Raw genomic sequence first — 57671 nt, 5'->3', positions numbered from 1 at the left:
TCAAAAAGCTTTGCTTTAGATTTCCCGATAGAGAAGATTTGTCCTCCGGGGCCTCCTCCACCGCCCATCTTTCTGAAAAGAAGGAAGTAGAATAATCCTAAAATGGCGATCCAGATTAATGCAGACACTAAGATATCGGCAAACGGGCTTTTACCTGTTCCATAATCTTTAGAAGTCTTAATCACCGGATTTTCAGCTTTTATCTGCTCAAATTTCTGAAGGAAAAGTTGAAGGTCTCCATATTTTACAGAATAATCTGCTTTAGGAGCCATTTCGAATGCAGAAAGAGGGTTATTTTCTTTAGCGGTTTTGGCAACCGTTGCCGATTTGGCCTCTTTGGTAAGGAAAACATCAGCTTTCTCTATGTCTTTGTATATAATTATATTTTGGACTTTCCCCGCCTGCATTTCTCTAAAGAAACCATCTTCATCAATAGATTTTGCACTGTCACCTCCAAGGAAATTGGAGCCAAAGAATAGCAAAAGAGCTATGATTGCAATAGGAAAGAACCAGTTGAATCCTTTATTATTCATTTATACTTTTTAAAATTTTACAATTCATTTTCAATTTTGGTGATAACTGCGTCACCCCAAAGCTCTTCTATATCATAGTACTCACGTACATCTTTCTGAAATATATGAACTACCACGGAAACGTAATCCACAAGTACCCACATTGCATTTTCCGTTCCTTCAACGTGCCAAGGTCTGTCTTTTAAGTCGTTTCTAACTTTCTTCTCAACGCTTCCCGCTAATGCCGAAACCTGCGTATTTGAGTTACCACTACATATTACGAACGTTTCTGCCACGGAGTTTTCAATGTTGGAAAGATCAAAGATCATGATATCTTCACCTTTTACATCCTGGATAGCTTCAACGATTTTATCTATTAATGCTTGTTTTTCTGCTGTTTTATTCATTAAAAAAATACTATAATCTGCAAATTTATTGTTTTTTCTTTACTTTAACCTTACTTTTACCCCCTTAATGTCTTAAAGTTTTCTTAAATGAGCCAACTCTTCTATCTGAACGAATGTTCTTCTACTAATGACGAAATATCAAAGTTTTTACTTTATGAAAATTCAGATTTTATAGGATTGCATACTTTTAATCAAACTAAAGGCCGTGGTCAGTATGGAAATGTATGGACTCAGACTGCCGGAAAAAACCTAGCTTATACGCTGGCAGTGAATACTCAACACATTCTGTGCTCCGACTTTATATTCAATTATTATACCGCAATTATTGTCCGGGATTTCCTTGCCAAATTGGCTGATTCTGATGTAAGAATTAAATGGCCGAATGATATTATCCTTAAAGGTAAAAAAATCGTTGGAATTTTAATAGAAAAGAAAAAAATTAATCAAAATAATTACTTCATTATCGGAACCGGAATTAATATTCTACAGGATAAATTTGATGAAATATCAAATGCAGGGTCGCTTTTAACTCAAACTGGGGTACAATTTGACCTTGAGGAGGTCGCTTTCAATTTTCATACTTATCTGTCTGAAAAACTTAAAAATATACCATCTGATCAGGAAATACTGGAAGTCTTTAATAAAAGCCTCTTCCGTAAAAATGAAATCTCAGTTTTTGAAATCGGAAAACAAAGACAAAATGGCATCATCCGACATGCAGACGAAAAGGGTGAGCTCTGGATCGAACTGGAAAATGACGGATTACGCCCGTTTTATCATAAAGAAGTAAAACTCCTTTATTGATTATTGATTTGCTCTTTTGATATACAGGTATAGGGTAAGCGGAAGAAATACGAGGTTAGGCAGCCACATCGCTAATGCAGGAGGCAGACTCTTATTTTCTGATACTACTTTTAAGGCTTCAAATGAAAACACGAAAATAAAGGCCAGTGAAATCCCTATCGCCAAGTTGACCCCAAGTCCTCCTCTTTTCTTTTGAGAGGATAGTGAAAGGGCTAAAAAGGTCAGTATAATAATAGAAACAGGCATTGACGTTCTTTGATGAAGTTCATTCAGATAAGAATTCAGGTTTCCGTTTCCTCTTGCTCTTTCTCTTTCAATAAATTTTAAAAGTTCGGGAGTGGTTTTATTTTGCCCTAAAAGCTCATTTGGAAAGAGTTCTTCGGGTGAATGTCCATAGTTTTTTCTAAGCTCTATGCCGTTATTCAGCTTTTCAGTATTGTCTTTATTGATTGTTTTTTCGAAAAAGTTATTTAAGACAAACTGTTTTTTAACATTATCCCAATATACATCACCGGCTTTCAGCTCATATACCATTCTTCTGTCTTTATCAAATTTCTGATAGACGAAGCTAGAGCCTCTTTTTTCTCTTTTATTCCATGAGTCAACAAAGATATATTCTGTTCTGCTCAACTGCGAAGAGGCAGGTGCCGTTCCCAAAATCTTTTCTTTATTGGCCGCATTATAGGTATAGGCTTCGAGTTCATTTTTCTTGATATTCGCCCAAGGAAGAACCATATGGTACACCAAAAGGGACATCAATGCAATTAAAATAGAAGTATATAAATAAGGTTTTGAAAACCTGTGAAAACTTGCTCCACTACTGATAATAGCTACAATTTCGGTATTATTCGCCATTCTGGATGTAAAATAAATCACCGAAATAAAGACCAGAATGGAAAGAAATGTCACCACAAGATTCACAATCCAAAAAGGATAGAAATGGATCAGAAAATAGGTGAGGTCAAGTTTTGCATCAATGGCCTTCGCATTTTCTATCCTTGGAATCTTCTGCTGAACATCGATAACAAGTACGACTATAGACAAAAGAACCAACATGAAACTGAAAGTTCCAAGGTACTTTTTGATGATATATTTGTCTACAATTTTAAGCATAATTCTCTTAAAGTCTTTGTCTAAGAACTGGTATTACAGAATTTTTCCACTCATAGAAGTCTCCTGCAAGAATGTGTTCTCTTGCAACTTTTACCAAATCAAGATAAAATGCAAGGTTATGGATTGAAGCAATCTGCTTTGCCAGGTATTCTTTTGATACAAATAAGTGGCGAAGATATGCTTTTGAATATTCACGGTCTACGAAGCTGGTTCCAAATTCGTCCAGAGGCGAAAAGTCGCGCTTCCATTTTTCATTTTTAAGGTTCATCACCCCCTGCCATGTGAAAAGCATTGCATTTCTTGCATTTCTTGTCGGCATTACACAATCCATCATATCGATTCCTAAACCGATGGATTCTAAAATATTCCATGGAGTACCAACTCCCATCAGGTATCTTGGTTTCTCTTTTGGAAGAATATCTGTCACTTCATCAGTGATTCTGTACATTTCTTCCTCAGGCTCTCCAACGGAAAGTCCTCCGATAGCATTTCCTTCAGCACCAGCTTCAGAAATTACTTCTGCAGAAATTTTTCTTAAATCAGAATATGTTGATCCCTGAACAATTGGGAAAAGTCTTTGCTTGTAGCCGTAAAGTTCAGGATTTTCATTCGTCCAGTCGATACATCTTTTCAGCCATCGGTGGGTAAGCTCCATCGATGATTTTGCCTGATTATATTCACACGGATATGGTGTACATTCATCAAAGGCCATGAAAATATCGGCTCCGATCTGTCTTTGGATCTCCATTGATCTTTCCGGAGAAAACATATGATAACTTCCATCGATATGAGATTTGAATCTCGCACCTTCTTCGGTCATTTTTCTGTTGCTTGCCAATGAAAAAACCTGAAAACCTCCGGAATCGGTAAGAATCGGAAGATCCCAGTTCATGAATTTATGTAATCCACCTGCAGCCTCCATCGTTTCCATACCGGGACGAAGGTAAAGGTGATAGGTATTTCCCAGAATAATCTGAGCTTTAATGTCTTCTTTTAATTCTCTCTGATGAACTGTTTTCACACTGGCTACAGTTCCCACAGGCATAAAAATAGGAGTTTGAATCTTCCCGTGATCTGTGGTAATCTCCCCTGCTCTTGCTTTTCCCTCAGAGGTTTTTTCTATATTAAAAAATTTCATCTCTATACTTTTTTAACCCGCTGTTTTACCTGCGTTTTTTGTAGAATAAGAAGTATTCTGCCTGATAATTACCTTACCATAGTTGGCATACTTCCATTCTGTTTTATTTTATCCTTTACGTATTTATCAGCTTTGGGATCTTTCTTCAATAATATTTCCTGTGCATCGTTGGCGATCCCTTCCATTTTTTCTTTAATCACGTAATATTTAAAGCTTTCTATAAAGTCTTCAGATTTCACATGATGAGATGTAAGAACCGCTCTTGTCCCAGCTTCCATATTTTTGTCCTGATACATAAAGATTGCCTGATCATTGATCGCAAGATCTGCCATAATATCAGCCATGGTCCCTTCATCGATCAGATTTTTAGGCTTATCAATATAATCACTGCATGAAACCAGTCCCAGCAAAACGAAAATGAAGATCAGTTTTTTCATCAGTTTATTTTTATATTTTTCAATAGTCTGAAGAACTTCGCATATAAATATTTCCCTGTATGAGAAGCATTGACTATGCTGTGTTTCATAATCTATTGATAATGGATTTCCATTTTAAGTTTAAAACTCCAAATACTGCTTCATGAATAATCCCTCCGTTCATTTTGCTTTCTCCTAAAATTCTGTTGGTGAATATAATAGGTACTTCTACAATTCTGAAGTTCTTTTTATAAGCTCTGAATTTCATTTCTATCTGAAATCCATATCCTTTCAGCCTTACATTATCCAGGCCTATTTCTTCCAGTACTTTTCTTGAAAAGCAGACAAACCCGGCTGTGGTATCATGAATAGGTAGTCCTAAAACAAATCTTACATATTTGGATGCAAAATAAGAAAGTAAGACTCTTCCCATAGGCCAGTTGACTACATTCACTCCTTTTGAATATCTGGACCCGATGGCCATATCAGCATTCAGGCAGGCTTCAAAAAGTTTGGGAAGGTCATTAGGATTATGCGAAAAATCGGCATCCATCTCAAAGATGTAATCATAATTGTTTTCCAGCGCCCATTTAAATCCATGAATATATGCTTTCCCCAATCCATCTTTTGTATGTCTTACGGACAGGTGCAGATAGTGCGGATTTCTCTTCTGCAATTCCTTCACCATCTCTCCCGTTCCATCCGGAGAAGTATCATCTACTACTAAAATATGAAAGTCGTCCTCCAATGCAAAAACCGCGGAAATAATATTTTCAATATTTTCCTTTTCGTTATAAGTTGGGATAATGACTAGTTTTTTCATTTCAGTTTGCAAAGATAGTTTATTTAACCTTTTTATTTTATACAAAATAATCTATAATTTTGCAAAAATATTTCTCACGGATTAAGGGAATGAAACAGAAACTTTTACTGAAAGAATCTGAATAGTACACAAAATCGGCGGGAGCATATATTTAAGTTACAATTTTCACAGATCAGGCAATAAGAAAATCTATGCCAGACTATGCTTTTGAAATTAAATAAAAATTAAAAAAAAAATAAATTTTGCCGTCATCACAAAACTTCATCAACCATGTAAGAATACCTGAGAACAATGACTGGGTAATCTTTATACTCGTAGGCTGTATATTTTTATATGTTTTTATGATGAACATTATAGAAAGGGATGCCAGTCTGAAAGATTTTCTGCTTCAGAAATATTTTGATGCAAGCAACAACCTTCCCAGCTGGATCATCACCTCGTGTGTAACGACTCTTACTTTGTCTGTTTTAGTTTCACAGTACATCCCGATAGTCCCTAAATACATTGCAGACCTCCAGCTTTTTGGATATCAGCTCAATAAATTTGGCTATACCCTTATTGCGATACTGTTCTTTTATCTGACAAAATCTACATTAGGTTTTCTATTTTACCAAAGTATAGGTGACGGAAAAAAATGGTCTATTTTTTATTTTACCTCCACTAAGTTTTATTTTATACTGTCATTTTTGCTGATAATCCTTTGTGTAGCGCACTATTATTTCCCTATAGACAGAAATAGGATCTTTCTATATTATTTCTGCTTTTTTGCTTTTGTGTTCATATTTAAAGTTTTTTTCTATTTATTTCACAAGAACAAGATTCTTCCAGAGAAATGGTATTATAAATTTTTGTATATTTGCACCCTCCAAATCGCACCATTATTATTGCTTTGGAAGTTGTTATTTTTTTAATAAATGTCAATGATGAGAATAAAGTCTATATTGGTTTCTCAACCAGCGCCTAGTGAGTCTTCTCCATATTTGGATATAGCGAAGAAGGAAAAAATAAAGATTGATTTCCGTCCATTTATCCACGTCGAAGGAGTTGACAATAAAGAACTTAGAACACAGAAGATTGATCTAACGCAGTACACAGGTATTATTTTTACCAGCAAGAATGCAATAGACCATTACTTCAGACTTGCAGAGGAACTTCGTTTTGCTGTTCCTGATACGATGAGATATATCTGCCAGTCGGAAGCAATTGCCAACTATCTTCAAAAGCATATTGTCTACAGAAAAAGAAAAATCAGTTTTGGGGAGAAAAACTTCTCGGATCTGCTGCCTCTTTTCAAAAAATTCCCAAGTGAAAAATATCTGTTGCCATCTTCAGATGTTTTAAGCCCGGATATTGTAAAAACTCTGGATTCTTCGAATGTAGAATGGACAAGAGCAATCATGTACCGTACTGTATGCAGTGATCTGACAGATATCAACATTCAGGATTATGATATGCTGATTTTCTTCAGCCCGCAAGGAATCAAGTCTCTACAACAAAACTTCCCAGACTTCAAACAGGATGAAACAAAGATCGGTGTTTTCGGAAACACAACTTTGGCTGCTGCTGAGGAAGCTGGATTAAAAGTAGACTTAATGGCTCCTACGAAGGAAACACCTTCCATGACAATGGCTCTTGAAAAGTTTATTAAAGCACTTCATAAATAGTCTTTACTATAAAAATACGATCAACCGTCTTTTCAATACAGAAAAGATGGTTTTTTTTTACCTAAATTTGAACAAGAATTAACATTGAATGAACTGTCTTTGCAAATCATATTTTTCAAAAGAAATAGACAAAGCATATCCTATTCAATAAAAAATTAAAATATACGGATGAAAGCCCCACAAGCAAAAAAAATAGAAAAAATATTAGAAACCCACGGCGACAGAAGAATTGACAATTACTTTTGGCTCAATGAAAGAGAAAACCCTGAAGTCATCAAATATCTTGAAGAAGAAAATGCTTACGAAGAATTCATCATGAAAGACACAGAAACTCTTCAGGAAAATCTTTTTGAGGAGATGAAGGCCCGCTATAAAAAAGATGACGAATCACTTCCTTACATCTTTAATGAATACTGGTACATCGTAAGATATGAAGAGGGTAAAGAATATCCAATCTTCTGCAGAAAGTATAAAAGCCTGGACAATCAGGAAGAAATTGTTCTTGACGTGAATATCTTAGCCGAGGGAGAGGAGTTCTTTGAAGTAGGAAGTGTGGCTGTAAGCCCTAATAATGAGCTGACGTCCTTTTCTTCAGATAATGTAGGAAGAAGAATTTACACGTTAAACTTTAAAAACTTAAAGACCGGAGAAATTCTTCCTGACACGATTCCGAACACTACAGGAAAAGCTGTATGGGCTAACGATAACAAGCATGTTTTCTATATCAGAAAAGATAAAAACCTTCGTGCATTCCAGGTATACAGACACCTACTGGGGACGGATTCATCTGAAGATATTCTTATTTTCCATGAAGAAGACGAGACTTTTGATGTCAACGTATTCAAAACAAAATCTTTACAGTATATTTTCATCGCAAGTTCAAGTACTATTTCTGATGAGCACCGCTTCATCCCTTCAGATAATGTATTCACAGACTGGACTATTATCCAGCCAAGAATAGATGATCTTGAATATTCTGTTGAGCATTATGAGGATGAATTTTACATCATTACAAATGCCGATGATGCTACAAATTTTAAAATTGTAAAAACAAAGATCGCCAACTGCGGTATGGAAAACTGGGTAGATGTTATCCCGCACCGTGCCGAGGTTTTGCTGGAAGGTTTTGAAATTTTCAGAGATTATCTGGTTCTTGAAGAAAGAGAAAAAGGACTTCTTCAGATCAAAATCATTGATGAAAAAACACAGGACTCATATTACCTGCCATTCTCCGATCCTACCTATACCTGCTATATTGGGGTCAATCTTGAATTTGACACAGAAGTTTTACGTTATGGCTATACATCATTGACACAGCCAAGCTCAACTTACGAGTACAACATGAAGGAAAAAACGACAAAGCTCCTGAAACAGCAGGAAGTTTTGGGCGGAAACTTCTTCCCGGAAAACTATATTTCTGAAAGAATTTGGGCAGACTCCAGAGACGGAGAGACTAAAATCCCTATTTCTTTGGTGTACCACAAAGACACCAAAAAAACCGCCGATACCCCACTCCTATTATATGGATATGGAAGTTACGGCCATACCGTAGATGCCAGTTTTTCCAATGTAAGATTGTCTATTCTGGACAGAGGATTTATCTACGCTATCGCCCACATACGCGGAGGAGAGTACCTGGGTAGAGAGTGGTATGAAGATGGAAAAATGCTTTATAAGAAAAATACATTCTTTGATTTCATTGATGCAGGAAAATACCTGATAAAGGAAAATTACACTTCGTCCAGACATATATACGCCATGGGCGGAAGTGCAGGAGGACTTTTGGTAGGAGCTGTAGTGAACTATGAGCCACAATTATTCCACGGAATAGTAGCACAGGTTCCTTTTGTAGATGTAGTTACCACAATGCTGGATGATACTATTCCTTTGACTACCGGAGAATATGATGAATGGGGAAATCCAAATGATAAAGAATATTATCATTATATGAAAGAATACTCTCCTTATGACAATGTAGAAGCTAAAGAGTATCCACATATGCTGATCACTACCGGGTTCCATGATTCTCAGGTACAGTATTGGGAACCTGCAAAATGGACAGCAAAGCTAAGAGAGGTAAAGACAGACGATAATATTTTAGTATTTAAAACAGATATGAGCTCCGGGCATGGAGGCGCAAGCGGAAGATTTGAATCTTTGAAAGAAGACGCATTGGAATTCGCATTTTTATTAAAATTAGAAAATCAAAAAGAATGATCAACGAAGCTGAATATTGGAAAAAAGTAGAACAATTCTTTGAAGAAAATTTCCAGACTGAAAAAAATCCGCCCATTGAAACTATATTATTTTTAATTGGACTTCAGGAACTGGGAAGTGGTCAACAAAAATATACGAAAGACGATAAATTAAATATTCTTCATATAGCGGTTTGCAGATTATTGGAACCGTTTGGCTATTATAAATTTACGCATTACGAAGATGGATGGCCACATTTCGAAAAAATAGAGGGCTTGCCTGAATTAAGACCCAATGAGCAGTCATTGCTTATGAAAAAGGCAATCATACAATATTTTCAGGACGAAGAACTGTTATAAAAATAAAGCTTGGATATTTTTCCAAGCTTTTTATATTTAAAAACACAGTTCAATTTGAATATTAAGCTGAACGGTTTAATCAATCTTATGGGTTAGGGTTATTTACTCAGAATCTCCTCCAGCTGATTCAGCCCCATGGTAAAACCTCCTTCAAATCCCATATCAAACAATTTTTTCATGACTTCCTGAGATTGATAATGAATATTGACGGTTACTTTTGTTCCTTCTTCCACCCCAGTAAAACCGACCAGCCACTTTGATGGTGGAAAATCTTCGTTCACAGTTCCTTTTTCATCACAAAAAGCACTCATCCAGTCGATACTCCTGTGCTCCATGATTTCTCCATATCTGAATTGGGCATACCCTCTGTCACCATTTGGTCCGACCATTGAATAAAGCCAGACTCCATCTTCTTTAAAATCCTGATTTATTGTTTCGCATCTCCAGGGTTTAGGGCCCCACCATTGATCCAGCAATTCGGATTTAGTAAAATAGTCCCATACTTTTGAAACATCAGCATCATAAATTTTCATGACATAAGTGCTCTTTGCGTCAAAATCTTTGTTAAAAATGATATTAGATTCCATAAGTAATTATTTTTAATAAAGTTACCATTTTATTTATTGAAAGGACTTTTCATATGACAAGTAAAAGATAATTCATAAATAATTGTTAAAAAACACTCTTTTAAGAGAAAAAAAACATTTATTTGGCTCGTTTTTTGTTTATGTAGTCTTAAAACAATTAATTTTAACATTCATTTTTCCAAAACATATATAATTAACTAATGAATAACAAATTCATCCCAATAATTTCGGTGTTTATGACGATCTCACTGATTGTCTTTGTGACGCTCCAATTTTATTGGTTGAAAGGCTATTACGGTGTCCTCGAGCAGGATTTTTCAAACAAAGTGTATGCTGTTTTGGAAAGTACGTCAAAAAGTGTTGAAGAGATTGAGGCCGATAAATATTTGAATAAGGATATTAAAGATTTCAGAAAAAATATTATTGCCAACAGCAAGCAGCCTTCATTAACGACTATTCAACAGGTAGAAGACTCCGGAACCCAGCGACAGATTATCTATTCTAAAAATATCATATCCAATACACAGCTTCCGATCTCTAAAAAAGGAGATTCTGTGAAGCTTACCACGTTGTATACCGATGAAGCCGCCTATAAAATAAAAAGAGATACCACGAACCGCGAACTTCTCACCACCGATATCAATCAGGATATTGAAACGGGTGATTATTCTATGAAAGAGTTTGTAAAGGTCTATGGTAAAAATCTTCCTATTACGAAAAGAGTAGATTCCCAAACACTCGATTCTGTAATCACTAAGGAACTGAGAATAAGGGGAATAACTGCAAAGTTCGGATATGGAGTACTTGATAAGAACAGTAAACTTACCAGCATTGCCAATAAAGCTTACAAAGAAAAAAAAGACAGCAACACGTACAGCTACCCTCTTTTCACAGACAAAAAGAATACATTATACAGCCTAGCATTGGTTTTCCCGAAGAAAGAATATTCCCTCGCGATGAACAACTGGCCGATGCTTTTAGGGACCTTTCTTTCACTTCTGACCATTTTGGGTATTTATATCATCTCCATCAACTATATGATGAGACAGAAGAAGCTTGCTGAAGTGAAAACGGACTTCATCAACAATATGTCTCACGAATTCAAAACTCCTCTAGCCACTATTTCAGTAGCCACAGATTCTTTGGCCAATGATAAGATTGCGACCAATCCGGATAAGGTGAAATATTATTCAGAACTGATCAAACAGGAGAACCTAAGGATGAAGAAGCAGGTGGAGAATGTACTTAATATGTCTAAGCTTGAAAGAAATGAAGTTGAACTGTTCTTAAAAGAAACCAACGTAAGAGAACTGATCAAAAGAACAACAGAATCTTTCAATCTTATCGTGGAACAGAGAAAGGGATCACTTACTCAAAAATTCAACGCGACTCATTATAATTTCAAGATTGATGAATTCCATATCTCAAATATGCTGGTTAACCTGCTGGATAATGCCAATAAATATTCTCCTGATGCACCGGAAATTCATGTAGAGACAAGAAATGAGGAACAATGGTATGTTATCGAAATCTCAGACAAAGGGATGGGAATGGATACTCAGAATAAGACTAAAATTTTCGAAAAATTCTTCAGAGAAGAAACCGGAAATATTCACAATGTAAAAGGACAGGGATTAGGCCTTTCTTACGTGAAAAAAATTGTAGAACTGCACAAAGGACAGATTATCGTAGAATCCAATAAGGGAAATGGAAGTAAGTTTACGATAAAGCTTCCAATGAGCTGAGAACATCAATAAAAGTAAAACCAAATATCAAAATATAAGAAGATAGAGTGAGAATGTTCATTCTTAATTGTAATCATTAATTAGTAAAAGTTATGAGCAACAGAATATTATTAGTAGAGGACGATCAGAGTTTCGGGGCGGTGCTTAAAGATTATTTGACAATCAATAATTTTGAAGTAACTCTTGCCACTGATGGAGAGCAGGGACTTAAAGAATTCACAGAAAATGAATTTGACATCTGCATTTTTGACGTAATGATGCCTAAAAAAGATGGGTTTTCATTGGCTGAAGACGTAAAAAAGATTGACAAAAATACACCAATTATATTCCTTACCGCAAGAAATATGAGGGAGGATATTTTGAAAGGATATCAACTGGGTGCTGATGATTATATCACAAAGCCTTTTGATACTGAACTTCTTTTATACAAGATCAAAGCTATTCTTCAAAGAAGCTCGACACTGGAAAATGAAGAACAGGAACAGTTTAAGATCAGCAATATTTTCTTTGACTCTATGCTGAGACAACTGAAAGTAGGTGATAAAGAATATAAACTGTCTCCGAAGGAAAATGAGCTGCTAAAACTTCTTTGCATCCACAGAAACGACTTTATGCCAAGAGATCTTGCCTTGAGAAAGATCTGGAAAAAAGAAAATTACTTTACCGCTAGAAGTATGGACGTTTATATTGCTAAGCTTCGTAAATTATTAAAAGATGACGAAGGGTTGGAAATTATCAACGTTCACGGAGAAGGATTTAGACTTTTGGTAAAAAATTAAGCCAAAAATCAAATTATAAATATAAAATTAGCAAAACAATTGAAAATGTTTTGCTAATTTTGTTTCATACCAATGGATATGAAGAATACATTTATAGGTTTGATCACCGTATCACTATTAGCAACATCTTGTAAAAAGGATGAAAAAGCAACTTATTTAAAAGAAGAAGCAGGCGTTACACAGCCTAATATAGCTTCAAACAGCACTTCTAAAACAGCATTAATGGAACAGGCCGGAATTCAGACAAATTCCAATCCGGCTCCTATGGCTACTGCACCGGGAATGAATCCTCCACACGGGCAGCCCGGCCACCGATGCGATATTCCAGTAGGTCAGCCTCTAAACAGCCAGCCGGCTAATGCCACTCCAGCTGCTCAAAACATCAATGTAGGAGGAGGAACCAATACCATTCAGATTGATCCCAACTCAGTATCACCTGGTAAAATTGCCATTGATAACAACGGAAAACCGGTAAAAACAGCTCCGGGAATGAATCCTCCGCATGGACAGCCGGGACACCGATGTGATATTCCGGTAGGCCAGCCTTTAAACAGTAAACCCGCTCCGGCTCCACAGCCTGTCCAGAATGTGGTACAAACCACTCCAACTCCTTCCCCGGCACCCGCTGCTCAAAATCTTGCAATGGGTGAAAAACCAAAAGCTAACCCTGCACACGGAGAGCCTTGGCATAACTGCTCGGTAAAAGTTGGTGATCCTTTGCCATAAATTTCTTATTTTTGCACATATGAAGTTGTTTCACATACTTGCAATCGTGTTTTGCTTAGGGATTTTCTTGATTCCTAAGGATAGCTTCTATGCGCAAGGGATGCAGGAAACATGCTGTAAAGCAGAGTCTAAAAAGAGTGACTGCTGTAAAAATCATTCTTCCAAAAAAGACAACAGACATGATCAAAAAAAATCATGTAATGACGACTGCTGTTCATCATGTGTTGCCTGTTATACTTTTATTGAGACTCCGTTTTCAAAAAATCTACATCTGGAACTATCTTATTACAAAGCGAATAAGAATCCCCAGTTCCATTATTCAGATCCTTATCTTTCAGACCGTTTAAAGGAAATCTGGCAACCGCCTAAAATAGGTTAATTAAAACATTGTGAGTTCATTATAATGCTTAATGAACCATTTTTTAATTAATCTAAACTTTTAAACAAAATGAAATTACATATTTCCAGGTTGATACTTGGTGCATTATTCCTATTTACACAATTTATCTCTGCTCAAACACTTTCAAAAAACCAGTTCAAGGTAAAAGGGAACTGTGAAATGTGCAAAACAAGAATTGAAAGTGCCGCAAAAAATGCAGGCGCAAAAACAGCAGTTTACTCTATTGATCTTCAGACGTTAACCATAGAAACGGATAAGGTTTCTACTGATGATATTTTGAAGAAAGTAGCTGAAGCCGGGCATGATAATGAAAAATTTAAAGCCTCTGATAAAACCTATGAAGGTCTTCCGGGATGCTGCCATTACAATAGAGACCTACAAGAGTCTGCTCAGACAGAAACTCACCACCCTGAGCATCAAATGAATGCGAAAAAAGAGGATGAGTTCTATGTAAGAGGAAACTGTGCTTCATGCAAAGCCAGAATAGAAAAGGCAGCAAAAGGAGCTGGTGCAGATGCAGCAGAATGGAATGCAGAGAAACAAACTGTTGTGTTGAATTTTGACCCGTCAAAAACTTCATCAGATAAAATTTTACGAGCTATCGCTGATGCAGGACACGACAATGAAAAATACAAAGCCTCTGACGCAGTGTATAACGGACTTCCGGGATGTTGCCTGTACGACAGAGACTTTGCTTTTGGAGAAGCTAATCCAAAGATTCATTATGAGGAAGGAACGCAACATGAAGACCACAAAGAGCATCAGACACTATCAGCTGAAGAAGATCACAAAAAGAATGAAAAAAGCATTGATGGTGTAGTAGTGACAGGTTCTAAAGCGGCAACAGCTTTAAGCAAGAAAGAAGCAGGACTTGTTTTTAATATTGATAAAAAAGAACTGCTAAAAGCGGCTTGTTGTAACCTTTCTGAAAGTTTTGAAACAAATGCAACAGTAGATGTTTCTTTCAGTAACGCTGTTACAGGGACTAAGCAGTTAAAAATGCTTGGTTTAGATCAAAAATACACGAGTTTAACCAAGGAACAGCTTCCTGAAATCAGAGGACTGGCTTCTGCATATGGTTTAAACTTTATTCCTGGAAGATGGATTGAAAGTATTCAGCTGACAAAGGGAGGAAGTACGGTAACGAATGGTTATGAAAGTATTACAGGACAGATTAACACGGAGCTTTTGAAAAATGCAAAAGAACCTGAGACTTCTCTGAACCTTTTTTCTGATTTTAACGGAAGAGCAGAAATCAATATTACCAACGTTGCCCCCATCAATGATAAATGGTCTCATACTTTTCTGCTGCACGGGAACGGAACTTTCGGTAATACGGATATGAATCATGATGGTTTTCTGGACAGACCGAAAGGAACCCAGATCAATGCAGCATATTTACTTAATTATAATGATCTTGAAAAATCAGGGTTCGGATCTCACTTTGGAATAAATTTTATCAGAGATGAAAGAACTGCGGGGCAGGTTGATTTTAATAAAAAACTGCCTCAGGATGATCAGACCGCTTATGGTGTAGGGATTGATATTTCAAGATTCCAGGTTTGGAATAAAACAGGCTATGTTTTTAAAGGAAAACCTTACCAGAGTATCGGATGGATGAACCAGTATGTCTACCACCAGCAGGACAGCTTTTTCGGATGGAGAAATTATGCGGGACAACAGCATACTTATTATTCCAATTTAATATTCGAAAGCATCATCGGAAATACCAACAACAAGTATAAAGTTGGTGCAAGTTTTTTATATGATGGTTATAAGGAAACTTATTTAACGGATGATCTGAGAAGGAATGAAATTGTGCCGGGTATTTTTGCGGAATATACTTTAACAGGGTTAAAATACACCTTGGTAGCAGGTTCCAGAGTAGATTTCCATAATCTGGCAGGAACTCAGTTTACACCGAGAGTTAATTTTAAATATGACTTCACGCCTCAGACGATTTTAAGACTTTCTGCGGGAAGAGGATTCAGAACGGCGAATGTATTTGCAGAAAGCCAGCAGTATTTTGCTTCCAACAGAACGATTACTATTTTACCGAACAATGGAAACATCTATGGATTAAAGCCAGAAATCGCATGGAACTACGGTGCAAGTTTACAGCAGGAATTTAAGCTGTTTGGAAGAAAATCCAGTATTATTGCAGACTTCTTCAGAACAGATTTCCAGGATCAGGTTTTAGTGGATCTGGACAAATCTCCACAACAGTTGACTTTTTACAATCTTGAAGGAAAATCATTTGCCAATTCATTTCAGACGCAATGGGATTTTATGCCTGTGAAAAACCTTGAAGTAAGGTTAGCTTATAAATATTATGATGTACAGGCTGATTATATCGGTGGAAGGAGAGAAGTTCCTTTCATGGCCAAGCACAGAGGTTTCGTTAATCTAGCCTATTCAACCAATAAAAATGATAAAGGCGGATTCTGGAGTTTTGATACTACTTTAAACTGGGTGGGCAAGCAAAGACTTCCTGATACGTCAAGCAACCCTCAGGAGTTTCAGCTTCCGGCATATTCTGAATCTTATGCCATTCTGAATGCACAGATCTCAAGAAACTTCAACAAAAAGATCAGAGCTTATCTGGGAGGAGAAAACCTGACTTCTTACTATCAGAAGAATGCGATTGTAGATTTTAAAAGACCTTTCAGCAATTATTTTGATGGCGGAATGGTATATGCTCCGATTATGAAAGCGAATTTCTATGTGGGTCTTGATGTGACTTTTTAAAAGATAAAAAACGGAAAATTTATATTATCTTTTTCGTTTTAAAGAGTTAGGCCTTATAGGTTTGGAAATATTCTTATTTTAAGCTTGTTTCTGAATACAAAAAAAGCAGTATCAACATTGATACTGCTTTTTATTTTTATCTTCCAAAGTCATCCTGTACTCTTACGATATCATCTTCATCCGAAGGGTTAGACGCATCGGTGTGCTGCCAGATCTCTGCTACAATTCCCCACCCTGCAAGACCTATTAATCTGTGTCTTTCTCCTTGCTGAAGTTTCACCTGATCTTTCGGCTTGTATTCTCCAACTTCGCCTTCTTCATCTGTATTGCTTCTTTTGATCCCTACAGTTCCTTCCACTACCTGCCAGATTTCTGCTCTTCTGTGGTGATACTGCCAGCTTAATCTGGCTTCCGGAGCAACGATAAGAATTTTCGGACTCAACTTCCCTCCTATTCTCAGATTCTCCACATCAATCCCATCAAAATATTGGTTGGCAAAATCCTGTGCCTGGTTTTCATCGATCACAAAAAAACCACCCCACGGTCTTGTATCATCTTTAGATGCGATTGTAAAACCTTGCTCCTGCAGCCTATTTTCAATTCTGTCGAATATTTCTTTCTTTTCTGTACTCATACAGTTTTGTATTTCTAAATTAAAATTATTTACTTGTTTCTTCTTTTGACATTGAATAAGGAAAATCTTTTTCCTGTGATCCTCTTTCTTTATTGGGCTTGTTATCCATTTTAAAATCCAGAACAGCTCCCTTGATCAGTTCTTTATGGCTAACCCAATTTTTGGAATAAGGCTGTTGGTTTACATTCAATGATTTTACATACAAATTGTCAGCATTATTTTCCGCAGCTTTTATTTCAATTTTCTTACCATTTTCAAGATGAATGGTAGCTTCTTTAAATAATGGTGCTCCTAATACATACTGATCCGTTGCCGGCGTTACCGGATAAAAGCCTAGTGCAGAGAAAATATACCACGCGGAAGTCTGCCCGTTATCTTCATCTCCACAATAACCGTCCGGAGTAGCATGATACAGTTTGTTCATTACTTCTCTTACCCAGTATTGGGTTTTATAAGGAGCTCCTGCATAATTGTAAAGATAGATCATGTGTTGAATAGGCTGATTCCCGTGAGCATATTGTCCCATATTCATGATCTGCATTTCTCTGATCTCGTGGATCACTCCTCCGTAGTAACTGTCATCAAATACAGGCGGTAATGAGAATACCTCATCCAGTTTTGCTTCAAATTTCTTTTGACCTCCCATCAGTTCTGCCAAACCGTTGATATCCTGGAACACTGACCACGTATAATGCCAGCTGTTTCCTTCTGTAAAGGCATCGCCCCATTTAAAAGGATTGAAAGGTTTCTGGAAATTACCGTCTTTATTTTTACCACGCATCAATCCGGTTTCCCTATCGAACATATTTTTATAATTATACGCTCTTTTTTTGTAAATATCAATTTCTGAAGCCGGCTTCCCCAACGCTTTTCCCAATTGATAAATAGAGAAGTCATCGTAAGCATACTCTAATGTTCTGGCAGCATTTTCATTTATTTTTACATCATAAGGAACATAACCCAGAGTATTGTAATATTCTACACCCTTACGGCCCACTGCTGTTATAGGACCTTCATTATTGGCTCCATGTTTTACTGCCTGCCAAAGGGTTTCCACATCATATCCGCGAAGTCCTTTGATATAAGCGTCTGCGACTACTGATGCGGAATTGTTTCCAATCATAATATCAGAATATCCCGGGCTGCTCCATTCTGGTAAGAAACCTCCTTCTTTGTAAGCATTGGCCAGGCCTTCCTGCATTTCTACATTGATGCTTGGGTATACGAGGTTCAGGAAAGGATATAAAGCACGGAAAGTATCCCAAAAACCGGTTCCTGCAAACATTTTTCCGTCTGCAATCTTCCCGTTGTAGGGGCTCCAGTGTTTTACTCTGTTGTGAGCATCAATTTCGTATAGCTTTTGAGGGAAGAATAAAGTTCTGTACAGAGAGGAATAAAAAGTTCTCATCTGCTGATCTGTCCCTCCTTTTACTTCTATTTTCCCTAATGTTGTGTTCCAGATATTTCTGGCATCGGTTTTTACCTGTTCAAAATTTCTGTTTCCGATTTCTCTTTTAAGATTCAGCTCAGCTTGCTCAAAGCTGATAAATGAAGAGGCTACTTTTGCATAAACGGCTTCTTTATTTTTAAGCTTAAAACCTACCACAGCTCCTGTATGGTCGCTTGTAATTTCCAGCTGATCATTGATCAATTTATCATCCTTCCAGGTTTTGGTCAACTCAAAATCTTTATCAAACTGAACGATGAAGTAGTTTTTAAAGTTTTCGTATTTCCCTGTGGAATATCTTGTTGTATACCCCAGAATTTTTCTTTCTTTAGGTAAAATCTTAATGTAGGATCCTTTATTCAGGGCATCAATCACCACGTAGGCACTATCCGTTTTCGGAAAGTCGAATTTGAAAAAAGAAGCTCTTTCTGTAGGAGTGAATTCAGTGGTAACATTGATATCTGCCAGATAAACGCTATAGAAATAAGGGGTTGAAACCTCAGCTTTATGGCTGAACCAGCTCGCTCTGTCTTCTTCTTTAAATTTTAATTTCCCTACTCCCGGCATAATGGCAAATGCACCATAATCGTTCATCCAGGGGGAAGGCTGGTGGGTCTGCTTAAACCCTTTTATTTTATCTGCATCATAGGAATAAGCCCATCCGTCACCCATTTTACCGGTTTGCGGAGTCCAGATATTCATTCCCCAGGGAAGCCCAACTGCCGGATAGGTATTTCCGTTGGATAATGAGGGTTTGGACTGGGTTCCCATCAAAGGGTTCACATAATCTACGGGAGATACATTCTGACCGAAGGCCCAGGCCTGTAATAAAAGTAAGCAGGTAGAAAATATAAACTTCATTGTTTCGTTTCGTTTGTTAATTTATAAAAGCTTTTTTTAATGCATAGCTGGCCGCTCCCAGAATGGCGGCATCTTCAAATATGGCAGAAATTTTAACCTGCAAGTTAATATTATTCTTTGTTAAATTTTGAATAAATCTTGGCTCAAAATAAGGATAAGCTTTTGCAATATTACCGCCTATCACCAGAGCTTCGGGTTTATAATGATCAACATATTTTGTAATAAACTCAGAGAACGAATCTGCATATTCGTTGAATATCTGCATCTGTACTGCTTTTGGTTTATCCAGTAAATCCTTGGTTCCTGAAATTTCCTCTCCGGTCAGTTCTTTATAACGACTCACAAACCAGCGTGTTGCCAGATAGTCTTCAGCGATGGATTCTTTAAAAGGAGAATCCCATAAATCTTCGTCTGTGGCAAATTCTCCATTGAAGAAAGTGGTTCCCAATCCTGTCCCGAGCGTTACTCCGAAAACGCTTTTGAAATGCTGTGCACAACCGCCAAATACTTCTCCTTCCATAAATGCCGCCGCATCATTCACAAAATGAATCTGATCCTCAGAAACAGCAAGTCTTTTTGCCAGTTCTTCTTTAATATTTACCTGATAGATGTCGATGAATTTTCCTTGCTGCATCAGCGATATTCCGCTTTCATAATCGAAAGGTCCGGGCATTGCAATTCCTATTAAAAGATTCTTTTTTTCAAGATCATGGGCTGCTTTTTCAATGGCTGAAACCCAGGCATAGAAGATAACCTCTTTACCATCAAAGGAATTAACATGCTCCCTTACATACGTTGAAGAAATTATCTCACGTTTTTCAGGATCAACCTGAGCCAGTGTGATGTGTGATCCTCCAATATCGATTCCTACTATATTCTGCATTATTTTATATTTTAAATTCAAGCTATTTTCTGTGACTGAAAAAACAGACCAACAGGAGCTCACTGCCTGTCCGTCTGTTTTGTATATCATCAGTCTTTATTAACGGTTTCGTGATCTGAGTTTTACTTCACAATAATCTTACCCGATGACACTGCTTTTTGATTGGCAGATGTGATTCTGTAAATATAGGTACCACTGATTAAATCCTGTGTATTCATCGTGTTATTATTTTGATTAATCGTTTGTTTTTTTACCAGTTTACCTGAAATATCATACAATAATACTTCAGCTGAAGAATAGATGGTGAAATGAATATCATTTCCTCTTTTCACCGGGTTCGGATAAGCACCACTGTTCTCTTTTCCTGATTCGATGTCTTTCACAGACAGAGAAGCCGTACAAGGTACATCTGCTGCCCAGTTGGCATCTGTCATATTAACCAAAGCTGCAAAATGAGTATTTGAAGTTGCATCCAGGGCTCCGTTACCACTTCCTTCATCCATTTTCCAGTTAGCTTCAAGATTTGGTGAATCAGGAGTTATATTACATTTATTATCAAGAATTTCCTGAGCAGTCAATGCTTTTTTCCATACTCTGAATTCATCCAGAGAACCATTGATGGTGCGTGAGTTATCATAATTTCTTCCCAGATAAAGAATCCCATTTGCTGTAAAGTTACCCGTAACAGGAGTACTTGCATCAAGATTACCGTTGACATAGATTTTCATGGCAGTTCCATCATAAGTTGCAGCAATATGATACCATGTATTCGTATTAAAGGCAGTATTGGTATTAAGTTTCACCTGAGCAGATCCAAAGCTTAAAATAAACTGAAGTTTGTTATTCGCCAGGTTACCGTCTCCAAATCTAAGCATAGCCGAGTTGTTGTCTCCTACTTCAATACCCATTACCGATGAAATGTAAGGGAATCCTGATTTAAAGGCATTTACTTTTACCCAGCCTTCAAAAGTTACGGCATTTCCACTCAGGTTAAATTGTCCTGCATTAAGGTAATTGGTACTTCCGTTAAAGGAAAGAGATCTTGGGCCGGGGCTTGTAACAGGTACAAAACCACTATTGAACGCTCCTTCCCCTGAATAGGCACTTGTAGCTCCTCCGGTACAGGCAGCCTGTACTTTCCATACATAATTGGTATTCGGAGCCAGGTTTTGTAACGAGTAAGAGTTCGTGGTAATATTTGGAATTTCAGACCACGTTGTAGCGGCTGTCGTTTTGTATTGCAGAGTATAAGAAGACGCGGTTCCAGCATCCCATGACAATTGAGCGGAGTTTCCAAGATAACTTCCGGAAGTGAGCCCTGAAGGAGTGGTGCAACCATTTCCGGAGTTGAATCTTGGAGCAAAAATATAAGTGCTTGTTAATGTCGGTGAGCAGTTGGACTGTATTCTCCAGTCATAATCCGTATTCAGGGTAAGGTTATTCACAATAATATTATTTCCTGAATAATTGTTGGCTACATTGGTCCAAACCATTGAATTGGCTGGTTTATAATCAATATTATAAGATTGGGAAGCGTTGGAGATCCAATTCAGTTTAGCAGATGCTCCAGTCACATTGGAAACTTCCAACCCTAGTGGCGGATCACAAGCTTGTCCCTGAGACCATGAATAAAGCTGCCCGCTCAGGACTGTATTTTCATTGTAAAGGATATTGGAACCTGTGCTCAGGTAATTGGCAACGTTGGTTCCTCCTAAATCATACCACATAAAAACTCCGTAACCATCATTTTTTGTACTGGTAGCTAAGTTTGCCAAAGTAGTGGCTGACGTAGACCCTGAATTTGAATTTTGTATCCAGGTAGCAGCAGCTGAAATTTTGGTTTTATCTAGAGGGGGAACAACAGGTGCATTATAGGTACTATACATTGCATTCCATGTATAGTCGATATAATTTCCTGCCTGATCACCATTGTAACTTTGTCTTGTTGTTGCCGGGCCATAATAGTAGAATGTAATCAGCTTATCCGGCATTGCTGCTTTCAGTTCTTGTAAAAGCATTACAAAGGAGCTGTTATTAGCCTGGCCTGTTCCATTGTTGCCATAGCCTGCATATTCGTCATCCAGGTCTACCCCGTCCAATCCATAGGTATAGACGGTATTGGCAACCTGCAAAGCAAAATCTTTTGCTGCTTCACGGTTTGGAAAATTAGAAATTCCTGCCCCCTGGTGATTTCCCAAAAGATCTAATAATACTTTGATCCCTTTTTGCTGTAAAGGTTTCACATAGGTATTCACATCGTTCAGAACTTTAGTAACGTTGTTATTGTTTGAAATATAAGCTCTGCTTTTGGAAACATCATAATTAATATTAGCTGCAAAAATAATAGCTACATCAAAAAGCTGACGATTTGTATTCTGAAGTGTATAAGAACCTGCATTCAGCGGATTATTGTTGTTCACTTCCACATAGCATATTCCTGAAGGATTTAGCTGTTGCGCCTTAAGCAACGGAGCCGACTGGAGCATCAGGGCCATTAAAGGGATAAAAAAGGATTTTTTTCTCATAGTATATTAATTTTATAGTAGAAAAAATCATTGGGACTACGCCCAATGACTTATTTTTTTATTTTACCATTAATTTTTCTGTTTGTTTCAGGCTTCCATCCTGAGATTCAAACCGAAGAATATAGTTTCCTGATGAAAGTCTGGTCAGTTCAAATGAATTATCACCCGCATTCAGTGATCTTGTGTCTACTACTCTTCCATTAAAATCATAAACAGTCATTTTTCCTCTGCTATATTCATGTGGTACAGCAACTGTGAGGGATGAGGATTTACTTACCGGATTCGGATATAGCTTTATCTGATTCTTTACATTGATGTCTCCTGAATCGACAGTTTTCTGGCTTCCTGCATTTCTTGCCGATTTTAAAGTTCCGGTTGTACAAGGAAGATCTGTTCCCCAATTGGAAGCATCCACCCCGGTTAATGTTAAGGTTACTCCGTTTCCTGAAGTGTCCTGAACTGTAGAACCATTTCCTTCGTTAAATTTCCAGTACGCAGCAAGAGAGGAAGCCGGAACTGATACATTACAACTATTCTGGCTGATCTCCGCCTGACTTAATGCCCGTTTCCAGACTCTTACTTCATCTACTTTCCCATTGAAGTTTCTGGAAGTATTATACAGATATCCTACATTAAATGCTCCGTTGGAATTGATACTTCCTGTTTGTGCTTTGCTTGCGTCTAAAATACCATTGATATAAAGTTTCATCGCAGATCCATCGTAGGTTGCGGCAACGTGATACCATGTATTGGCATTCAAAGCTGTAGCTGAGGCCAGTTTTTGCTGTACATTGTTAATGCTTACCACAAACTGAAGTTTATTATTAGCCAGACCAGCGTCTCCCAATCTTAAAAAGGCAGAATTACTGTCGCTGACCTCCGTTCCCATGATTGACGAAATATAGGGAGATGCAGATTTAAAAGACGAAGGTTTGATCCAGCCCTCAAAAGATAATGCCGAACCGCTAAGATTAATATTTCCGGCAGTGCCAGACTCGGTGCTTCCATCAAGAGCGAGTGCGTAGGAGCCTGTAGGAGTTGTAGTCCCCGATCCGCTGTTAAATCTTGGAGCAAACATATAAGCACTTTTCACACTGCAGTTAGTTCTTATTCTCCAGTCATATTCCGTATTAGCGGTTAAACCTGAAACGGTTACTGAAGTAGAGTTTAGAGCTGATGCTGCATTTGTCCATGTTGTAGAGGAAGCCGGTTTATAATCGATATCATAAGTACTTGTTCCTACTGCCGACCAGTTTAGTTTTGTACTTGTTCCTGTAAGATTGCTTGTGTATAGTCCGATTGGAGCATCACAATTTGTGCCCTGTGTCCACGATTGTAAAGTTCCGCTTAACACCGTTGGCTGTCCATATAACGTTTGTGTTCCCGCCGAAAGCTGTGTTGTCTCACTGGTTCCATGAAGATCATACCACATAAATACTCCATACCCGCCATTTTTTGTTTGTGTTGCCAAGCTTGTGGTTGTAGAATTGGAGGTATTTCCCATCCAAACGGCAGCTGGAGAAATCTGTGCTTTAGTGAGCGGAGGTACATTTGGGGCAGAGAACGTTCCATACATCGCATTCCAGCTGTAATTGACATAATCTCCTACTCGGATTCCATTCCAGGAAAGTCTGGAAGCTGCGGGACCATAATAATAAAAAGATATTATTTTATCCGGCAACAGGGCTTTCAGTTCCTGTACTAGCATTACAAAAGAACTGTCATTAGGCTGCCCGGTCCCATTTTGCCCGTAATCGGAGTACTCATCATCAAAATCAATCCCATCCAAACCATAGGTATTCACTGTATTGGCAAGCTGTAATGCAAAGTCTCTTGCGGCTTCCCGGGTAGGAAAATTACAAATCCCCGCTCCCTGATGATTCCCTAAAATGGTTAGCACTACTTTCATTCCTTTTTGCTGGAGTGGTTTTATGTAGGTATCTGCATTGGTAAGAACCTTGGTTACATTATTATTTGAATAAAGATACGCTCTGCCTCGGCTGACATCATAATTGATATTGGCGGCAAAAATATTCACTACATTAAACAGATAGCTGTTCGATGTCTGCAGTTTGTACGCTCCTGCATTCAGAAGGTTGTTGTTATTCACTTCCACATAGCATATTCCTGTAGGATTAAGCTGTTGTGCGTTAATCAGAGAACCAGACTGAAGCATCATGGCAGTCAGTACGGTAAGGATGGATTTTTTTTTCATTGTATAATATTTTGGTGATGTTTTAGGTGTTAAAATTTCATACAGCAATCCCCTGACATTCTCCTTTTTGAAGAAAAATATCTCAAATAAACGGCGATATAAAAATGTTGACTATGTCAGCAGATCCGGATTTTCATTAAAGGTTTTCCATAATAGTTCTCCAAATAAGGTATTGGACCACGCAAACCATTCTCTGGTGAACTTTTTGTCATTGTCTTTATGGAAGGACTCATGCATAAAGCCTGTTCCGCCATGTGTCTTCTGCAAGGTATCTATGCACCCTCTGATCTCACTCCTGTCTTTTGTAGTGAGCGCTTTCATAATGATACTCATTGGCCAGATCATATCAAGTCCAATATGCGGACCCCCTATCCCTTCTGCCAGCTTTCCTTTGAAAAAGAACGGGTTATTTTCTGACCACACAAATTTTCTTGTGTTTTGATAAACAGGGTCATCAGCTTTTACCGCGTCCAGATAAGGCAGTCCCAGCAAACTTGGACAGTTCGCATCATCCATCAGGTTATAGCTTCCGAAACCATTGACTTCAAAAGCATATATTTTTCCAAATTCAGGATGATTGTAAATTCCGTATTTTTTGATGGCTGCATCTACCTCATCAGCAAGGCTGTTGAGTTGCTGAGCCAATGTTTTTTCGTTTTTTATCTGGGAAACCATTTCAGCTGCCTGGCGTAAGCTTACCACTGCAAATAAATTGGAGGGAATCAGGAATCCATAGATTGTGGCATCATCACTTGGCCGGAACATAGAACTGATCAATCCCACGGGTTTTGTCGGATAGCCATATCCTCCCATCGGAACTCCATCAGTAGCCCAGGCTGTTGTACGTTCAAATTTGTAAGGTCCCAGATCTTTTTTTCTCTGCTGTTCTGTGAAGGTCTGCAAAGTAAGTTTAATTCCCTGCAGCCAGTTGGCATCAAAAGGTTTTGTATCTCCTGTTGTTTTCCAGAAATGGTAGGCCAGGCGGATCGGATAGCACAATGAATCAATTTCCCATTTCCTTTCGTGGGTTCCCGGTTTCATATCCGTGTGGTCGTATTCCTGCCACTTACTTATCTTTTGATCATCATTATAAAATGCATTAGCATAAGGATCTTTCAGGATAAATGTTGTTTGCTTATGAATAACTCCTGAGATCAGTTTGTGAAGTTTCTCGTCTTTTTTGGAGAACTGCAGATAAGGAAAAACCTGCGCAGAACTGTCACGAAGCCACATCGCATCAATATCTCCAGTAATCACATAAGTATCCGGTATTCCATTATTTTCACTATAGAAAACAGTAGTATCCAATGTATTAGGAAAGCAGTTTTCAAAGAGCCAGCTTAGCTCTTTGTTTTTAACTTTCTTTTTAAAAGCTGCAATAGCACTTTCCACGGATTCACTGGCAAAATGTCTTTTGTCTTTTGGAACCCGGACAACTGGAAAATCCTCCAGGATCAGGTTTTTAGCAAAAACATTCTGAGTAAACAGCAGTCCGGCTCCTGCCAATGCACTTGTTTTAATAAAATTTCTCCTTTCCATTGATACTTTTGTTTCGTTTAATTTTTATTAGTCTTATTTCACAGGTTTACTTCCCATTACAAATCTCAGCTCTCCGCCGTTCATGATATCACTGTGGTTCAGTTCCCAGCTTTTGTATTCTTTTCCGTTCAGGAAGATTTTCTGTACATAGATGTTTTTATCTGATATTTTATCTGCAATCACCGTAAATGTCTTTCCGTTTTCCAATGTTAAAGAAGCTTTCGGGAATTGTGGGGCTCCGATGGCGTAAACAGGTTTCCCTGGTGTTACAGGATAGAATCCTAGCGATGAGAAAATATACCATGCTGACATCTGTCCGCAATCTTCATTATTGACAATTCCGTCCGGCTTGGCTGCATACATATTGTCACGGATATATTTTACCATTTTTTGCGTTTTGTACGGGCTTCCCACATAGTTGTACAGATAAGGAACATGATGCCCCGGCTCGTCTCCGAATCCTAACGACCCGATGAATCCTGAAATATCTACATGCTGTTCTCCTTCCATATGCAATGCCTCTGTGAAGGTTTTATCCAGTTTTTCTTCAAAGCTTTTTTTTCCTCCGTACAGATTCATCATTTCATCAATCTGATGGGGAACAAAGAAATCATAGGCCCAGATATTTCCAGACACCCAGTGTGGCTGCAGTTTTTTCCAGTCGTTAAGGGCGAAATCTGCTAAGAATTTACCGTCTTTCTGTCTCGGCCAGAAGTGTTTATTTTCTTTATTGAAGCTATTCAGGAAGTTCATAGAGCGTTTTTTGTACACTTCAGATTCTTCTTTTTTGCCTAATTTTTCGGCTAACTGCTGAATACACCAGTCATCATATGCATATTCCAATGTTGCGGAAACTGAAGCTCCGTTCTCGGATGGGGTATACCCCAGTTTGATATAGTCATTAAGGCCTCCGCCACCATCGCTGCTGCTCATTTTATCTGTTAAAGAAGCATCTTTCATTGCCGCAAAGGCTTTTTCAGCATCAATACCGGGAACTCCTTTGGAAATAGCATCCCAGATTACTGAAGCGCTGTGATATCCTAGCATACAGAAATTATCATATCCGCATAATTCCCAGATCGGCATATGATCTTTACGATCTGTATATCTGCTGATCAGAGAATTGGCAAATTCTTTGGTGTGCTTCTGATCCATAATGGTAAGTAATGGATGCGTTGCCCTGAATCCGTCCCAGTATGAATAGGTACTGTAGTTGGTGAACCATTTGGTATTCATATTTTCCTGAGCGGCTACATAATCACCATTGGCATCCATGTAAAGGTTAGGGGCAATGAAGGTATGGTAAACACCTGTGTAGAATATTTTTCTCTGGCTATCTGTTCCCCCAGTCACCTGGAATCTGCCGATAAGATCTCGCCAGGTTTGCTGTGCTGTTTCTCTGGCTTTTGCAAAATCTATATTTTTCGCTTCTGTATCAAAGTTTTCCTGTGCGTTTTCCGTGCTTACCGGAGATAGAGACACTTTTACTTCAATACTTTCGTTATCTTCTGTAGAAAACCTTACGAAAGCTTTAGCATCTTTAGCAAGAGCAATTTTTTCGTTATTTTTTGTTTTCCCTTCTGCATAAACTCCGTAAGATTTAAATGGCTTTGAAAATTCCATGACGAAGTAGGCAAATCTTTTTCCTCCCCAACCGCCACTGTAGCAATATCCTTTTATTTTATTATTTCCTTCTATACTTACCAAAGTGTGATAAATATTTCCGAAGATTTTATTGGTAGGATCAATGATGATATTGGCTTCATCTGTTTTCGGGAAAGTATATTTATGAAATCCTACTCTTGGTGAGGCGGTCAATTCTGCTTTAATCCCATAACTGTCAAGCATTACAGAATAATATCCCGGTGATGCCGTTTCTTTGTCATGAGTAAATTTTGAACGGTACCCTATTTCCGGATTTTCTTCTGATCCGGGAACCATTTTTACCTGTCCTACCGTTGGCATTACCAGAATATCTCCAAGATCTGCCCATCCCGTTCCACTAAGGTGATTATGGCTGAATCCCATGATCGTTTTACTGCTGTAGTGATATCCGGAGCACCAGTCCCAGTCGCCGCTTTTTGTATTCTGATCGGGGCTTAGCTGTATCATCCCAAATGGTGTAGTAGCCCCCGGAAATGTATGGCCATGTCCGCCTGTACCTATAAACGGGTCTACCCAGGATAAAACATTATTTTTATTTTGCTGAGCATTTGTTACCGAAATCAGAGTTGTAAAAAAGCAGATAAACAGGGATTTTTTCATGATAAAAGGTATCGAGGTTCTTTTTTATTTAAAAGTTGGTTTAAAAATATGAAAACCATAACAAAAATCCCAATAAACAGAGAGATTAAGCAGGTTTTCATATTTTTAAAACACTATGATCACATATTTAGATTGAATTCTTTTTCATAAAATCAATAATTTCTGAGATATACCCGAAGGCAATCGCTACTACAGTATCGGCTGCCCCATAATATACGGTTACTTTATCACCCTCCGTCAAGGCTGCGCAGGGGAAAACTACATTAGGAACATCCCCTGTCAGCTCATACAATTCAGCGGGAGCCAATAAGTAAGGTTTCGTTCTGTACAATACTTTTGTAGGATCTTCAAGGTCAAGCAAAGCAGCCCCCATTGAATATCTGAATCCTCTGCAGGTATTGATCACTCCATGATAGAAAAGCAGCCATCCTTCTTCTGTTTTGATAGGAACCGGCCCGCCGCCGATCTTGGTACACTGCCATGCACTGTCTTCAAAAGGTGTTACCTTCATCACACAACGGTGTTCTCCCCAGTACTTCATATCCGGGCTATAGCTGATATAGATATCCCCGAAAGGCGTATGTCCGTTATCACTAGGACGGCTCAGCATCGCATATTTACCATTAATTTTTTCCGGGAAAAGCACTCCGTTTCTGTTGAAGGGTAGAAATGCATTTTCACACTGAAAAAATTCTTTAAAGTCAAAGGTATATCCAATTCCGATGGTAGGTCCGTTATATCCGTTGCACCATGTAATCCAGTAGCGGTCTTCTATAAAAGTAACACGAGGATCATATTTATAGTCGGATTCAATCATATCGGTATTTCCTGCCTGCATTTCAATAGGATCATGATTGATCTCCCAATTAATTCCATCTTTACTGAAACCTGCGAAAATATTCATCTGCACCGCTTTGTTATCACAACGGAACACACCGGCAAATCCATCTTCAAAAGGAATCACGGCACTGTTGAATATACTGTTGGATGTAGGTATCGCATATCTGTTAATGATCGGGTTTTCGGAAAACCTCCACATGATATCATTGCAATCTTCCGGGCGATCCTGCCAAGGGATCATTACTGATTGAGCTGTCATAAAGTATTTTTTACTTTTTTATTTTAATTATTTACGAATTGATTGATTCTTTTTTCTGATTTTCTGAATAAGGGAAAGGAACTAATAAGGTCACCACAAATGCCGGGATCGTAGCAATCAACACCCAGATAAAGAACATTTTGTACCCGATCCAGTCACTGATCATTCCACTGAACATTCCGGGAATCATTACCCCAAGATTCATAATTCCTGTTGCAAAGGCATAGTGCGCTGTTTTATGTTTTCCAGGTGCAATCTGCTGCATCATATAGAGCATCAGTCCTACAAAACCAAAACCATAACCGAAGTATTCTACTACCACCGCAATACCTACAGGCAGAAGATCAACAGGCTGATAATGGGCCAATAATGCATATACCACAAATGGAATATTGAATGCACAGCACAGCCATATCAAAGATTTCTTCAATCCTCTGGCTGAAATGAAATATCCAGCAAGAACAGATCCTAAGATAAATGCTGCTGAACCATAAGTACCATATACAAGTCCAATATCAGATGTAGATAGTCCTAATCCTCCTGAAGATCTTGGAGCTTTAAAAAACAAGGGAGCAATTTTGATCGCAAAACCCTCTGCAAAACGGTACAAAATAATAAACAGAACCGACCATAAAATATTCTTTTTAGTAAAAAATGAAGTGATGACCTCCAATAATTCTTTACGAATATTTCCAGCTGTTTTATCTTTTTTCTGATCTTCTTCTTTGTTCTCTTTAGGCAGAATCAGATAGTGGTAAATGGCTAATACAAAAAACAGTAATGCATAAATAATCATAATGATCATCCAGGCATGGGTTACTCCTTTCGTTTTTTCTAAAAAGCCTGCAAAATAGACTAATGCTCCACTACTGATAATCTTCGCCAGATTGTAAAACGCACCCTGCCATCCAATGTATTTTGCCTGTTCTTTATTGGTCAAAAAGCCAATATAAGTACCGTCTGCTACCACATCATGGGTAGCTCCGCAAAATGCCACCACAGCAAACAGGGCAATACTGTATTTGAAAAAGTCGTTTAAAGGCAGACTTAATGCAATCAGTGCAAACAAAATTCCTATCGCAAACTGGGTAAAAACAACAAAGAATTTCTTGGTTTTATAGATCTCCAGAAAAGGACTCCAAAGGGGTTTTAACGTCCAGGAGAACAAAATAAGAGCGGTCCAGAATGTGATCTGCGAATCCGAAACCCCCATATCTTTATACATAATTCCTGAAACCGCATTAATGGTCACAAAGGGAACTCCCATTGCGAAATATAATGTGGATATCCAGAGAATAGGCTGAATCCGACGGGTTCCGGAGTTATTTTTTCCCATATTTAAAAATAAGATTCTAAAGAAAAAGAGAGCATCTCAAAAAGCTCATATCGGCTAATAAAACGAAACTATAAATTTTGGAGATTTTACGCTCCAGCCTCAATGAGTGAATGCAAATTTGAGATGCCTCTGTATTGTTGAGTGATTGTGGTGTATTATTTTTTATCCCACCATAATTTGGTTCCACCGGTATCAGGTCCACTAAGAGTTTGTACCGCCTGTTGATAGTTATACAAGGATGTTTTAGTGTCAATAGTGAAAGGAATCCTTCTGATCATAGCTTCTGTACTGATCAATCCTCCACTGTCATTTTTTCTTACCTTAAAAAGGATAGGATATCCTGTTCTTCTTTGCTCTGCCCATGCTTCTGGTCCGTTCGGATAAAGGGACAACCATTTTTGGGTAATGATTCTTTCCAGTTTTCTTTCGTTAGAATCTCCGTCATTCCATGCAATGGTAATTGTACTTAATTGGGGATTTCCAGCATCTATGTTATTGGCTGCATTTTTTGGATCAACATAAGGAGCTTCCGTAGCTGTTGTATTGGCAAGATAAGTTCCAACCTCTGCACTTTTCCCCCATTCACCAAAAGATTGCTGAACTCCGGTTGTATAATTGATTTTAATATCACCTGCTCCGGTATATCCTCTCAACGCTGCTTCAGCTTTCAGGAACCATGTTTCTGCAGCTGTAAATAATTTCATTTTACCATCGGTTGCTGAAAAATAATCTCCAGCTGCTGATTTCGCCTGCGGTTGCGAGAATGCACCATACGTAGATTTTCCATTTAATAAATCAATTCCCTGGCGTACCCCTATGTATTTCCCCTGAACATCTACGTCTTTTGCAGGAATAGCGTATGCAGAAAGTCTTGGATCATTATATCCATTCATATAGGCCATCAAAGGCGCTCCTATTAAACAATCTCCCCATGAATAGATAATAAAACTTAATTCAGACTGTCCTACATTAATCAATGCATTATCAACATTATCAGTAATAAATCCTGCGGTTGAAGCCAATGCTTCTTCAGCATATTGTTTTGATTTGGCCGGATCTGCATAACTCATTCTCATAGCTAACCTCAGCTTCAATGAATTGGCCAGTTTTGCCCATTGAGTCATATTTCCTCCATACACCAAGTCAGCACTTTTTAATGAAGTTTTATCTTCTACATTCTGTGTTGCCGGGGTAGCCGCTATTTTCTGTAAATCTGTAATAGCTGAACTAAGATCAGCAATAAAATAATTGTAAGCATCCTGCTGGGAATCGAAATCAGTAACTCCGTTAGGATTAGGCTTTTCATATTTACTGTATACTAGAGGACCATGGTTGTCTGAAACTCTTGCTGCCGTAATCACTTTCAAAATCTTTTTAACGGCAAATGTTCCGGTAAAATCTATTCCCGCATAATTACCTTTAGCAGCATTATCAATGATGATAGAATAATTGAAAATATCCTGTTGTCTGGCAATAATCCTATTATTCCACCCGTCCATCATAGAATAGGTAAGGTTATTTACCCCGCCATTAAACTGAGTTGCCGTACTGAACATTCCACTGTACATATCGGCACTAAGGTTAGGATAAAGCTGATAATCCGACTGCAACCCCCTCTGTATGGATTTCATTGGGTTAACAATAGCGATAAAATCTGCGTAAAAATTTTCTGGTCCACCCAGTTTTTCCTGGTTATATTGTTCAAAGTCATTGGTACATCCTGATGCAGAAAACAGAACAGCAGCTCCGAATACCAATGTTTTAATAGTATTGATTTTCATTTTCTTAGTTGTAAAAGTTAGAAGTTCGCTTTTAATGATAATCCGACAGATCGGGTAACCGGTAGTCCGAATGAATCTACCCCTACTCCTCCAGGCGTGTTTCCTGATACCTGTTCAGGGTCAAACGGTGCTTTTTTATAGAAGAAAAATAAATTAGTCCCCACTAAACTTACCGTTGCATTTCTCATATATTTTGAATTGATATCAAAGGTATATGAAACAGAAGCCTGACGTAAACGTACTGTTGTAGCGCTATACAAATAAACTTCGTCAATTCCTTTTCCAAAACCTTCTGTAGTCCCAACTGCTTTATAGTAGTCTTTCGCGTTAGTAGTCCCGGTATAAGCTTGCCCTGCATTAGGAGTTCCCGGTGCATATACTGCATTTGGAATAGACACTCCTCCAGCATCTCTTGCATCAGCAGTAGCCTGACTTACTCCAAACAAATCATTGGCTTTCTCAGTAAGAGAAAGAACTTTACCTCCAAATTTACCATCAATAAGGAAAGAAATTCCAAGCTTACCAATGTTAAATGAGTTATTGAAACCCATAATAAACTTAGGGTTCGGGTTTCCAAGATAAGAAACAGTAGTTTCGCCTATTGGAACCCCTTTCTCATTCACTAAAATACGTCCCTGATCATCTCTTTTAAACTTAATTCCGTAAAGATCTCCGAAAGATCCTCCCAATTTAAGTTTGGTATATTCTCCTCCTCCTGTCAATGAGAAAGGAAGTTCTTGAGAAATACTCAACTTTGTTGGGAATAGTTCAACAATCTTATTCTTATTTGCTGAAGCATTCACAGTAGCAGTCCATCCGAATTTTTCCGAATTGAAAACTTTATAAGATAAGGAAGACTCAAAACCTGTATTACGGATTTTCCCTGCATTTAAGTAGTATGACCCAGGAATCAATCCTCCTAAATATGACGGAATTGTAGTTTCCAATAACTGGTTACTTGTATTCGAGTTATAATAAGTGATATCAAAGCTTAATTTGTTATTCAACATTCTTAATTCAGTTCCCGCTTCAAAAGTTTTATTAAGCTCCGGTTTTGGGAGTAAATCTTCAAAGCCGGCACCTGTAGCAAAGGAGCTTTTAGGGTATACAAGCGTTCCTGCATCTACACCATAGGTATATCCTTTGTTGTATTCAACCATTGCATTGGATATATTCGTTGGCAATCCCAATCCTACTGTTGCATAAGATCCTCTTACTTTCCAGAAATTAATAGCTTCCGGAAGTTTGAAGACAGAAGATAATATAGCATTCACCCCTACAGACTCATAGTCAAACCCGGTTCTTCCCGTTAAAGCTAAAGTAGAATCCCAGTCGTTTCTGAAAGTCATATCCACATAGAACATATTCTTGTACCCTATGGAAGCACTTGCAAATACAGACTGCACCTGCTTTTTCATATTGGTATACGTATGATGATACCCGTCTCCCGGTGCTCTGTTTGTACTCCACTGAAGGTTATTCAATGTAAAAAGATTAGGATTTGCCAGATAGGCATTATCAATTTGCGTGATCTTATTTCTTGTTGTATTGACACTTCCTCCTACAGTAAAATCTAATGAGATCGATTCACTTATTTTAGGATTACCAATTAACAAAACATCTCCATAGGTAGAAGAATTTTCGTAAATATTCTTAAGCATTCTGCCATTAACCCCATTCGCCAGTAAACTAGGTGCTGAAAAAGCAGCAATATCACGCTGGCTATCAGAAGTATTCCAGCTGTAGTTTCCTCTCACTCTTGCAGACAACCATGGATTAATCTGATATGAAAGAGCAAGTGCACCATATGCATTCTTATTAGACACTGTAACAGGATTTCGATTTAGGATCCAATACGGATTTTGTGTTACCGGATTTCCCTTAAAGCTTCCATCCGGATTTACTTCCCACCAATTCTGAGCTGGCAAAAATCTGGTTTTATCTAAATAGGAATAGTTATTAGCTCCATATTGATCAAAATCTACACCTCTAGGTAACCAGTACAAACTGGTCAGAGGAGAAAAAGACGCTCCCGGAGTCTGTCTGTTCTTACTTTCCTGTAAAGATCCAATAAAGTTGGCATCTAACGTTAATTTATCATCCAGAAACTTACTTGAATTTCTGAAAGAGATGTTATACTGATCAAAATAAGATATCGGAACCACTCCTTTGTTGGTTGTATTCCCGATAGAGAAATAGTTGGTAGACTTTTCATTCCCTGACTGAAAAGAAAGGCTGTTTACCCACGTCGTTCCAGTCTGCAGAAAATCTTTAAGATAATCCTTAGATGAGCCTTTCGCTCCCCAGCTGTCTACAGCCTGTCCTGGCTGTGATCCTGCTACAGAGGGATCATAAGATAGATAACTGTGTTGCAGTTTTGGAAGGCTATAAGCCCTATCTACAGTAAGACTTGAACTGTATGTGATTATGCTTTTTCCCGCACGTCCTTTTTTAGTGGTAATCAAAATAGCTCCATTTCCTCCGGCAGATCCATACAATGCAGAAGCAGAAGCCCCTTTCAGGAAATTCATACTTTCAATATCATCAGGATTGATTGAGCTTAAGACATCTCCCGGATCCGGCATATTAGAATATTGTCCGATATCTGCTGATTTTCCCGTTCCGTTGATAATAGGAATTCCATCAATCACATAGAGTGGCTGTGTATTGTTTACAGATTTATTCCCTCTCATAATCACCCTTACAGAGCTTCCTACACCATTGGTTCTGTTGATCTGTACATTGGAAACTTTTCCGTTGATTGAATTTAATAGGTTCGGAGTTTTCACTTCTGTCAGCTCATCTCCGCCAATCTGCTGACTGGAGTACGTCAAAGAACGGGCCTGCCTTTTGATCCCCAAAGAGGTGACCACGACCTCCTGAATGCTGGTTGTCTTCGCTGTGTCAGAAGCTTTTTTCTCCTGTGCAGTGGCAGAAAGTGAAAAAACGAACAGAATAGGTATAACTGCTTTTCTCATAAGGTTTAGATATAGTTAGATTTAATTGAGAATCAATTACATTGCTTTATATTTAAATACGAAATTCTATTGTTTTTTTAGCAATATTTTATCGTTTACGCATTAAAATATTTAAAGTTTTCTTAAGATTTAATTCACATTGACAAATCTAAATTTTGTAACCAGTCTGATATAATACTATTTTATCATAAAACGATATTATTTTTTCAGCAACTTCAAAAAAAAGCAAATAACACACTCAATATCAATAAAATAAGACACCACCCAATCAATTAAAAAAAGAGGATTGATCTTCGTATTTTATCAAAATCAGACAAAATACTTTGCTTTAGATCTTAAAAATTAAAAGAAACCGATGAAACCGGGATACCAATTGTAAAGAAATACTATTCAATTTTTTTAACCCCTTTAAATTGTTCTTTAAATTCTGTAGGAGTTGTTTTTTTGATAGACTTAAATACCTTATTGAAATTCGCAATATTATTAAAACCGGCCTCAAAAGCGATTTCAAAGACCGTCAGATTCTTTTCCATCAGCCAGCGTGCAGCATAGCTGATCCGAATTTCATTAAGGTAATTGATAAATGTTTTCCCCGTTCTCTTTTTTATGAAACGATTAAAGGTCACATTACTCATATTAACCAAAGAAGCAGCATCGTCCAACGTTATTTTATTCTCAAAATTCTTATGAACAAAATCATGAATAATCTTCATTTTATCATTATCACCAAAAGTTTCCAGCTCTATGCTGTAGGATGATAAAAGTGTCTTATTTTCTGCAACGGCCAGTTCATTCAAAATCTTCATAATTTCTATAAAAGATTCAAAACTGTTCATTTTTGACAGATTGAGAAATGAATCTTTTAGTTTTTCGGCCGTTTCTGTGGAAAAAAGAATCCCTCTGATCGAATCTTTCATCAGATTATTAATCGGTTTCAGGATGTTTTTCTGCATCATCGACTGATTAAAAAAATCCTGATTGAACTGAATAGTGATCTCGTGGGTCTTTCTGTTCTTGCATTTATAATTGGCCCAGCAATGGGGCAGATTGGGGCCAACCAAGACCAGTTCTATGTTTCCGATCTCTCCCGTATGGTCGCCTATCATCCTTCGGTATCCTTTTCCTTTGTAAACAAAATTAATTTCAATTTCAGGATGGTAATGATAAGGGAAATCAAATGATGCTTTGATCCTGTCGAACACAAGAAAACTGTCCTCAGCAGATAGTGGAGTTATTTCTCTCAGAATATTTTCTAATTCACTCATGCAGGCAGTTTTGAAAAAGGGTTAAAAATAGAGGTTGCGGTACAAATCTTTGTAAAAATGATAAAATAATATCAATGTAAAAACATATTTTCGCTTTTTTTCATGCTATTTTAATAGGTATAGCATCATAAAATAGGATACCAATAATTTAATCTGTTTGAAATCATGCTTTTTTGTATCTTTAATCTAAAGTTAAAGTATGCCGCCACCTCTTATTTTTGAAGATCATTATAAAAGACTCGGGCTTGAAATATTTTCAGAAGAAAATCTGGAAAACGTCAACGGAAATAAGTTTAGAACAGACGTTAAAATTTTTTTCATTCCTGCAGGTTACGAACTTACCGTTGATTTTAATCATTACAAAACAAAGAAACCCTCATTATTCTTTCTTACCAACCAGCACCTGAATATAGAAAAAGGAAAAGAAGAGTCAATACTTCTGTATTATAACCGTGATTTTTATTGTATTCAGATTCATGATAGAGAGGTTGCCTGTGACGGACTTCTCTTTCATAATGTATTCGAAATTCCATTTGTGGAACTCGACGATACAGAAACAAAGCTTATAAAAGAGCTTTTTCAAAATATTAAAATCGAACTTCAAGCGAAAGATTCTTCTGTGGAAGAAATGATCAGAACCTATGTAAAGCAGATGATCATCCGGGCAACAAGACAATGGAAAAAACAGAATCTGAACAATAAGATCACTAAAAGTTCAGGCACCGAACCCGATCTTTTCAGAGACTTCAGCAGATATCTGGAAATTCATTTCCGGGAAAAACATAATGTAGCAGATTATGCAGAACTCCTTCATATGGCTCCTAAAACATTAGCCCACAAATTCAGAAATTTAAACATTGATTCTCCGAACCAGCTTATTATTAACAGGATTTTATTAGAAGCTAAAAGATTATTGTTCTATACTGACAAACCAGTCAAAGAAGTAGCCTATGATCTCGGCTATGAGGATCCTGCTTATTTCAACAGGCTTTTCACCAGTAAAACAGGAAGTACTCCTGCTTATTTTAAAAAAAATTACTCTACGGGAAAAAAGTACAATATTTAAGTCTTTTCCTCTATTGAATAAAACCTGCCACAGATCTACCTTTGTATCATCAAAATCAAACAATATTAAAAAACAAACATTATGAGACGTAACGCAACAGCCGTTTGGAACGGAACAATCAAAGAAGGAAAAGGACACCTAACAACGCAAAGTACAACATTAAACCAGACTCAATACTCTTTCAACAGCCGTTTTGCTGACGGAGTGGGAACCAATCCCGAAGAGTTGCTTGCAGCAGCGCATGCAGGATGCTTTACTATGAAACTGGATGCAGAGCTTTCTCAGGCAGGTTATAATCCTGAAGAACTGAAAACAACTTCTGTTATCACTCTGGATCCTAATATTGGAAAAATCACAAAATCTGAATTGACTTTAACGGCTAAAGTTCCGGGAATTTCAGAAGAAGAGTTTCAGAAATTTGCTAAAATAGCAGAAGAAGGATGCCCTGTAAGTGCTGCTTTCAACTTTGAAATCACTCTGAATGCTACTTTAGAGCAATAAGGATTGTAAATAGTACACATTAAATCTGAGCAATAGTAACCCTCAGATTTAATTTTCAAACAAAATATACCAATTGGTATATTTTTGTATATTTGCATTATAATTAAACACTTAAAATGTCAAAAGCGGAAAAAACAAAACAGTTCATTATTGAAAAAACAGCTACTTTGTTTAATACAAAGGGCTATATATCTACTTCGCTTTCAGACATTACTCAAGCAACGGGGCTGACGAAAGGAAGCATCTACGGTAATTTCGAAAATAAAGATCAGGTAGCCATTGAGGTGTATAAATACAATGCAAGCCAATTGAGCAAAATTATGAGCCGTTCGTTTGGAGATCAATATCCGGCCTCCGTAGATAAACTTCATGCTTTTGTTGATTTTTACAGAAAGAACTGGCGCTCTGTCTTTTCAAATGGGGGCTGCCCGCTGATGAATGCTGCTACCGAAGCAGATGACTCATTTCCAGTGCTCAAAAACCAGGTTAAAACATCTTTTGAAGCCTGGACTGGAAAAATAACGGCCGTCATTCAACATGGTCAGGAAAACAAAGAACTGAATGAGAAGGTAAATGCTGATGAATATGCATCATTATTTGTGATGCTTATTGAAGGGGGAATCTTACTTTCCAAAACCATGGATGATGAGAAATTCCTGAATCAGGCTTTAGATAAAATCAGGAGTATGATTGACCAGGAACTCAATATTCTTCCATCATAAAATTCACCTTATGGAAACAAAAAAAGTGGCAATAATAGGATACAACAGAATTCCATTTGCCAGAATGAATACCGCTTATACAGAAAAAGGCAATCAGGATCTTCTACTGGCAGCACTGAATGGATTGATAGACCGCTATCAGCTCAAAGGAAAATTGCTTGGAGAAGTTGCAGGTGGAGCCGTGATTAAGCATATTTCTGAAAGCAACCTCATCAGAGAAACGGTTATGAACACTTCTCTTGATTCCGCTACCCCTGCCTGTGATCTTCAACAGGCCTGTGATACAGGGATTGAAGCAGCAATCTATATTGGAAATAAAATTGCTTTGGGACAGATAGAAAGTGGTATAGCCTGCGGAGTAGAAGCCATGAGCAATATTCCTTTTGAGTCTTCACCACGATTAAGAAAGGCTTTATTAAAAGCGAATAAAGAAAAATCAGCCTTTGGAAAACTAAAACAACTCTTAGGCCCCAAACTGAAAGACTGGATGCCGGTCCCTTATAAAGGACAGGAGCCTAAAACAGGTCTGGTAATGGGTGAGCATACAGAGATTACAGCTAAATACTATAAGATTTCCAGAGAGGAACAGGATGAATTAGCGTTAAAAAGTCATCAAAACATGACAAAAGCTTATGATGAAGGATTTTTTGACGATATGATTACCCCTGCTTTCGGTTTGGAAAAAGATAATAACCTCCGCCGTGACAGCAGTCTGGAAAAATTATCACAGCTAAAACCTGCCTTTGATAAGCAAAATGGAACTTTAACGGCAGGAAACTCCACTCCATTTACGGATGGAGCTTCAGCAGTTTTATTAGCAAGCGAAGAATGGGCGAAAGCCAACGGCCTCCCTGTTTTAGCATATATCACTTTTTCAGAAGTCGCAGGAATAGAGTATGTCGAAAATAAACAAGATTTACTTCTTGCTCCGGTATTTGCGGCAGAAAGAATGCTGAAAAAAGCAGGCATGAGTCTGTCAGAATTTGATTATTACGAAATTCATGAGGCATTTGCAGCACAGGTTTTAGCCACTATAAAAATCTGGGAAAATGATGATCTGGCAAAAAAATTCGGCTTGGAAAAAGCATTAGGAAAAATAGACCGGACTAAACTGAATGTAAAAGGAGGAAGCCTGGCAGCAGCCCACCCTTTCGCAGCAACAGGCGGAAGAGTGATTGCAACTCTTGCAAAACTTCTTCATGAAAAAGGAAATGGAAAAGGATTTATCTCCATATGTGCAGCGCGGGGACAGGGCATAACGATGATTTTAGAAAAATAAAAATTGAAAGTATGGATAGATTAACACAATTAAAACAATTCATCGGAAAAGAATTTGACCAGTCACCATCTCCTTTTATGAAATGGCTGAATCCTATTGTGCTTTCTGTAGAAGAAGGGCAGCTTGAGTTTCAATACACTGTAAGAGCTGAGTGGCTGAATCCGATTGGAAATCTTCACGGCGGAGTTACAGCAGCTATTATAGATGACGTTATCGGTGCCACCATGTTTTCTTTAAATGAAAATTCTTTCATCACCACTATAAATAATGTCATTGATTATTTTTCAACTGCAAAAGAAAATGATAATATTGTAGCTGAAACTAAAATCATTAAAAGAGGCAGGCAATTTGTAAACGCGCAATGCGAAATATGGAACGCTGACAAAACGCGCTTAATTGCAAGAGGGACCTCCAATTTATTCAAAATCAATAACTAAGTATGAAACGAGTTGTCATTACAGGTCTGGGCGCAGTGACGCCTTTGGGAAATAATGTCGAAGAATTTTGGCAAAACAGCATCAATGGAATGAGTGGGGCTAATAAAATAACCCATTTCGATACGGAAAAATTTAAAGTTCATTTTGCTTGTGAGGTTAAAAATTTTGATCCAAAAGTTCATTTAACACACAACGAAATCAAAAGAAGTGATCTATTTTCACAATATGCAATGTATTCAACTGCGGAAGCTTTAAAGGATTCCGGACTTGAACTTGAAAATATGGACCCTTTCGATACTGGTGTAATCTGGGGAACAGGACAGGGCGGAATGTGGACTTTCGAAAGCGAGGTAATGAATTTTGCTGCCGGTGACGGAACACCAAGATTCAATCCTTTTTTTGTACCGAAGTTCATCGCCAACATGGCATCAGGAATGATCTCTATGAAATATGGTCTTCAGGGGATCAACTATACAACGGTTTCAGCATGTGCAACCGGGAATACCGCGTTAATGGATGCTTTCAACTACATTCGTCTTGGAAAAGCTAAAGTAATTGTAAGCGGAGGTTCTGAAGCAGCCATTTCTCCGGCATCTATCGGTGGGTTTTCTATTATGAAAGCCATGTCTACGAGAAATGATGATTTTTCAACTGCAAGCCGCCCTTATGATGCCAACAGAGATGGTTTCGTAATGGGTGAAGGTGCAGGAACTTTGATTCTGGAAGAGTACGAACATGCCAGGGCAAGGGGTGCAAAAATCTATGCAGAATTGGTAGGAGCTGCGATGACAGCGGATGCTTATCACATGACAGCACCTCATCCTGACGGAGTGGGAGCAATCAAAGCAATGCAATTAGCGCTTAATGAAGCAGGAATTAACACAGATGATATTGATTATATTAATCCTCATGCTACCTCTACCCCACTTGGAGATCTGGTGGAACTGAACGGTATCAATAAATTATTTAAAGGAAGTAAAAACCTTGACATCAGTGCCACAAAATCCATGACAGGTCACTTACTAGGAGCAGCAGGTGCTGTTGAAGCAATTCTGTCCATCAAAGCCATTCAAAACGGAATTATTCCACCAACCATCAATCTTCATTCTATTGACGAGAATATTCCACAGGATATCAATATTGTATTTGGAGAAGCGAAGGAAAAAGACATTACCTATGCTTTAAGCAATGCCTTTGGGTTCGGAGGTCATAATGCAACCGTAATTTTCAAGAAGTTCAGCTAATCCTGAAATCAAAATAAATTGTAATCCTTGTGTTTTTTGCACAAGGATTTTTTATGTATAAAACTTTTTGTAAGTTAGTTCCATTACAAAATATTTTATGAAGAAACTTCTCTATGCATTATTAATTCTCATTTCAAATTTTATTTATTCTCAGAATAATTTTGAAATTGATCTCAGTTCAGATTCATACATTAATGACAGCCTCATGTTGGGTGCTCCAATGACGAGAAACGGATTTGGAGATCTTTATACATTCAAAATACAAACGAATGATAATATTTCTGATTTTGGTAAAAAGATCAAGATAGCTCATTCAATTTATTATTTTAAAATTCAAAAGAAAAATATTGTCAATGGTTTTATAGAATATCCTCAACCTGTAGCGTTTGGCTATATAGGAAAGAAAGGTGAGCCCATTTATAATACAAAAATATTTTTCTTAGAAAAAGGAAAATATAAAATTAATTTACCTCAACACATTAACAATCTAGAACTTAATATAGATTCACCGGCCAATAAAGAATATAAGGCTTTACAAAGATCATTGGAACAGTTTTATATAAAATCAAAAAGTCCTCACCATCGTGACAGTTTGATCAACATGAACAAGAAACAGGAATTTTTAGGAGAATATATCAGGAAAAAACCAAATTCATATGTCGCATTATGGGAGATTGTGAATGATTATACTCTTGAGGATTATCACCCTGCTTATTTGAAAAACTTAAATTTATTTTCAGCAAAATTTAAACAAAACAAATTATACAAAGGTGTTGAAGCTCGTTTAAAAGCAGAACAATCTACATCCATCGGACAAAAAATACCTGATATTTATTTTGACAAGCAGAATAAATTGACTTCGGAAGACTTTAAGAAATATAAATTAACCTTTATTGACTATTGGTCAACCACATGTGCTCCCTGTATAAAAAGTATGCCTGAACTTGTGAAGCTGTATCATGAATATAAAGATCAAAATGTAAATTTCATCACGATCACAGACGAACAAAAACCCAATAGAATGGAGATTGCAAAGAATATTTTAAAGAAAAACAATGCGAATTGGATGAATTTCTTTGATGCCAACAAAGACTTCCAAAAAAAAGTGAATGCTACAACCTATCCCCTCCACTTTATCATCGATGAAAACGGAAAAATAATTGCCCGAATCAGCAATAGTATTGAGGAAGCCAGAACTGTTATTAAAAAGTATTTAGAATAATTTCTTCAAAAGGAAAAGCAGCCAAAACTGGCTGCTTCAAACATAACGAATCTATATAATTCTCTTTTAAAAGAGAGTTGTATTAAAAATTACTGAGCATCCGGAACGAAAAGATCATCAGCATTTTCTGAAATCGGGATGTAAAGTCTCTCCCATTCTTTACTTTTCACCATATCCCAGCTGTGTCCGGATCCTTTAAGATCTTCGGCAAGAAGTACAACTCCAGGTTTAATCATAAAAGTGGACCCGTCTGTCACTTTGAATTTAATATTCCCTTTGATGGTAATTACATATTGCCTTCTGGGTGCAGGATGGGCGTTTTTCTCCCATTCTTCAGTTTTATTACTCATCCAGAAGGTCGTTGTATTCATGTGCTTAAGTGTTGGTATTTTTCCTTTCTCAAAAGTACATGACCCATCAGGGTTATTAATCAACCTTATAGCCGGAATAAACTCTGTGGAGACTTCCGGAGTTACACTCACATTTTTGTGGTTTTTATGTTGTGCATTCATAAATCCTACAGTACTTACTACTAAAACAAGGCTAAGCCCTTTCATGAAATTTTTCATTATAAATTTAATTCTTTATTTTTAATTATATACAGTATCATAAACCAACATTCTGTCAAAGAATGGTTTATATTTCTGAACCAGTGCCAGATGCTCGGGAAGTTTTCCGTAAGCTTCCAGTTCTTCCAGACTCTCAAATTCCATAGAGGCATTGTAGGTAAATGTGCTGTCTAAAACACTTCTCGGAGTGGATGCTGCTGGTTTTCCGTAGCGAAGATTTTTTTGGTAAGGAAGTTTTTTAAGGCCTTCAAAAAAATTCTCAAATTCTTTTACTTCTGATTCAGAAAGATCTTTTCTCAGCCAGAACAATAAATAATGGAAGTACATTTTTTTCTTTTTTATAGGGTTAAACATGGGTAAAGCAGAGGCCAGCATATTTCCCGAAACCAAAAGCAAGGCAGAAGCCTGAACGGATCGGAATAAAAATTTTCTTCTTTCCATAGTATCTTATTTTAATTAAAATCGATTCTGTATTTAAGGACAAACTGCCATTTTCTGTCAGAGACTACTGCATCATTGGAAGGGCCGTTAGCATAAACAGGTCTGTTCTGCGCATCAAAGGTTAATCTGGAGGACATTCCGTTCAGCAGAAGAGATATTCCCGCATCATAGACTACTGCATTATCATGAAGTCCTTTCAGGTCAGATAATTGTATTCCAACTGCCGGCTGTAACTGGAGATTTTTCTTCTCTTTATTTAAATAAGGAAGGGTTCCTCCCAATTGTACATAATAGGTATTTCCGGTTCCGATGACAGGCATTGCATTTCCTGCTCCGTTAAGGCTGGCCTGAGTAACATCTACAGAAGTTGCAGGGTTATTGGTTCCTACATACCGGATATAGTTTGGACCATAATCATTATGCATTGCCATTCCATAAGCACTTATTGATGTTCCGTTTTCTTTGTTCAGCGGGGCATCATAGAATAAATCTACTGCAAAGCTTTTCATATCATCATTCACCGTATTTTTTCCGGAATCCAGATGCCATAGTGCATTGTGGATATAATCAAATCCGGCTCCTAAACTCAATACATTCTTTTTGCCAACGTATGTTCCCGAATTAAAAGGGGTTGAAATATTCTCTTTATCCAAGAAAGCATATCTGAAATATCCTGAGAAATCTTTCCCCGGAGAATTTTTACTGAAAGCAGCCACATTATATTTAGGATCTGCAGTGGTCATCGTATAAGGATCTGCTACTACCAGACGGTAATCAAATTTTCCCAGCTGGCCCTTGATATAAGCACTGAGCTCTCTCACTGTATAGTCTGTAGCTCCGGCATTGGAAGTGGCATAAGCCGGAAGATCGTACAACAGCGTATTTAAAGGGCCCGTTGTAAACCTTGAAAGACCGCGCCATGTAGAGCGTCCAGCTCCGAAAGCAATTTTATCATTAAAGGAATATTCAGCATAAGCATCCAACAGATCAAAATAATTACTCGCTTTTGCATTGGCATTCACGTTGGTAGTTCCTCCCTGCAATACGAACATTAATTTCTCAGTAGGTTTGTAGGTCATTTTCACACGAACTCTGCGAAGCGAAAGATCAGACAGATCTGATTTAGCTTCATTATTCACAAGACTTCCAGGATTCAGCTGTGTATACCTGGCCCATAGTTCAGCGTACCCGCTCAGGGAAATATATCGTGAATGTTCATCATTGAAATAATGGGTCAATCCGGGATTATTAAAATCATTTTTCTTCTGAGCTTCTAATTTTCCCATGATTCCCAACAGGGAAAATAAAGCAAGTCCGGTTCTGAAAGAGGTAGTCTTCATATTTTTTCTATTCTTATCTTTTTGTTGATTTCAACGGGACAAAATTAGATCGGGAAAGCCTGCACTGGTATTAGAAATCTATTAGAAACCTTATAGAAAACTATTAAAAAGGTTAATCTTTTCTGATAAAATGAAAATATGAAATACCTTTGTACAGGGATTTAAGGCTAGCTGAAAATCAACCTTTTGAAAACAAATTCTGAATAAAAAAAAGTCTTTACATCCTTAGTATTTGCTTATGAAAGTTTTAATAGTAGAAGATAATTCACGGGTTTCAAGTCTCTTAAAGAGAGGACTGGAAAGTCAGGAATATCAGGTTTATATTTCCGAAGATGCAGAAGATGCCATTGTTTTGTTGAATAAAATAACATTCGACCTGGCTATTACGGACATCATGCTTCCTAAAATGAATGGGATAGATCTCTGTAAACTGATTAAGCAAAATTACCCTGACTTACCCATTATTATGTTGACCGCTTTGGGAACAATTGATGAAAAAATTGAAGGATTTGATGCCGGAGCAGATGATTATATGGTAAAACCATTCGAAATAAGAGAGCTCTTTGTGAGAATAAAGGCTATTCTCCAGAGAAGGTCTAATAAAAATAAAGAAGCCTATCTGACGGAGCTGGAATATCATGATCTGAGAATTGACAAAAAATTCAACAGGGTTTTCAGGAGCGGAGCAGAGATTGAACTCACCCCCAAAGAGTTTAAGCTTTTGGTATTTCTTGTGAGCAACGCGGAAAGGATTCTTACCCGGGAGGAAATTGCTGAAAATGTCTGGGGAAATCATTTTGACACGGGAACCAATTATATAGATGTTTATATTGCCTATCTGCGAAAAAAAATTGATAAGAATTTTGACCAGAAACTTATTCATACCAAGCCGGGGGTAGGATTTATTTTCACTTCACAATTATGAAAATAGCAACCAGAACTGCATTGATCTACGCTGTACTTACAGCAGGCATCCTTTTTTTGTTTGCCTACGTTCTTTATTTTGTATCCGAAAAAAACCGGGAAGATGAGTTTAATGACCGTCTTGGATATAAAGTCATCTGGCGTTCGGAATTTATTTTTGATGCCCGAATCAACGATGAAAAAATCCGTGAGCTTCATCAGCGTAATCAGAAACTGCTGAATGAGGCAGATATCAGCGTTTATAACAGTAATAAAGAACTTACATTCACAGATATTCCCCCTTCAAAAAGCAATGAAAAGTATCTGGATAAAATGATCAGATCCAATAAAAACAAAATATTCTGGCAGCAGGGCGACCGTCAGTATATTGCTCTTCAGTTTGAATCAAACGGAGAGAAGTTTTACATCATAGGAAGTGCAGAGGATGTAACCGGAAAGGCTCATATTGCAGAGTTTAAAAAAGACATCATCATCATTTATATCAGTTGTATTGTTCTTATTTTTATTATTGGATTTCTGTTCTCCTATTATACCTTAAAACCATTAAAAGATATCATTGTTCAGATCCGTGATATCTCAGAACATAATTTGGATCAGCGACTGGATATTCCAAAAGCTAAGGATGAAATTTATGAACTGACTGAAACCTTCAATTCTACATTCAACAGACTTGAAAAATCTTTTAACAGCCATAAACAGTTTGTGACAACACTTTCTCACGAATTCAGAACTCCGCTCTCCACTTTAATTGCAGAACTTGAACTGGCCAAAGAACTGAATGTAACTCTGGATGATTACAAGCTTTCCATTGACAATGCTTTACAGGATGCCAATGATGCATCGGAGCTTTCATCAGCCCTTCTGGATTTTGCGCGGGCCAGCTATGATGTCTCACAAATCAGTCTTGTCAAGGTTCGTTTGGATGAAATTTTGGCAGAAGCCAAGCTAGCACTGCTTCAGAAAAATATAAATTATAAAATCGGAATCAATTATGTAGGGAATACTACGGATGAGGATGAGAACAATTATGACTTCCATGGAAATCCGTATCTCCTGCAGGTTGCTTTTTCTAATCTTATGGAAAATGCCTGCAAATATTCACGGGATAAAAGCTGTCATGTAGAAATAGAAACCAATGCTCAGTTTATAAAGATCAAGTTTATAGATTATGGGATTGGGATTTCGGAGAAAGACCTTTCCAATATTTTCGACCTCTTTTACCGGGGGTCTAATAAAAACTTTGAAAAAGGAAATGGTATAGGTCTTTCTATTGTAAAAAGAATTGTAGAAATTCATGAAGGAAAGATTTCCGTGCATTCAGAAATTTCAAAAGGGAGCTTATTTACTATAGAATTTTCTTCTAAAAAATAAAAAAAGCAGTCAAATCTGACTGCTCTTTTTTATGCTTTTAACCATTCCGAGGAGGAAAGATAATTCTGATCAGGATAATAAATGAACAGACAGTTTCTTCCTTTAATTGTATTGATAATGGGCTGCGTGAGTTCTTTTGGTACCGCAGGACATCCCCAGCTTCTTCCGATTCTTTTGTGCATGGCGGCAAAATCATCGCTTACATAGTTGGCTCCATGCAGGACTATTGCCCTTCTGTATGCAGCATCATTAAATCCTTTATCCATTCCCAACAGTTTCAAAGAATATCCGTTGTCTCCCTGATAGGTTGCATCTGTGATATAAAATCCTAAGCTGCTCTGTAACGAACTTTCCCTGTTAGAAAAATTCGTCGCAAATTCTTCGCCTGTATTTTTACCGTGAGCAACCAATGAGTTGAACAGAACTTTTTTATCTTCAAGATCAATTATCCAAAGTCTTTTCATATTCGAAGACATAGAAAAATCGCAGATAGTCAATAAATGCGAATCCTGGTTAAGTAATCCTGCTTTTTTTAAATTTTCGAAACCCGTCAATGCTTTTGAGAACACTTCAAAATTCAATTCATGCTCCGGGTCAAAGGCAATTGATTGGTACAATGCTTCTGATGAAGATACAGCTCCTGCGCTCTTCTCAGATTTCGTGTCGTCAGCTACAGCTACTTTTTCAGTTTTTGTTTTGAAATTTTCATTCTTTACCACCGTTCTTGGAGAAAGATAGAATGAAGTCGTAACCATGTAAACAAGGCCTATTACGCTATAAAATCCTTTCATTCAATAATATATAAATCCAAATTAGTGGGGCAAAATTATAAAAACATAACTACCAGAGGGTTATAACTCTAAAAAGTTTAACGCTATTTAAGAAACTTTAACGGTAGTGCAGGCATCTGCCTGATTATAAATCTATTCCGCCTGTTCCCGATAACTCCTATTTACAGGTTGAAATATCATATAAAAATATTTGATCACAAAAATATTCAGTTCATTTCCGGATTCTTTCCAGTTCATAATATTTTTAACTCATCTTTTTCCGCCAAATTCAGGCTATATATTAAGATGATACTTCGAAAGGCCGTTCCGGACAAATTTCCTTTCATCCGGAAATCCAGCTCTTTCAAAGAATATCTTATAAAAAATCTATTTCTGAGAATCAGAAATAAATTCCAGGCTCACAGAATTCATACAATATCTCAATCCTGTAGGTTTCGGGCCATCATCAAAAACGTGTCCCAGATGAGAATCACATCGCTTACAAAGCACTTCTACCCTCTCCATTCCATAAGCCTGATCTCTTTTATAATACACACCGTCTTTATCGGCTTCAAAGAAACTCGGCCATCCACAGCTGCTTGCAAATTTTGACGTTGAACGGAACAGGTGGTTTCCACAAACGGCACAATAATAGTCTCCTACCTCATCATATTCATTATATTTTCCGGTAAAAGCCCTTTCTGTGGCAGCTTCTCGGGCAATGGCGTACAGGTCCGGAGCCAGGATCTTTTTCCATTCTTCATTAGGGATATCCAGCTTGGCTGTATCTGTTCTGGAATAGTATGGATTGTTTTTTGCTTCTGTATTTTCCATAGGAATAGTTTTAATAGGTTAATATTTCTCTACGCAAGCGTCAGAACAATTAATATCGTTGAAACTAAAAATTACATTTCTTATGTAAGCTCCGCAAACCTTAACCCGAAAAGGCTCAAAAGTTTTTGTATCTTTTATGGGTTAAAAGCTCTTGTTAAGAATAACGGGTTTCGTAACCAAATTTAGTAAATTTGAGAATATGAATGACGAAGCAAAAAGAAAACAGCTCAGAAAATATAAAGCATTTGCTACAGGATTATTTGTTCTGATGGCCATTATTTTTATAGTGACCACTATTTTACAGAAGTCTAATAATTCTCATTGGATAGGCTATGTTCGGGCTTTTGCAGAAGCAGCTATGGTAGGTGCATTAGCAGACTGGTTTGCAGTAACCGCCCTATTCCGTCATCCCCTTGGCCTTCCGATCCCTCATACGAATCTGATTGAAAACAGCAAACAGAGATTAGGTGATAATCTTGGCAGTTTTGTAGTGGGCAACTTTCTTTCTCCTCAAAATATACGGCCCTACATTCAGAAGCTTAAGGTTTCCAACTTTGTGGGAGAATGGCTGGGTAAAGAGAAAAGTCAGGATATTTTGATTAAAAACCTTTCTGATATTGTTCTCGACATTCTCAATAAGCTGGACGACTCTACAGTAAGCCAGTTTATCAGCAAAAAAGTAGCTGAAATGACGGATGACATCAAGCTTAATAAAGTGGTAGGAAACGGAATTGGTTATATTCTGGAAAAGAACGACCATCAGAGGATCATTACCAATCTTTCCAAGCAGATCAAAGAATATATCATTGAAAATGATGAGATGATCAAGGACCGTGTAAAGAAGGGCAGTTACACGTTTATCCCTTCATTTGTAGATAATAAAATTGCAGATAAGATTGCAGAAGGTCTTTCTGATTTTTTCAAGGAGGTAGAAGAAGATCCGGAGCATAAAGTAAGAGAACTTATCACACAAAAAATTCATGAATTCTCTGTTGATCTGAAAGAAGATCCAAAATGGGAAGATGAGTTTAAAACCATCAAGAACGGATTTTTAAAAAATGACAAGCTGGACGAGTATTCCAATGACATCTGGGTTTCTATAAAAAAAACACTGATGAAAGAACTTCAGGAAGATCATTCGGCACTGAAAAATTATCTTTCCAAGAACCTGAATGAGTTTGCTCAAAATTTAAAGACCGATGAAAAACTTCAGAATAAAATAGATCATTGGGTTCGGGTAACCGCCTATAAATACATTCTTAAAAATACTCATCAGTTCGGGAATCTCATCAGTACCACTGTAGGAAACTGGCAGGGAAAAGAGCTGAGTGAAAAGCTGGAGCTGGAAGTAGGAAAAGATCTTCAGTTCATCCGGGTCAACGGAACCCTTGTAGGAGGTTTAGTAGGACTTATTATCTATACTGTTTCCCATTTTTTCCTTTGAAAAAGCTAAAACTATCCATCACACAATCATGAAAAAAGTTTTCTCTCTATTCTTTTTTTTAAGCTTTCTATTATTTCTCTGTCAGAAAGTTGAACTGAAAAAGGTAACCGACTCATCACAAGTATTCAAAGGAGAAATTGCAGGAACTCCTGTTACTATGCATCTTTATTTTGCAGGAATTGCAGACTGCAGCCTGTATCAATATTTTGTAGAAGGCTGGTATTACTATGATAAATATCAGAAGAAAATACCCCTGACGGGAGTATATAATTACGGCAATCTGTCATTATATAACTTTGGAACGAAGCAAAAGCAGAATTCCAAAATATTGAAAGAGCAAATCACATCACCACAGAAAGTAGAAAAAACAAACGAGATTTCGCAAGCACTACAGCCTAAAGAATATATACTGTTTGATCAGGATGCGACCAAAAAAAACACCCTTCCCGGTCAGTTTTATATGGATAAAAAAGTTCAGCCTGCTCAATTGTTTACCGGCAATAGTATGATCTACCGTTATAACAATTATATTATTCTCCCGAATAATAAAAAGATCAACACCTATGATTTTATTAATAAAGCAGGTGGAAACCAATTGATTTCTTATACATCAGGAGAAAATGGAAACCGCGTTCTGCTATATTTTGAACACACATCCAACCTGAATGCCTGTGGAAGATGTGGTGCAAGTGAAGGAGAGAAAGGCTACCGGGTTCTTTATTTTACAAAAGACTGGAATTATAAAAATTATCAGGAGTTCTTAACCGAAAGCTGTCTGGAATCTATCTATGACACAACAAAAACAAAATCTAAAGACAGAAAAACAATACAATATAAAGTAGGCAAATCGGATTCTTCTCCTGCCTATGCATTTACTGTAGATATAGAAAATGCATCTATTGTAAAATCAAAATAGATCCAAAGAAATTCCCGGGTTAGGTCAAATAATTTTAAGTCGAAGATTATTAAATGTAAAATGTCCCCCTATTCAGGAGGACAAAAAATGTTGCAGCTAGAGCTCATATTTTTTTGAGCTTCAGAAATATGTATGTATTCTTTTATCTTGGTAATCTGCTTGCTCTTTTCAAAAGTTCCTGATTGATCTCATTGATCAGTTCCGGACCTTCATAGATAAACCCCGTGTACAGCTGAATTAGGCTTGCACCGGCATCCAGTTTTTCAACAGCATCTTTCGCAGAATGTATTCCTCCCACTCCAATGATTGGGAAAGCTCTGTTGCTTTTCTCAGAAAGGTATTTGATCATTCTGGTACTTCTCTCACGGATAGGTTTTCCGCTTAATCCCCCATTTCCTATTTGTTCTAGAACTTCAGGAGAGGTTTTCAGGCCTTCTCTGTTGACAGAAGTATTGGAAACAATTACTCCGTCAATTTTTGTTTCTGCTATCAGATCCACAATTTCGTCTAACTGACTGTCATTAAGATCCGGAGCAATCTTCAGTAATATAGGTTTTTGTAGCGTTTTCGACTGATTTATTTTCTTCACTGCTGTAATCAGTTCACGCAGATATTCCACATCTTCAAGTTTAGCGTGGCTTCCAACATTCGGGCAGCTTACATTCAGTACAAAATAATCTACATGCGGATGAAGACCTTCAAAACAGTCTAAATAATCCTGGGTATAGTTTTCGGGAGTTGTATTGGTATTTTTTCCGATGTTTCCACCGATGATTATTTTTCCTTTGTTGGTTTTCAGTTTTTCAATAGCCGCTTCAAGACCATCGTTGTTGAACCCCATCCTGTTGATAATTCCACCGTCTTCTATTAAGCGGAATAATCTTTTTTTAGGGTTTCCGGCCTGAGCTTTTGGAGTTACCGTCCCGATTTCTACAAATCCGAAACCAAGATCTCCCAATTCGTTAAACAAAACAGCATTTTTATCGAAACCGGCAGCCAATCCTACAGGATTTTTAAATTTCAACCCGAAAACTTCTCTTTCCAGACGCTTGTCTTCAATAGGTTTAGGGAAAAACAATTTGGTAAGAAATCCAAAATTTTTAAGCATTGAAAATGTAAAATGATGAACTTCTTCAGGATCAAATTTGAAAAGAATTGGACGAATGATCGATTTGTACATTGAAAAAAAGTTTTACGAAATTACTCATTTTAAAATTAATCTCCGATTATCCTATGATATTTTAACATTTAATATATGGAAAAGTAATCAAAACCCATCCCGATCATTTAAACTGGTAAAATCAGTGAACTGTTTTTAAAGAAGATTTTATTTTATAGCTTTTCCCGCTTTTTATTACAATCTTTTTTTGCAAAAAAAGGATTTTCATTACAATCGGGGCTAGGGTTAAAGTCCTTGATTATATTATGGTGAAATAAACACAAATTCTGCCATTCTGCAGAAATCCTAACGCAAATCTCACTACCATTTTCTAATCCTACACTTAGACGCTTTCAGGATCATCAACTTTATGGCAAATAGGCACTTAAATCGAGCTTCAAAATATCCCCTACTCTTTTGAATTCTTCGTTTACCGTTGCATTCAGTGTCATTTTTTCTTTGGTAACAGGATGATTAAAAACCAATTGGTGGGCATGAAGCATCAATTTACTCATATTAAAAGTCTCCAGCCACAGTTTATTTTGTTTATTACAGCCGTAAGGGCGACACCCCAAAATAGGATGTAAAATATGTTTAAAATGTTTTCTCAGCTGATGCATTCTACCCGTTTCCGGAATGGCCTCTACCAGACAATAGCGGGAAGTCTCATGTTTTCCAAAAGGCAGATCTATTTCCGAAGTCTGCAAACGATGGTAATAAGTAATTGCGTTTTGCTGAATTTCATCCTCGTTAATCAAATCATAGTCGATAGTTTCTTCTTCTTTCGTCCAGCCCCGAAGAATTGCCAAATATTTTTTTTCAACCTGCCGTGTTGCAAACTGATCATTCATGATTCTCAATGTGTCTTTATCTAATGTGAACAACAAAACACCCGAAGTTTTACGGTCTAAACGATGTGCAGGATAAACATACTGTCCTATCTGGTCTCTCAGTTCCTGAATAGCATAGGTATCAGCTTCTCCCGCATAATAAGATTTATGAACTAATAATCCGCTCGGCTTATTAATGGCAATAATATGCTCGTCACGATAAAGAATTTCTAACATGGTGCAAAAGTAGAAATTTTCAACCGATATAGCCCTGATTGAGCGGCATGTTTGAGCTCTTTCCTTGATTTTGGCGGTGGCAAAGCCACCGCCAAAATCAAGGAAAAGCGAGTAGCGAAAGCAGGTTTCCAGCTCCTGATCATTATTCTTTAAATAAATTGTTTATATGAGTATAAGGTCCTACGGTAATTCTAAAAAATTGACAGACTATTTTGATTTTTTTATAAAATTGATATTGATCGCGGCTATCCTAATGATCGCTGTCATTGTTTTGATACGGTCAAAACAATACAAAATAGTAAAAATAGTACTGCTTATTATTGCCGGCATTTTATTGATCATTGGTGCAGGAGGATTCATCTTAATGACAATCTCTAATGTACGATCTTACAGGTATTAATATTTTCCCAATAAAAAACATTATTTTTGTACCTCAGACGTAAAAATTATGGCAAAGCAAGAAGATGTTTTCAAGAAAGTGATTTCTCACGCTAAAGAATATGGTTTTATTTTCCCATCGAGTGAGATCTATGATGGTTTATCCGCTGTTTATGATTATGGGCAGAACGGAGCCGAACTTAAAAATAATATCAAACAATACTGGTGGAAGGCTATGGTACAGCTTAACGAAAATATTGTAGGTATTGATTCGGCGATCCTTATGCACCCTACAACATGGAAGGCATCAGGCCACGTAGACGCTTTCAATGATCCATTGATTGATAATAAAGATTCTAAGAAACGTTTCAGAGCAGACGTTTTGGTGGAAGACTACTGTGCTAAAATTGAAGATAAAGAGAAAAAGGAAATCGAGAAAGCTGCGAAGAGATTCGGAGATTCTTTTGATAAGGCTCAGTTTGAGGCTACTAATCCAAAGATTTTGGAATACAGAGCTAAAAGAGAAGCTATTCTTTCAAGACTGGCAAAATCTTTAGAAAATGAAGATTTGGCTGATGTAAAATCTTTGATTGAGGAGCTTGAAATTGCTGATCCTGATACAGGTTCTAAAAACTGGACGGAAGTGAGACAATTCAACCTAATGTTCGGAACTAAGCTTGGAGCTTCTGCTGACAGTGCTATGGATCTTTACCTCAGACCGGAGACGGCTCAGGGTATCTTCGTTAACTTCTTAAATGTACAGAAAACTTCACGTCATAAGCTTCCTTTCGGTATCGCACAGATTGGTAAAGCATTCCGAAATGAAATTGTTGCAAGACAGTTTATCTTCAGAATGCGTGAGTTTGAACAAATGGAAATGCAGTTCTTCGTAGCTCCGGGAACAGAACTTGAGTTCTACGAGCAGTGGAAACAAAAGCGTCTGAACTGGCACTTAGCTTTAGGATTAGGTAACGATAACTACAGATTCCATGACCATGAGAAACTGGCTCACTACGCTAATGCTGCCGCTGATATTGAATTCAACTTCCCATTCGGGTTTAAAGAGCTGGAAGGTATTCACTCAAGAACAGATTTCGACTTAAAAGCACATGAAGAAGCTTCAGGAAGAAAGCTTCAGTTCTTCGATCCTGAAAGAAATGAAAACTATGTTCCTTACGTTGTAGAAACATCTGTAGGGTTAGACAGATTATTCCTTTCTATTTTCTCTCACTGCCTGAGAGACGAAGTATTGGAAGACGGTTCAGAAAGAACAGTTTTATCTCTACCTCCTGCTATTGCTCCAATAAAAGCAGCTATCCTTCCGTTGATGAAAAAAGACGGTTTAGCAGAATATGCAGAGAAAGTTTTCAATGATCTTAAGTACGATTTCAACTTATTCTATGAAGAAAAAGATGCTATCGGAAAACGATACAGAAGACAGGATGCCATTGGTACTCCTTATTGTATTACTATTGATCACGATTCACTTACGGATCACACAGTAACCATTAGAGACAGAGATACTATGCAACAGGAAAGAGTTCCTGTTTCAGACTTGAGAAGGATCATCGATGAGAAGACCAACTTCAGAAATTTACTTTCTAAATTATAATAAAAGAGGCCCTGAGATCAGGGCCTTTTTCATTTTTACATATTTGTCTAGTCCTGAAAATTGTTAATTTTAACGAATTAAAAACTAAAACTATACTAAAACCATGAAAAAACTCATTTTTTCATCACTGGCCATAGCAGTGATCTCAAGCTGTGTGTCAAATGATAATCCTGCAGATCACAGAGATAATGGTACTACATAAAATACCCCTTATCTTCTAAAGAAATCAACTGAGATTACCCAGGATGGCCAATCTTTTGTCGTAGATTACAAATACAACGGAACTAAAATAACTGAATCCTTTGATGTAGCAAATAAAGAAAAAACAATATATACTTATAATGGTGATAATATCGTAAAAACCAAACTATACGATAAGAATGGTATACTAAAGGTTATGAGAGAATTCACCTACGCTAATGGAAAAATGGTTTCTGAAAAAGTAACGGATACACACCAGCCGGGAACATTGGTTTACACAGAAAACTACCAATACCTGAGCGAAAGCCACATCAAACACAACGATTATCAATCTGTCACTTATAACCCTTCTACAGGAGTTTATTCCAATATACAGTATGTGGATAAAGACATTTATCTCGACGTTAACGGAAATCTGCTTTCCAGCACTTATACGCACAACGGAACTACATATATTACTACATTTTCTTATGACGGAAACAATCATCCTATGAAAAATGTAAAGGGTTACGTAAAAATGGATATGTGCTCTCTTGGAGATGGCGAAACGGGTTACAACAACCTGATCAATTCAAACGGCAATTATGCAGGCGCATTGAATGGAACAAACAAGACCAAGGGAGTTCATACGTTCAATACAGCCAGCTATCCTACACAATCGGCGCTGACTTATACAAGTTCTGGTTTTGGAACGAATGCCCACACGTATCTTTATGAATACAACAAGTAATTAATGTCTTACTAAAAATACTTATAGCTCCGGATTACTTCAGGGCTATTTTAATTTCTGATAATTCTATACAATTTTACATCAGACTTTATTACAATTCTATATAATCACCTTTATTTTTCGTCAAGATATGTCTTAATTTATTATTTTTATCCCTCAAATTTTAACCATGAAAAAAATAACTTTAGTAGTGTTTGGA

General features: G+C 37.4%; 50 protein-coding genes (2 of these 50 only partly in view). 24 read left to right on the top strand and 26 right to left on the bottom strand.

Annotated features, from left to right (window positions below; all coding sequences use genetic code 11):
* Both ftsH and rsfS read right to left on the bottom strand, forming a co-directional pair.
* Nucleotides 1-533, bottom strand: the 5' portion of a protein-coding gene (gene ftsH, locus AC27VX_RS02115) for an ATP-dependent zinc metalloprotease FtsH (RefSeq protein WP_488693635.1). Its footprint begins 1489 nt before the window's first position; 533 of the gene's 2022 nt are visible here — the first part of the coding sequence; the start codon lies at nucleotides 531-533; its stop codon lies off the left edge, out of view.
* 17 nt (nucleotides 534-550) lie between these two features.
* The gene (gene rsfS, locus AC27VX_RS02110; RefSeq protein ID WP_236856952.1) at nucleotides 551-919 is read right to left on the bottom strand and encodes a ribosome silencing factor; all 369 of its coding nucleotides are present in this window, start codon (nucleotides 917-919) and stop codon (nucleotides 551-553) included.
* 87 nt (nucleotides 920-1006) lie between these two features.
* Between rsfS and AC27VX_RS02105 the strand changes: the two genes are divergently transcribed.
* Nucleotides 1007-1723: a biotin--[acetyl-CoA-carboxylase] ligase gene (locus AC27VX_RS02105; RefSeq protein WP_300688972.1), complete on the top strand. Its 717-nt coding sequence runs from the start codon at nucleotides 1007-1009 to the stop codon at nucleotides 1721-1723.
* On the opposite strand, the gene AC27VX_RS02100 is transcribed toward AC27VX_RS02105, so the two are convergent.
* The 4 genes from AC27VX_RS02100 to AC27VX_RS02085 form a co-directional block, all read right to left on the bottom strand.
* Entirely contained in the window at nucleotides 1724-2836 is a 1113-nt protein-coding gene (locus tag AC27VX_RS02100) for an LptF/LptG family permease (RefSeq protein WP_236856950.1), read from the bottom strand.
* 7 nt (nucleotides 2837-2843) lie between these two features.
* Nucleotides 2844-3974 carry a tRNA guanosine(34) transglycosylase Tgt gene (gene tgt / locus AC27VX_RS02095; protein ID WP_236856949.1) on the bottom strand — a complete coding sequence of 377 codons (1131 nt, stop codon included), beginning with the start codon at nucleotides 3972-3974 and terminating at the stop codon, nucleotides 2844-2846.
* A gap of 68 nt (nucleotides 3975-4042) precedes the next feature.
* Nucleotides 4043-4411 carry a DUF4296 domain-containing protein gene (locus AC27VX_RS02090; protein ID WP_236856948.1) on the bottom strand — a complete coding sequence of 123 codons (369 nt, stop codon included), beginning with the start codon at nucleotides 4409-4411 and terminating at the stop codon, nucleotides 4043-4045.
* 85 nt (nucleotides 4412-4496) lie between these two features.
* A complete protein-coding gene (locus tag AC27VX_RS02085) occupies nucleotides 4497-5213 on the bottom strand; it encodes a polyprenol monophosphomannose synthase (protein WP_488693632.1) in 717 nt (238 codons plus the stop codon).
* A 242-nt stretch (nucleotides 5214-5455) separates the two neighbouring features.
* Between AC27VX_RS02085 and AC27VX_RS02080 the strand changes: the two genes are divergently transcribed.
* The 4 genes from AC27VX_RS02080 to AC27VX_RS02065 all read left to right on the top strand — a co-directional run bounded on the left by AC27VX_RS02080 (nucleotide 5456) and on the right by AC27VX_RS02065 (nucleotide 9432).
* Nucleotides 5456-6124: a DUF4271 domain-containing protein gene (locus AC27VX_RS02080; RefSeq protein WP_262912501.1), complete on the top strand. Its 669-nt coding sequence runs from the start codon at nucleotides 5456-5458 to the stop codon at nucleotides 6122-6124.
* Nucleotides 6125-6136: 12 nt separating this feature from the next.
* Complete coding sequence (locus tag AC27VX_RS02075; protein WP_236859546.1) at nucleotides 6137-6877, top strand: uroporphyrinogen-III synthase; 741 nt, start codon at nucleotides 6137-6139, stop codon at nucleotides 6875-6877.
* Between the two features lie 168 nt (nucleotides 6878-7045).
* Complete coding sequence (locus AC27VX_RS02070; RefSeq protein ID WP_488693630.1) at nucleotides 7046-9094, top strand: S9 family peptidase; 2049 nt, start codon at nucleotides 7046-7048, stop codon at nucleotides 9092-9094.
* Entirely contained in the window at nucleotides 9091-9432 is a 342-nt protein-coding gene (locus AC27VX_RS02065; protein ID WP_236856945.1) for a hypothetical protein, read from the top strand. Before AC27VX_RS02070 ends, AC27VX_RS02065 begins: the two co-directional genes overlap by 4 nt.
* A 98-nt stretch (nucleotides 9433-9530) precedes the next feature.
* Here the strand turns inward: AC27VX_RS02065 and AC27VX_RS02060 are convergent, their stop codons facing one another.
* The gene (locus tag AC27VX_RS02060) at nucleotides 9531-10019 is read right to left on the bottom strand and encodes an SRPBCC family protein (RefSeq protein ID WP_236856944.1); all 489 of its coding nucleotides are present in this window, start codon (nucleotides 10017-10019) and stop codon (nucleotides 9531-9533) included.
* 200 nt (nucleotides 10020-10219) lie between these two features.
* Between AC27VX_RS02060 and AC27VX_RS02055 the strand changes: the two genes are divergently transcribed.
* The 5 genes from AC27VX_RS02055 to AC27VX_RS02035 all read left to right on the top strand — a co-directional run bounded on the left by AC27VX_RS02055 (nucleotide 10220) and on the right by AC27VX_RS02035 (nucleotide 16417).
* Nucleotides 10220-11764, top strand: coding sequence for a sensor histidine kinase (locus AC27VX_RS02055; RefSeq protein ID WP_300687654.1), 1545 nt, complete (start codon nucleotides 10220-10222; stop codon nucleotides 11762-11764).
* Nucleotides 11765-11856: 92 nt separating this feature from the next.
* Entirely contained in the window at nucleotides 11857-12543 is a 687-nt protein-coding gene (locus AC27VX_RS02050) for a response regulator transcription factor (RefSeq protein WP_002982671.1), read from the top strand.
* A gap of 78 nt (nucleotides 12544-12621) precedes the next feature.
* Nucleotides 12622-13269 carry a hypothetical protein gene (locus tag AC27VX_RS02045; RefSeq protein ID WP_236856943.1) on the top strand — a complete coding sequence of 216 codons (648 nt, stop codon included), beginning with the start codon at nucleotides 12622-12624 and terminating at the stop codon, nucleotides 13267-13269.
* Nucleotides 13270-13288: 19 nt separating this feature from the next.
* Nucleotides 13289-13648 (top strand): hypothetical protein, encoded by a 360-nt coding sequence (locus AC27VX_RS02040; protein WP_236856942.1) that lies wholly within the window; start codon nucleotides 13289-13291, stop codon nucleotides 13646-13648.
* Nucleotides 13649-13717: 69 nt separating this feature from the next.
* Complete coding sequence (locus tag AC27VX_RS02035; protein ID WP_488693625.1) at nucleotides 13718-16417, top strand: TonB-dependent receptor domain-containing protein; 2700 nt, start codon at nucleotides 13718-13720, stop codon at nucleotides 16415-16417.
* Between the two features lie 136 nt (nucleotides 16418-16553).
* Here AC27VX_RS02035 and AC27VX_RS02030 read toward each other — a convergent pair whose 3' ends face one another.
* The 12 genes from AC27VX_RS02030 to AC27VX_RS01975 all read right to left on the bottom strand — a co-directional run bounded on the left by AC27VX_RS02030 (nucleotide 16554) and on the right by AC27VX_RS01975 (nucleotide 37245).
* Entirely contained in the window at nucleotides 16554-17051 is a 498-nt protein-coding gene (locus AC27VX_RS02030; RefSeq protein WP_236856940.1) for a cupin domain-containing protein, read from the bottom strand.
* A 25-nt stretch (nucleotides 17052-17076) separates the two neighbouring features.
* Nucleotides 17077-19359 carry a GH92 family glycosyl hydrolase gene (locus AC27VX_RS02025; protein WP_488693623.1) on the bottom strand — a complete coding sequence of 761 codons (2283 nt, stop codon included), beginning with the start codon at nucleotides 19357-19359 and terminating at the stop codon, nucleotides 17077-17079.
* Between the two features lie 16 nt (nucleotides 19360-19375).
* The gene (locus AC27VX_RS02020) at nucleotides 19376-20242 is read right to left on the bottom strand and encodes an ROK family protein (protein ID WP_300687659.1); all 867 of its coding nucleotides are present in this window, start codon (nucleotides 20240-20242) and stop codon (nucleotides 19376-19378) included.
* A gap of 122 nt (nucleotides 20243-20364) precedes the next feature.
* Nucleotides 20365-22767: an endo-beta-N-acetylglucosaminidase H gene (locus AC27VX_RS02015; RefSeq protein ID WP_488693621.1), complete on the bottom strand. Its 2403-nt coding sequence runs from the start codon at nucleotides 22765-22767 to the stop codon at nucleotides 20365-20367.
* Between the two features lie 58 nt (nucleotides 22768-22825).
* Complete coding sequence (locus tag AC27VX_RS02010) at nucleotides 22826-24982, bottom strand: endo-beta-N-acetylglucosaminidase H (RefSeq protein WP_488693619.1); 2157 nt, start codon at nucleotides 24980-24982, stop codon at nucleotides 22826-22828.
* 111 nt (nucleotides 24983-25093) lie between these two features.
* The gene (locus tag AC27VX_RS02005) at nucleotides 25094-26521 is read right to left on the bottom strand and encodes a glycoside hydrolase family 125 protein (protein ID WP_488693617.1); all 1428 of its coding nucleotides are present in this window, start codon (nucleotides 26519-26521) and stop codon (nucleotides 25094-25096) included.
* 33 nt (nucleotides 26522-26554) lie between these two features.
* Entirely contained in the window at nucleotides 26555-28786 is a 2232-nt protein-coding gene (locus AC27VX_RS02000) for a GH92 family glycosyl hydrolase (RefSeq protein WP_488693615.1), read from the bottom strand.
* 127 nt (nucleotides 28787-28913) lie between these two features.
* Entirely contained in the window at nucleotides 28914-29885 is a 972-nt protein-coding gene (locus tag AC27VX_RS01995) for a glycoside hydrolase family 130 protein (protein WP_300687663.1), read from the bottom strand.
* A gap of 31 nt (nucleotides 29886-29916) precedes the next feature.
* Nucleotides 29917-31221, bottom strand: a complete 1305-nt coding sequence (locus AC27VX_RS01990; protein WP_488693613.1) for an MFS transporter — start codon at nucleotides 31219-31221, stop codon at nucleotides 29917-29919.
* 155 nt (nucleotides 31222-31376) lie between these two features.
* Entirely contained in the window at nucleotides 31377-33002 is a 1626-nt protein-coding gene (locus AC27VX_RS01985) for a SusD/RagB family nutrient-binding outer membrane lipoprotein (RefSeq protein WP_488693611.1), read from the bottom strand.
* A 17-nt stretch (nucleotides 33003-33019) separates the two neighbouring features.
* The gene (locus tag AC27VX_RS01980) at nucleotides 33020-35980 is read right to left on the bottom strand and encodes a SusC/RagA family TonB-linked outer membrane protein (RefSeq protein WP_488693610.1); all 2961 of its coding nucleotides are present in this window, start codon (nucleotides 35978-35980) and stop codon (nucleotides 33020-33022) included.
* A 386-nt stretch (nucleotides 35981-36366) separates the two neighbouring features.
* Nucleotides 36367-37245, bottom strand: a complete 879-nt coding sequence (locus AC27VX_RS01975; protein WP_236856929.1) for an AraC family transcriptional regulator — start codon at nucleotides 37243-37245, stop codon at nucleotides 36367-36369.
* Nucleotides 37246-37444: 199 nt separating this feature from the next.
* Between AC27VX_RS01975 and AC27VX_RS01970 the strand changes: the two genes are divergently transcribed.
* From AC27VX_RS01970 to AC27VX_RS01940, 7 genes are all read left to right on the top strand, one after another.
* The gene (locus tag AC27VX_RS01970; protein ID WP_488693607.1) at nucleotides 37445-38311 is read left to right on the top strand and encodes a helix-turn-helix domain-containing protein; all 867 of its coding nucleotides are present in this window, start codon (nucleotides 37445-37447) and stop codon (nucleotides 38309-38311) included.
* Nucleotides 38312-38392: 81 nt separating this feature from the next.
* Nucleotides 38393-38812 carry an OsmC family protein gene (locus AC27VX_RS01965; RefSeq protein ID WP_077413428.1) on the top strand — a complete coding sequence of 140 codons (420 nt, stop codon included), beginning with the start codon at nucleotides 38393-38395 and terminating at the stop codon, nucleotides 38810-38812.
* Between the two features lie 116 nt (nucleotides 38813-38928).
* Entirely contained in the window at nucleotides 38929-39534 is a 606-nt protein-coding gene (locus AC27VX_RS01960) for a TetR/AcrR family transcriptional regulator (RefSeq protein ID WP_488693605.1), read from the top strand.
* Between the two features lie 10 nt (nucleotides 39535-39544).
* Nucleotides 39545-40813 (top strand): acetyl-CoA C-acetyltransferase, encoded by a 1269-nt coding sequence (locus AC27VX_RS01955; RefSeq protein WP_488693603.1) that lies wholly within the window; start codon nucleotides 39545-39547, stop codon nucleotides 40811-40813.
* Nucleotides 40814-40824: 11 nt separating this feature from the next.
* Nucleotides 40825-41250, top strand: coding sequence for a PaaI family thioesterase (locus AC27VX_RS01950; RefSeq protein WP_236856924.1), 426 nt, complete (start codon nucleotides 40825-40827; stop codon nucleotides 41248-41250).
* A 2-nt stretch (nucleotides 41251-41252) separates the two neighbouring features.
* Nucleotides 41253-42494, top strand: a complete 1242-nt coding sequence (gene fabF / locus AC27VX_RS01945) for a beta-ketoacyl-ACP synthase II (RefSeq protein ID WP_236856923.1) — start codon at nucleotides 41253-41255, stop codon at nucleotides 42492-42494.
* A 97-nt stretch (nucleotides 42495-42591) separates the two neighbouring features.
* Nucleotides 42592-43716: a TlpA family protein disulfide reductase gene (locus AC27VX_RS01940; protein WP_236856922.1), complete on the top strand. Its 1125-nt coding sequence runs from the start codon at nucleotides 42592-42594 to the stop codon at nucleotides 43714-43716.
* A gap of 89 nt (nucleotides 43717-43805) precedes the next feature.
* Here AC27VX_RS01940 and AC27VX_RS01935 read toward each other — a convergent pair whose 3' ends face one another.
* Genes AC27VX_RS01935 through AC27VX_RS01925 form a run of 3 tightly spaced genes read right to left on the bottom strand, consistent with a single transcriptional unit; the run spans nucleotide 43806 to nucleotide 46066 of the window.
* A complete protein-coding gene (locus AC27VX_RS01935; protein WP_236856921.1) occupies nucleotides 43806-44285 on the bottom strand; it encodes a cupin domain-containing protein in 480 nt (159 codons plus the stop codon).
* 21 nt (nucleotides 44286-44306) lie between these two features.
* Complete coding sequence (locus tag AC27VX_RS01930) at nucleotides 44307-44726, bottom strand: Dabb family protein (RefSeq protein ID WP_236856920.1); 420 nt, start codon at nucleotides 44724-44726, stop codon at nucleotides 44307-44309.
* Nucleotides 44727-44737: 11 nt separating this feature from the next.
* Nucleotides 44738-46066: a hypothetical protein gene (locus tag AC27VX_RS01925; protein WP_300687677.1), complete on the bottom strand. Its 1329-nt coding sequence runs from the start codon at nucleotides 46064-46066 to the stop codon at nucleotides 44738-44740.
* A 238-nt stretch (nucleotides 46067-46304) separates the two neighbouring features.
* On the opposite strand from AC27VX_RS01925, the gene AC27VX_RS01920 reads away from it, so the two are divergent.
* Nucleotides 46305-46991, top strand: a complete 687-nt coding sequence (locus tag AC27VX_RS01920; RefSeq protein ID WP_236856918.1) for a response regulator transcription factor — start codon at nucleotides 46305-46307, stop codon at nucleotides 46989-46991.
* Nucleotides 46988-48361 carry a sensor histidine kinase gene (locus AC27VX_RS01915; protein WP_300687680.1) on the top strand — a complete coding sequence of 458 codons (1374 nt, stop codon included), beginning with the start codon at nucleotides 46988-46990 and terminating at the stop codon, nucleotides 48359-48361. The genes AC27VX_RS01920 and AC27VX_RS01915 overlap by 4 nt, the downstream gene beginning before the upstream one ends.
* Before the next feature lie 29 nt (nucleotides 48362-48390).
* Here the strand turns inward: AC27VX_RS01915 and AC27VX_RS01910 are convergent, their stop codons facing one another.
* Together AC27VX_RS01910 and msrB are read right to left on the bottom strand one after the other, a co-directional pair.
* The gene (locus tag AC27VX_RS01910; RefSeq protein WP_236856916.1) at nucleotides 48391-49152 is read right to left on the bottom strand and encodes a murein L,D-transpeptidase catalytic domain family protein; all 762 of its coding nucleotides are present in this window, start codon (nucleotides 49150-49152) and stop codon (nucleotides 48391-48393) included.
* A 366-nt stretch (nucleotides 49153-49518) separates the two neighbouring features.
* Nucleotides 49519-49965 carry a peptide-methionine (R)-S-oxide reductase MsrB gene (gene msrB, locus AC27VX_RS01905; RefSeq protein WP_236856915.1) on the bottom strand — a complete coding sequence of 149 codons (447 nt, stop codon included), beginning with the start codon at nucleotides 49963-49965 and terminating at the stop codon, nucleotides 49519-49521.
* A 199-nt stretch (nucleotides 49966-50164) separates the two neighbouring features.
* On the opposite strand from msrB, the gene AC27VX_RS01900 reads away from it, so the two are divergent.
* A complete protein-coding gene (locus AC27VX_RS01900; RefSeq protein ID WP_236856914.1) occupies nucleotides 50165-51409 on the top strand; it encodes a DUF445 domain-containing protein in 1245 nt (414 codons plus the stop codon).
* Between the two features lie 28 nt (nucleotides 51410-51437).
* Nucleotides 51438-52325: a hypothetical protein gene (locus AC27VX_RS01895; protein ID WP_488693597.1), complete on the top strand. Its 888-nt coding sequence runs from the start codon at nucleotides 51438-51440 to the stop codon at nucleotides 52323-52325.
* A gap of 142 nt (nucleotides 52326-52467) precedes the next feature.
* Here AC27VX_RS01895 and AC27VX_RS01890 read toward each other — a convergent pair whose 3' ends face one another.
* Nucleotides 52468-53505: a quinone-dependent dihydroorotate dehydrogenase gene (locus AC27VX_RS01890; RefSeq protein ID WP_236856912.1), complete on the bottom strand. Its 1038-nt coding sequence runs from the start codon at nucleotides 53503-53505 to the stop codon at nucleotides 52468-52470.
* A 347-nt stretch (nucleotides 53506-53852) separates the two neighbouring features.
* Nucleotides 53853-54551 (bottom strand): pseudouridine synthase, encoded by a 699-nt coding sequence (locus tag AC27VX_RS01885; protein ID WP_236856911.1) that lies wholly within the window; start codon nucleotides 54549-54551, stop codon nucleotides 53853-53855.
* 448 nt (nucleotides 54552-54999) lie between these two features.
* On the opposite strand from AC27VX_RS01885, the gene AC27VX_RS01880 reads away from it, so the two are divergent.
* The 3 genes from AC27VX_RS01880 to AC27VX_RS01870 form a co-directional block, all read left to right on the top strand.
* Nucleotides 55000-56541: a glycine--tRNA ligase gene (locus tag AC27VX_RS01880; protein ID WP_236856910.1), complete on the top strand. Its 1542-nt coding sequence runs from the start codon at nucleotides 55000-55002 to the stop codon at nucleotides 56539-56541.
* A 397-nt stretch (nucleotides 56542-56938) separates the two neighbouring features.
* On the top strand, nucleotides 56939-57472 hold the full coding sequence (locus tag AC27VX_RS01875; protein WP_488693595.1) for a hypothetical protein: 534 nt from the start codon (nucleotides 56939-56941) through the stop codon (nucleotides 57470-57472).
* 169 nt (nucleotides 57473-57641) lie between these two features.
* Nucleotides 57642-57671, top strand: the 5' end (the start) of a protein-coding gene (locus AC27VX_RS01870) for a hypothetical protein (RefSeq protein WP_488693593.1). It continues 1503 nt past the right edge of the window; the window shows 30 of its 1533 coding nt (coding positions 1-30); its start codon is at nucleotides 57642-57644; the stop codon falls past the right edge of the window.

This window comes from Chryseobacterium sp. 14P4.3.2 (assembly GCF_057799275.1).
Note: the sequence above shows the minus strand (reverse complement) of the source record. Positions and strands in the feature narration are given on the sequence as shown.

What these genes read in the sequence shown, in the direction of transcription:
- AC27VX_RS01915 (WP_300687680.1), top strand. Translation starts at nt 46,988, where the DNA reads ATGAAAATAGCAACCAGAACTGCATTGATCTACGCTGTACTTACAGCA.
- AC27VX_RS01970 (WP_488693607.1), top strand. Translation starts at nt 37,445, where the DNA reads ATGCCGCCACCTCTTATTTTTGAAGATCATTATAAAAGACTCGGGCTT.
- AC27VX_RS02065 (WP_236856945.1), top strand. Translation starts at nt 9,091, where the DNA reads ATGATCAACGAAGCTGAATATTGGAAAAAAGTAGAACAATTCTTTGAA.
- tgt (WP_236856949.1), bottom strand. Translation starts at nt 3,974, where the DNA reads ATGAAATTTTTTAATATAGAAAAAACCTCTGAGGGAAAAGCAAGAGCA.
- AC27VX_RS02075 (WP_236859546.1), top strand. Translation starts at nt 6,137, where the DNA reads ATGAGAATAAAGTCTATATTGGTTTCTCAACCAGCGCCTAGTGAGTCT.
- AC27VX_RS01950 (WP_236856924.1), top strand. Translation starts at nt 40,825, where the DNA reads ATGGATAGATTAACACAATTAAAACAATTCATCGGAAAAGAATTTGAC.
- AC27VX_RS01875 (WP_488693595.1), top strand. Translation starts at nt 56,939, where the DNA reads ATGAGAGAATTCACCTACGCTAATGGAAAAATGGTTTCTGAAAAAGTA.
- AC27VX_RS01955 (WP_488693603.1), top strand. Translation starts at nt 39,545, where the DNA reads ATGGAAACAAAAAAAGTGGCAATAATAGGATACAACAGAATTCCATTT.
- AC27VX_RS02100 (WP_236856950.1), bottom strand. Translation starts at nt 2,836, where the DNA reads ATGCTTAAAATTGTAGACAAATATATCATCAAAAAGTACCTTGGAACT.
- AC27VX_RS01980 (WP_488693610.1), bottom strand. Translation starts at nt 35,980, where the DNA reads ATGAGAAAAGCAGTTATACCTATTCTGTTCGTTTTTTCACTTTCTGCC.
- AC27VX_RS01920 (WP_236856918.1), top strand. Translation starts at nt 46,305, where the DNA reads ATGAAAGTTTTAATAGTAGAAGATAATTCACGGGTTTCAAGTCTCTTA.
- AC27VX_RS01985 (WP_488693611.1), bottom strand. Translation starts at nt 33,002, where the DNA reads ATGAAAATCAATACTATTAAAACATTGGTATTCGGAGCTGCTGTTCTG.
- msrB (WP_236856915.1), bottom strand. Translation starts at nt 49,965, where the DNA reads ATGGAAAATACAGAAGCAAAAAACAATCCATACTATTCCAGAACAGAT.
- AC27VX_RS01960 (WP_488693605.1), top strand. Translation starts at nt 38,929, where the DNA reads ATGTCAAAAGCGGAAAAAACAAAACAGTTCATTATTGAAAAAACAGCT.
- AC27VX_RS02030 (WP_236856940.1), bottom strand. Translation starts at nt 17,051, where the DNA reads ATGAGTACAGAAAAGAAAGAAATATTCGACAGAATTGAAAATAGGCTG.
- AC27VX_RS01880 (WP_236856910.1), top strand. Translation starts at nt 55,000, where the DNA reads ATGGCAAAGCAAGAAGATGTTTTCAAGAAAGTGATTTCTCACGCTAAA.
- fabF (WP_236856923.1), top strand. Translation starts at nt 41,253, where the DNA reads ATGAAACGAGTTGTCATTACAGGTCTGGGCGCAGTGACGCCTTTGGGA.
- rsfS (WP_236856952.1), bottom strand. Translation starts at nt 919, where the DNA reads ATGAATAAAACAGCAGAAAAACAAGCATTAATAGATAAAATCGTTGAA.
- AC27VX_RS01885 (WP_236856911.1), bottom strand. Translation starts at nt 54,551, where the DNA reads ATGTTAGAAATTCTTTATCGTGACGAGCATATTATTGCCATTAATAAG.
- AC27VX_RS02090 (WP_236856948.1), bottom strand. Translation starts at nt 4,411, where the DNA reads ATGAAAAAACTGATCTTCATTTTCGTTTTGCTGGGACTGGTTTCATGC.
- AC27VX_RS02035 (WP_488693625.1), top strand. Translation starts at nt 13,718, where the DNA reads ATGAAATTACATATTTCCAGGTTGATACTTGGTGCATTATTCCTATTT.
- AC27VX_RS02040 (WP_236856942.1), top strand. Translation starts at nt 13,289, where the DNA reads ATGAAGTTGTTTCACATACTTGCAATCGTGTTTTGCTTAGGGATTTTC.
- AC27VX_RS02050 (WP_002982671.1), top strand. Translation starts at nt 11,857, where the DNA reads ATGAGCAACAGAATATTATTAGTAGAGGACGATCAGAGTTTCGGGGCG.
- AC27VX_RS01990 (WP_488693613.1), bottom strand. Translation starts at nt 31,221, where the DNA reads ATGGGAAAAAATAACTCCGGAACCCGTCGGATTCAGCCTATTCTCTGG.
- AC27VX_RS01895 (WP_488693597.1), top strand. Translation starts at nt 51,438, where the DNA reads ATGAAAAAAGTTTTCTCTCTATTCTTTTTTTTAAGCTTTCTATTATTT.
- AC27VX_RS02105 (WP_300688972.1), top strand. Translation starts at nt 1,007, where the DNA reads ATGAGCCAACTCTTCTATCTGAACGAATGTTCTTCTACTAATGACGAA.
- AC27VX_RS01995 (WP_300687663.1), bottom strand. Translation starts at nt 29,885, where the DNA reads ATGACAGCTCAATCAGTAATGATCCCTTGGCAGGATCGCCCGGAAGAT.
- AC27VX_RS01890 (WP_236856912.1), bottom strand. Translation starts at nt 53,505, where the DNA reads ATGTACAAATCGATCATTCGTCCAATTCTTTTCAAATTTGATCCTGAA.
- AC27VX_RS02015 (WP_488693621.1), bottom strand. Translation starts at nt 22,767, where the DNA reads ATGAGAAAAAAATCCTTTTTTATCCCTTTAATGGCCCTGATGCTCCAG.
- AC27VX_RS02085 (WP_488693632.1), bottom strand. Translation starts at nt 5,213, where the DNA reads ATGAAAAAACTAGTCATTATCCCAACTTATAACGAAAAGGAAAATATT.
- AC27VX_RS01935 (WP_236856921.1), bottom strand. Translation starts at nt 44,285, where the DNA reads ATGAAAAATTTCATGAAAGGGCTTAGCCTTGTTTTAGTAGTAAGTACT.
- AC27VX_RS01975 (WP_236856929.1), bottom strand. Translation starts at nt 37,245, where the DNA reads ATGAGTGAATTAGAAAATATTCTGAGAGAAATAACTCCACTATCTGCT.
- AC27VX_RS02025 (WP_488693623.1), bottom strand. Translation starts at nt 19,359, where the DNA reads ATGAAGTTTATATTTTCTACCTGCTTACTTTTATTACAGGCCTGGGCC.
- AC27VX_RS01900 (WP_236856914.1), top strand. Translation starts at nt 50,165, where the DNA reads ATGAATGACGAAGCAAAAAGAAAACAGCTCAGAAAATATAAAGCATTT.
- AC27VX_RS02055 (WP_300687654.1), top strand. Translation starts at nt 10,220, where the DNA reads ATGAATAACAAATTCATCCCAATAATTTCGGTGTTTATGACGATCTCA.
- AC27VX_RS02070 (WP_488693630.1), top strand. Translation starts at nt 7,046, where the DNA reads ATGAAAGCCCCACAAGCAAAAAAAATAGAAAAAATATTAGAAACCCAC.
- AC27VX_RS02010 (WP_488693619.1), bottom strand. Translation starts at nt 24,982, where the DNA reads ATGAAAAAAAAATCCATCCTTACCGTACTGACTGCCATGATGCTTCAG.
- AC27VX_RS01930 (WP_236856920.1), bottom strand. Translation starts at nt 44,726, where the DNA reads ATGGAAAGAAGAAAATTTTTATTCCGATCCGTTCAGGCTTCTGCCTTG.
- AC27VX_RS01965 (WP_077413428.1), top strand. Translation starts at nt 38,393, where the DNA reads ATGAGACGTAACGCAACAGCCGTTTGGAACGGAACAATCAAAGAAGGA.
- AC27VX_RS02045 (WP_236856943.1), top strand. Translation starts at nt 12,622, where the DNA reads ATGAAGAATACATTTATAGGTTTGATCACCGTATCACTATTAGCAACA.
- AC27VX_RS01910 (WP_236856916.1), bottom strand. Translation starts at nt 49,152, where the DNA reads ATGAAAGGATTTTATAGCGTAATAGGCCTTGTTTACATGGTTACGACT.
- AC27VX_RS02060 (WP_236856944.1), bottom strand. Translation starts at nt 10,019, where the DNA reads ATGGAATCTAATATCATTTTTAACAAAGATTTTGACGCAAAGAGCACT.
- AC27VX_RS02005 (WP_488693617.1), bottom strand. Translation starts at nt 26,521, where the DNA reads ATGGAAAGGAGAAATTTTATTAAAACAAGTGCATTGGCAGGAGCCGGA.
- AC27VX_RS01940 (WP_236856922.1), top strand. Translation starts at nt 42,592, where the DNA reads ATGAAGAAACTTCTCTATGCATTATTAATTCTCATTTCAAATTTTATT.
- AC27VX_RS02000 (WP_488693615.1), bottom strand. Translation starts at nt 28,786, where the DNA reads ATGAAAAAATCCCTGTTTATCTGCTTTTTTACAACTCTGATTTCGGTA.
- AC27VX_RS01925 (WP_300687677.1), bottom strand. Translation starts at nt 46,066, where the DNA reads ATGAAGACTACCTCTTTCAGAACCGGACTTGCTTTATTTTCCCTGTTG.
- AC27VX_RS02020 (WP_300687659.1), bottom strand. Translation starts at nt 20,242, where the DNA reads ATGCAGAATATAGTAGGAATCGATATTGGAGGATCACACATCACACTG.